The sequence below is a fragment of the Aliivibrio sp. S10_S31 genome, assembly GCF_014694495.1.
Taxonomy (GTDB): domain Bacteria; phylum Pseudomonadota; class Gammaproteobacteria; order Enterobacterales; family Vibrionaceae; genus Aliivibrio; species Aliivibrio fischeri.
In genome coordinates this window covers 1-57,671 of sequence record NZ_JAAUWR010000015.1, presented here as the reverse complement: position 1 = coordinate 57,671, position 57,671 = coordinate 1, and the positions used below count along the sequence as shown (strand labels likewise).

The 57,671-nt window shown below is 38.9% G+C and carries 43 protein-coding genes (1 of these 43 running past the window's edge); 22 read left to right on the top strand and 21 right to left on the bottom strand.

Going from position 1 to position 57,671, the window contains the following annotated elements:
• The 3 genes in view from HC728_RS13675 to HC728_RS13665 are tightly spaced (each overlapping or abutting the next) and all read right to left on the bottom strand, a layout consistent with a single transcriptional unit that may run on beyond the window.
• Window positions 1–291, bottom strand: the 5' portion of a protein-coding gene (locus tag HC728_RS13675; RefSeq protein ID WP_190395652.1) for a BREX protein BrxB domain-containing protein. The gene continues 255 nt to the left of window position 1, outside the view; the window shows 291 of its 546 coding nt (coding positions 1–291); the start codon lies at window positions 289–291; the stop codon falls past the left edge of the window.
• A complete protein-coding gene (locus HC728_RS13670) occupies window positions 291–1,070 on the bottom strand; it encodes a hypothetical protein (RefSeq protein WP_190395651.1) in 780 nt (259 codons plus the stop codon). The genes HC728_RS13675 and HC728_RS13670 overlap by 1 nt, the downstream gene beginning before the upstream one ends.
• On the bottom strand, window positions 1,063–1,950 hold the full coding sequence (locus tag HC728_RS13665; protein ID WP_190395650.1) for a WYL domain-containing protein: 888 nt from the start codon (window positions 1,948–1,950) through the stop codon (window positions 1,063–1,065). Before HC728_RS13665 ends, HC728_RS13670 begins: the two co-directional genes overlap by 8 nt.
• Before the next feature lie 400 nt (window positions 1,951–2,350).
• Here HC728_RS13665 and HC728_RS13660 point away from each other — a divergent pair, with 400 nt between their 5' ends.
• Together HC728_RS13660 and HC728_RS13655 are read left to right on the top strand one after the other, a co-directional pair.
• Window positions 2,351–3,481 carry a threonine synthase gene (locus tag HC728_RS13660; protein WP_190395649.1) on the top strand — a complete coding sequence of 377 codons (1,131 nt, stop codon included), beginning with the start codon at window positions 2,351–2,353 and terminating at the stop codon, window positions 3,479–3,481.
• Between the two features lie 2 nt (window positions 3,482–3,483).
• Entirely contained in the window at window positions 3,484–3,861 is a 378-nt protein-coding gene (locus tag HC728_RS13655) for a RidA family protein (RefSeq protein ID WP_190395648.1), read from the top strand.
• Window positions 3,862–3,865: 4 nt separating this feature from the next.
• On the opposite strand, the gene HC728_RS13650 is transcribed toward HC728_RS13655, so the two are convergent.
• A complete protein-coding gene (locus HC728_RS13650) occupies window positions 3,866–4,711 on the bottom strand; it encodes a LysR family transcriptional regulator (RefSeq protein ID WP_190395647.1) in 846 nt (281 codons plus the stop codon).
• Window positions 4,712–4,985: 274 nt separating this feature from the next.
• Between HC728_RS13650 and hipB the strand changes: the two genes are divergently transcribed.
• The gene (gene hipB, locus HC728_RS13645) at window positions 4,986–5,249 is read left to right on the top strand and encodes a type II toxin-antitoxin system antitoxin HipB (RefSeq protein WP_012532966.1); all 264 of its coding nucleotides are present in this window, start codon (window positions 4,986–4,988) and stop codon (window positions 5,247–5,249) included.
• A complete protein-coding gene (locus HC728_RS13640; RefSeq protein ID WP_190395646.1) occupies window positions 5,249–6,568 on the top strand; it encodes a type II toxin-antitoxin system HipA family toxin in 1,320 nt (439 codons plus the stop codon). Before hipB ends, HC728_RS13640 begins: the two co-directional genes overlap by 1 nt.
• Window positions 6,569–6,990: 422 nt before the next feature.
• Here HC728_RS13640 and HC728_RS13635 read toward each other — a convergent pair whose 3' ends face one another.
• Window positions 6,991–10,317: a VPA1262 family protein gene (locus tag HC728_RS13635; protein ID WP_190395645.1), complete on the bottom strand. Its 3,327-nt coding sequence runs from the start codon at window positions 10,315–10,317 to the stop codon at window positions 6,991–6,993.
• A gap of 642 nt (window positions 10,318–10,959) precedes the next feature.
• Here HC728_RS13635 and HC728_RS13630 point away from each other — a divergent pair.
• Window positions 10,960–11,235, top strand: coding sequence for a DUF3081 domain-containing protein (locus tag HC728_RS13630; protein WP_190395644.1), 276 nt, complete (start codon window positions 10,960–10,962; stop codon window positions 11,233–11,235).
• Between the two features lies 1 nt (window position 11,236).
• Complete coding sequence (locus HC728_RS13625; protein WP_190395643.1) at window positions 11,237–11,788, top strand: CIA30 family protein; 552 nt, start codon at window positions 11,237–11,239, stop codon at window positions 11,786–11,788.
• On the opposite strand, the gene HC728_RS13620 is transcribed toward HC728_RS13625, so the two are convergent.
• The gene (locus HC728_RS13620; protein WP_190395642.1) at window positions 11,739–12,638 is read right to left on the bottom strand and encodes a LysR family transcriptional regulator; all 900 of its coding nucleotides are present in this window, start codon (window positions 12,636–12,638) and stop codon (window positions 11,739–11,741) included. The genes HC728_RS13625 and HC728_RS13620 overlap by 50 nt on opposite strands.
• A 129-nt stretch (window positions 12,639–12,767) precedes the next feature.
• Between HC728_RS13620 and HC728_RS13615 the strand changes: the two genes are divergently transcribed.
• From HC728_RS13615 to HC728_RS13605, 3 genes are all read left to right on the top strand, one after another.
• The gene (locus HC728_RS13615; RefSeq protein ID WP_190395641.1) at window positions 12,768–14,447 is read left to right on the top strand and encodes an amidohydrolase; all 1,680 of its coding nucleotides are present in this window, start codon (window positions 12,768–12,770) and stop codon (window positions 14,445–14,447) included.
• Window positions 14,448–14,609: 162 nt separating this feature from the next.
• Window positions 14,610–15,596: a J domain-containing protein gene (locus HC728_RS13610; protein WP_065623606.1), complete on the top strand. Its 987-nt coding sequence runs from the start codon at window positions 14,610–14,612 to the stop codon at window positions 15,594–15,596.
• 136 nt (window positions 15,597–15,732) lie between these two features.
• Entirely contained in the window at window positions 15,733–15,903 is a 171-nt protein-coding gene (locus HC728_RS13605) for a hypothetical protein (protein ID WP_011262064.1), read from the top strand.
• Window positions 15,904–15,966: 63 nt separating this feature from the next.
• Here HC728_RS13605 and aqpZ read toward each other — a convergent pair whose 3' ends face one another.
• The 3 genes from aqpZ to HC728_RS13590 all read right to left on the bottom strand — a co-directional run bounded on the left by aqpZ (window position 15,967) and on the right by HC728_RS13590 (window position 18,411).
• Window positions 15,967–16,653 carry an aquaporin Z gene (gene aqpZ / locus HC728_RS13600; RefSeq protein ID WP_065598035.1) on the bottom strand — a complete coding sequence of 229 codons (687 nt, stop codon included), beginning with the start codon at window positions 16,651–16,653 and terminating at the stop codon, window positions 15,967–15,969.
• Between the two features lie 356 nt (window positions 16,654–17,009).
• Window positions 17,010–17,768: a DUF3307 domain-containing protein gene (locus tag HC728_RS13595; protein WP_065603969.1), complete on the bottom strand. Its 759-nt coding sequence runs from the start codon at window positions 17,766–17,768 to the stop codon at window positions 17,010–17,012.
• On the bottom strand, window positions 17,761–18,411 hold the full coding sequence (locus HC728_RS13590; RefSeq protein ID WP_065598037.1) for a hypothetical protein: 651 nt from the start codon (window positions 18,409–18,411) through the stop codon (window positions 17,761–17,763). The genes HC728_RS13595 and HC728_RS13590 overlap by 8 nt, the downstream gene beginning before the upstream one ends.
• A gap of 488 nt (window positions 18,412–18,899) precedes the next feature.
• Here HC728_RS13590 and sbcB point away from each other — a divergent pair, with 488 nt between their 5' ends.
• From sbcB to cdd, 4 genes are all read left to right on the top strand, one after another.
• Window positions 18,900–20,324: an exodeoxyribonuclease I gene (gene sbcB, locus HC728_RS13585; RefSeq protein WP_190395640.1), complete on the top strand. Its 1,425-nt coding sequence runs from the start codon at window positions 18,900–18,902 to the stop codon at window positions 20,322–20,324.
• Window positions 20,321–20,671 (top strand): CidA/LrgA family protein, encoded by a 351-nt coding sequence (locus HC728_RS13580; RefSeq protein ID WP_005419612.1) that lies wholly within the window; start codon window positions 20,321–20,323, stop codon window positions 20,669–20,671. Before sbcB ends, HC728_RS13580 begins: the two co-directional genes overlap by 4 nt.
• Window positions 20,671–21,345 (top strand): CidB/LrgB family autolysis modulator, encoded by a 675-nt coding sequence (locus HC728_RS13575; RefSeq protein ID WP_065595923.1) that lies wholly within the window; start codon window positions 20,671–20,673, stop codon window positions 21,343–21,345. Before HC728_RS13580 ends, HC728_RS13575 begins: the two co-directional genes overlap by 1 nt.
• Window positions 21,346–21,496: 151 nt before the next feature.
• Window positions 21,497–22,390 carry a cytidine deaminase gene (gene cdd / locus HC728_RS13570; protein ID WP_190395639.1) on the top strand — a complete coding sequence of 298 codons (894 nt, stop codon included), beginning with the start codon at window positions 21,497–21,499 and terminating at the stop codon, window positions 22,388–22,390.
• A gap of 78 nt (window positions 22,391–22,468) precedes the next feature.
• Here cdd and HC728_RS13565 read toward each other — a convergent pair whose 3' ends face one another.
• Entirely contained in the window at window positions 22,469–23,632 is a 1,164-nt protein-coding gene (locus HC728_RS13565; RefSeq protein ID WP_190395638.1) for an amidase family protein, read from the bottom strand.
• 216 nt (window positions 23,633–23,848) lie between these two features.
• Between HC728_RS13565 and purT the strand changes: the two genes are divergently transcribed.
• On the top strand, window positions 23,849–25,024 hold the full coding sequence (purT, locus tag HC728_RS13560; RefSeq protein WP_005419616.1) for a formate-dependent phosphoribosylglycinamide formyltransferase: 1,176 nt from the start codon (window positions 23,849–23,851) through the stop codon (window positions 25,022–25,024).
• A gap of 188 nt (window positions 25,025–25,212) precedes the next feature.
• Complete coding sequence (locus HC728_RS13555; RefSeq protein WP_190395637.1) at window positions 25,213–26,403, top strand: amino acid aminotransferase; 1,191 nt, start codon at window positions 25,213–25,215, stop codon at window positions 26,401–26,403.
• Between the two features lie 63 nt (window positions 26,404–26,466).
• Here the strand turns inward: HC728_RS13555 and HC728_RS13550 are convergent, their stop codons facing one another.
• Window positions 26,467–27,660: a methyltransferase gene (locus HC728_RS13550; protein WP_190395636.1), complete on the bottom strand. Its 1,194-nt coding sequence runs from the start codon at window positions 27,658–27,660 to the stop codon at window positions 26,467–26,469.
• A gap of 32 nt (window positions 27,661–27,692) precedes the next feature.
• The gene (gene cysB, locus HC728_RS13545) at window positions 27,693–28,667 is read right to left on the bottom strand and encodes an HTH-type transcriptional regulator CysB (RefSeq protein ID WP_005419628.1); all 975 of its coding nucleotides are present in this window, start codon (window positions 28,665–28,667) and stop codon (window positions 27,693–27,695) included.
• Window positions 28,668–28,949: 282 nt separating this feature from the next.
• On the opposite strand from cysB, the gene HC728_RS13540 reads away from it, so the two are divergent.
• Window positions 28,950–29,714, top strand: a complete 765-nt coding sequence (locus HC728_RS13540) for a hypothetical protein (protein ID WP_026029322.1) — start codon at window positions 28,950–28,952, stop codon at window positions 29,712–29,714.
• Between the two features lie 63 nt (window positions 29,715–29,777).
• Here the strand turns inward: HC728_RS13540 and miaE are convergent, their stop codons facing one another.
• On the bottom strand, window positions 29,778–30,536 hold the full coding sequence (gene miaE, locus HC728_RS13535) for a tRNA isopentenyl-2-thiomethyl-A-37 hydroxylase MiaE (RefSeq protein WP_012533909.1): 759 nt from the start codon (window positions 30,534–30,536) through the stop codon (window positions 29,778–29,780).
• A gap of 223 nt (window positions 30,537–30,759) precedes the next feature.
• Between miaE and HC728_RS13530 the strand changes: the two genes are divergently transcribed.
• Entirely contained in the window at window positions 30,760–31,143 is a 384-nt protein-coding gene (locus tag HC728_RS13530) for a hypothetical protein (RefSeq protein WP_011262076.1), read from the top strand.
• Window positions 31,144–31,173: 30 nt separating this feature from the next.
• On the opposite strand, the gene HC728_RS13525 is transcribed toward HC728_RS13530, so the two are convergent.
• From HC728_RS13525 to HC728_RS13510, 4 genes are all read right to left on the bottom strand, one after another.
• The gene (locus tag HC728_RS13525) at window positions 31,174–31,560 is read right to left on the bottom strand and encodes a transporter (RefSeq protein WP_005419636.1); all 387 of its coding nucleotides are present in this window, start codon (window positions 31,558–31,560) and stop codon (window positions 31,174–31,176) included.
• A 252-nt stretch (window positions 31,561–31,812) separates the two neighbouring features.
• Entirely contained in the window at window positions 31,813–33,495 is a 1,683-nt protein-coding gene (locus HC728_RS13520; RefSeq protein ID WP_065623613.1) for a DUF342 domain-containing protein, read from the bottom strand.
• A 65-nt stretch (window positions 33,496–33,560) separates the two neighbouring features.
• Window positions 33,561–33,848, bottom strand: a complete 288-nt coding sequence (locus HC728_RS13515) for a glutaredoxin (protein ID WP_005419639.1) — start codon at window positions 33,846–33,848, stop codon at window positions 33,561–33,563.
• A gap of 39 nt (window positions 33,849–33,887) precedes the next feature.
• Complete coding sequence (locus tag HC728_RS13510) at window positions 33,888–34,634, bottom strand: YggN family protein (protein WP_065641274.1); 747 nt, start codon at window positions 34,632–34,634, stop codon at window positions 33,888–33,890.
• A gap of 176 nt (window positions 34,635–34,810) precedes the next feature.
• Here HC728_RS13510 and HC728_RS13505 point away from each other — a divergent pair, with 176 nt between their 5' ends.
• Window positions 34,811–35,914 carry a phosphoribosylaminoimidazolesuccinocarboxamide synthase gene (locus tag HC728_RS13505; protein ID WP_065641273.1) on the top strand — a complete coding sequence of 368 codons (1,104 nt, stop codon included), beginning with the start codon at window positions 34,811–34,813 and terminating at the stop codon, window positions 35,912–35,914.
• 107 nt (window positions 35,915–36,021) lie between these two features.
• On the opposite strand, the gene HC728_RS13500 is transcribed toward HC728_RS13505, so the two are convergent.
• Window positions 36,022–36,495, bottom strand: coding sequence for an outer membrane beta-barrel protein (locus tag HC728_RS13500; RefSeq protein WP_065641272.1), 474 nt, complete (start codon window positions 36,493–36,495; stop codon window positions 36,022–36,024).
• 109 nt (window positions 36,496–36,604) lie between these two features.
• Entirely contained in the window at window positions 36,605–40,501 is a 3,897-nt protein-coding gene (hrpA, locus tag HC728_RS13495) for an ATP-dependent RNA helicase HrpA (protein ID WP_190395635.1), read from the bottom strand.
• Between the two features lie 181 nt (window positions 40,502–40,682).
• On the opposite strand from hrpA, the gene HC728_RS13490 reads away from it, so the two are divergent.
• A complete protein-coding gene (locus HC728_RS13490) occupies window positions 40,683–41,009 on the top strand; it encodes a TusE/DsrC/DsvC family sulfur relay protein (RefSeq protein WP_005419649.1) in 327 nt (108 codons plus the stop codon).
• Window positions 41,010–41,041: 32 nt separating this feature from the next.
• Here HC728_RS13490 and yccX read toward each other — a convergent pair whose 3' ends face one another.
• Complete coding sequence (yccX, locus tag HC728_RS13485) at window positions 41,042–41,314, bottom strand: acylphosphatase (protein ID WP_005419651.1); 273 nt, start codon at window positions 41,312–41,314, stop codon at window positions 41,042–41,044.
• A gap of 86 nt (window positions 41,315–41,400) precedes the next feature.
• Between yccX and HC728_RS13480 the strand changes: the two genes are divergently transcribed.
• From HC728_RS13480 to HC728_RS13470, 3 genes are all read left to right on the top strand, one after another.
• The gene (locus tag HC728_RS13480; RefSeq protein ID WP_017019288.1) at window positions 41,401–42,804 is read left to right on the top strand and encodes a methyl-accepting chemotaxis protein; all 1,404 of its coding nucleotides are present in this window, start codon (window positions 41,401–41,403) and stop codon (window positions 42,802–42,804) included.
• A gap of 397 nt (window positions 42,805–43,201) precedes the next feature.
• Window positions 43,202–45,163 carry a methyl-accepting chemotaxis protein gene (locus HC728_RS13475; RefSeq protein WP_017019289.1) on the top strand — a complete coding sequence of 654 codons (1,962 nt, stop codon included), beginning with the start codon at window positions 43,202–43,204 and terminating at the stop codon, window positions 45,161–45,163.
• A 166-nt stretch (window positions 45,164–45,329) separates the two neighbouring features.
• A complete protein-coding gene (locus tag HC728_RS13470) occupies window positions 45,330–46,520 on the top strand; it encodes a class I SAM-dependent methyltransferase (RefSeq protein WP_005419656.1) in 1,191 nt (396 codons plus the stop codon).
• Between the two features lie 104 nt (window positions 46,521–46,624).
• Here HC728_RS13470 and HC728_RS13465 read toward each other — a convergent pair.
• A partial coding sequence (locus tag HC728_RS13465) for a VCBS domain-containing protein (RefSeq protein WP_190395634.1) occupies window positions 46,625–57,671 on the bottom strand: 11,047 nt, incomplete at its 5' end.

Genomic DNA, 57,671 nt, shown 5'->3' with positions numbered 1-57,671 from the left:
GAAGTCATCGTATAACCCTTTAAGATACTCAGGATCTTCAAAGTAGGTTTCTTTGTAATCTTGCTCTGACATCCAGTTTTCAAAACTATGAGTCAAATCTAGCAGTTGCCATGGGTGATCATGCTTAACACACGCTTGTTCGAACTCTTCGACACGCGCACGTAGTTTTAGCTCGTCTTCTTTGTGGTAAACCAAAAAGATAGTTCGCTCATCAGCAGAGACTGCAACAGGCCACGGAATGCTTATGTGTTTTTCAAAGCTTGTTAGTAGTTTGGATAATCGATCTGACATCATTCGTCCTCAGATTCATTAAATTCGGGCATAACTAGACCAGGGAAAGTCACTTCAACAATCTCACTTGCTTGTTTAAAGTTAATCAACCCTCTTAAAGAGGCTCTATGTGCTAGTTCAAACAGTCGCTCTTTATCTTGAGCCAACATGCGACACCAAAAACTATCGAACAAACGTTGACCACTAAGCCCATGGCAGTGAGCAAGAAATAGAGCATAAGCAACGTTCACGTAGCTTACTTCTGGGATTTCACGGTACTTCTTTGCTTTACCAGATAGGTATCCAGCTTGCGTCCAGGTGCCATTAATATTTTGCGCAAATGATTTTAGTGATGCAGCGCTGAAACGCTCAGGATCATCCTTCGATAAGAACGTTTCCATCGTCTCTCTAGCTAGGTGCTGACCAGGCTCAAGGCTTAGAATCATTTCTGCTGAACTACGCAAAAACGGATCTCTCGCCACAGCAAGTTGCAGCGCCAGAATCGGCTGTGATTCCTCATGTTGCTCCCACCAATCTCGAAACACTTGAAATAGGAAAATATCTGGTGATAAACCATACATTGAAGCCAGAGGTTGGAAACTGTACTTACGCGCATTTTCGCTTGGTTTTTGAAGGACATTGAATACTTCAATATCTTCTCTATAGTCTTCAAGTGTTGCGTTTTCAGGGCGTCCAAATAATAAGATCTTTAGCTCTTCAATCATCATGCTACGAGATGTATGAGCACCGCTATTACCAAACTTAAAGCCTAGTTCTTTTAATTGAACTTCATTATTCATTGCTGTTACCTTCATAACCAGGAGCCAAACTCGCAGTCTCAACACCATAAATGGCTGCACTTTCTTCCAAAGCTAAGTGGTATTGCAGTGGGTTTAATTGATAAGTACTTGAGCAATCCACACTCCATTGGTTTAACAAATAGCCTACCAGCGCAGCACGGCATTCAACGTGAAGCTTGCCATTAACCATGCCGTAATCAAGTTCTATCGCTTCAGGGTGTTTTGCTGCTGGATGAGGAATAAAGGTTAAATCAACAATGCGGTTCCACTGTTTGTCTGCTGAAATGGATTCTTTAGCACTATCGATTTCGTTCGAAGTAAGGATCGCGGATTTCATGCGAGTAAGAACGAAATCACGAAAAGAGCTTGTCGAACGATCATAAGCACGAACATGCCAACGACTGCCGTTATTCGCAAGACTATGAGGCACAATTGTTCTTGTTGAGTTGCCTGAACTAAAGGAAACGTACTTAATCTTTAAGGCTGTCTTTTTGTGGATAGCTCGCATAACCGCTGACAAGATATCTGTTGAAGGTTTATTCAACTGCTGTGCCTGAACACAAACTTGGCTGTTTTCCAATTGGCTCGCTAATCCATCACCAAAACCTCTAGCAAGGCTCACTAATACGGTCTCTGGATCGTGCTCAAACAGAGGCACAAACTGCTCTGTACGATGATAAGACTTTGATTGATGAATTAGCTCTAGGTTGCAAGGAGCGAACTCTTTGTAAGTGGCGAAGTCACGAGTTGCAGCGGCTAAACCTGTTTGGAATTTAGCGATGAGGTCTGCTCTAGCAATCTCGCCAAAATAACTCAAGCTAAAATCAATAAAAGCTAAGCGCTCTCTTTGAGCGTGAGGTAACTGTTCGAGTTTTTTCATCAAAGGCTTCTATTCAGAATATATGGTACTAAATATACTCTAAACACAAGCATGGAACAATCAAAATGATTAGATCATGTGATATAGAAGTGAGTTCTAAAGTCTAAAATCAATAGAAACAAGCAACGGGTGATGTGCTAAATGCGAGTTTCTTTAAAGCGCATCTAGAGAAGCGTTATTTGGGATAAGAGCTAGACGTTAATTCGTCACTTTACTTTGAGTAATTAAGAAAATGGATGTGGTTTTGGCTGCATCCATTTTTTGTTCAAGGACTAATAAACCATTCCTCTCTCTCCTATTCTATTTGGGAATAGAACGAATACCGAGCTTTCCTTTATAAAATAAAAAAATCGCCCGTAGAATATTTCTTCTAATTCATCAAACTTAGAAGTGATCATCCATGAAATACATCTGCATGACGTGTAATAAAGAATACGCACCGAAACCTGAACTCATTAAATGTGAATGTGGCTCTGCCCTATGGGTTAAACCTCAAACGTCATTTAGTAAAAAAGATCTCATAGAAAATGAATTCACACCTAGACGCTATTCTAGTGCTTTCCCAGTAAAAAAAGACGATATCAATATCACTTTCAATGAAACCATCACACCTCTTTGCCAAGCTGAAATATCAGGAACGCCAATACTGGTTAAACTCGATTCGCTACAACCAACAGGCTCATTTAAAGACCGAGGCGCATCTCTTGTAATCAACTACCTTAACAACCATGGAATAACGAGCATTGCTGAAGACTCAAGCGGTAATGGAGGAAGTGCTTATGCCGGTTATGCCGCTAAAGGAAAAATGCAATGCAATATATTTGTGCCTGCTGGAACATCCAAAGGAAAGACGACACAAACGCGATTATATGGCGCTAACTGTATTGAAATAGATGGAACAAGAGAAGATGTTGCTCGAGCGGCAATAGAAAGCAGCGTCACTCATGGAAGTCATTATGTTGGGCATAACTGGCATCCGCTATTTATCGAAGGCGTCAAATCCATCGCTTATGAAATATGGGAACAGTGTGGGTATAAAGCTCCTGATAATTTTGTTGTTCCCGCAGGGAATGGAAGTTTACTTGCCGGAGCATATATCGGTTTCTCTGAATTATTAAAAGGCGGAGAAATAAGTAAACTCCCTCGCCTTTTTGGTATTCAAAGTGAAAGCATTCAGCCGTTCGTTCAAACCTTTAACAATAAAGAAATCAACATTACATCAGAAAATACCATTGCTGAGGGTATTAAGATTAAGCGTTCATCACGAATGAATGAGATCGTTCAATTTGTCAAAGAAACGAATGGGAATTTTATTAGTGTTAGTGAACAACAAATCCAATCAGCATTAAAAGAAATGGGAGCACAAGGATACTTTATCGAACCAACATCAGCGACGGCATTTGCAGGAATCGCTCAGCTTATAAAAACGCAAGCAATCAAACCTGACGAACTCACCGTTGGTGTCGTCACCGGAAATGGACTCAAAGCAACAAGCTCAATTGAACATTTAATCAATGATATGAGAGGTTAATAATGAAATATATTCAAACTAAAAATTCATTAAAAGCAGCAGGACATTACTCTCAAGCGATAGTACATAATGGATTAATTTACGTATCTGGCCAATTACCAATTAACCCAAACACAGGAGAAAAAATAAACGACAATATAAACCAACAAACCCGTCGTGTATTAGATAATTTACATACTATTCTTGATGAAGCAGGAACCGATCTTCAACAAGTATTAAAACTGGTTATCTACATTTCAGACATTGATATGTGGGACACGGTTAATGATATTTGCAAAGAATACTTTATCGCTCATAAACCGGTGCGAACCATAGTACCAACCAGAGAACTGCACTTTGGATTAAAGATTGAAGTCGATTGCATCGCTATATGTGAATAACGCCTCATAGCTTAATATTAATGAGCTCAGAAAGTGCGGTAATGACTTTTTGAACTCGCTCTAACCGATAATTATTTTGTCTAGAGCATATATAGATGGGTCTAAAAAGCGGTTTGAGTTCGCTATATTGATATAAATAACGCTCTTCTATATTTAATGCTTTTATTACCGAAAAAGGGAGCAGTGCCGGAGCAGTCCCTTGTAATGCTAAATGGGCTGCTGCGGTATATGAATCTAGCTCCATTATAGGGTTCACTTTTAAGGCTTCTAAAATAACCGACTGATGAGTATTCGCACTGTTTGTCAGATCCGTTGTTATCAATTCATTAGGTAGCTTATCCAAATGTTTGTTACTAACAACATAAAATGGTTCATCGAAAAGATGGAAGCTTAATAACCCATGCCCAGATGGTAAATACCCAGCACAAAGGCCTAACGTCGCTTTTCCTGATTTTACGTTTTCGACAATTCGTGGCGTGTGATTCGTTGTGACGGTCAAATTTGGATCATCATGAAAACATGTTGATAGCGCTTGGCTGAAATACCCTGCCACAAGCGTTTCAGAGCAATCAATTCTAAGTAAAGAATCATTCGCTAAGGCTTGTTGTTCATATATACGTCCACAAAGTTCGCTAAACGTTGGAGCGATATTGTCAATTAGCGATTTAGCATCAGCCGTTAGCGTGACATAACGGCCATTAGGCTCTATTAATTTTTTCCCTAAACGCTTTTCTAGTTTTGTAATACGCTTACTCACCGCAGATTGACTAAGGTACAGTACGCTGCCTGTACGACTCATTGTCTTCTCTTTACTTAAAACTAAAAGCGTTTCAATACCTTCAAGTAACATCGCATTATCTTATGAAAATTAGGAATAGTTAACTCAGTTTATCTATGTTTTATGATGCTTGCAAAAAAGTTGATGGACAGTGATTTGTTTATCGAACTTTGAAAACAATCCAGAGACAACTTTAAACGACATTCATTTTGTAATTTGTTTTTGAGCATCACTTTATCCCCGACAAGGGATAAGACCTGCTTTATCCTCTATCGGGGATATACATTGACTTATCCCCGATCGGGTATATATTATTAATTATCCTCTATCGGGGATATCACATAATATGATGGGGTGTATGATGATTTATAATCCAAAGCAATTAGCTAACCACTTAAAGCTTATTAGAACCAAACACAATTTGACTCAAACAGAGCTTGCTAAAAAAGTTGGTGTAAAACAATCCACCCTATCTAGCTTTGAGAACCATCCTGAAACGACTCAGTTACAGACACTCTTTAAGATCCTTCATGCATTAGAAGTTCATTGCATTATTCAAGAGCAAGTTCCAACAAGTCACGAAGACAATCTAGACGATGAGGCATGGTAATGGCTGTATTAATTGCATACATGAATGGTGAGCGTGTTGGAGAATTTACTAAACTCAGTAACGGTGCGCATCAGTTTCAATACGATAAATCATGGATTGAAAGCACGGTAGGAAGGCCTCTTTCATTATCCCTCCCCCTACAATATCCAAAAATAACCAGTGATTGCGTTATTAATTACTTCGACAACCTATTACCTGATTTATCAGAAGTCAGAGATCGAATTGTTGCCAGATACCAAGCTAAATCTCGTCAAACGTTCGATTTACTTCATGAAGTTGGTAAAGATAGCGTCGGTGCCATTTCTTTATTAACTGACGATGAAGAACCAAATACCAAACAACTGGATTATGAAATTTTAACACCAGCACGGCTCAAACAAGTACTCTCAGCCTATCAGTCCAATATCCCATTAGGTATGTTAGAAGATGAATCAGACTTTCGAATTTCGGTTGCCGGAGCACAAGAAAAAACAGCATTACTCAGAATAAATAATGAATGGTGTATACCTAAGGCATCAACGCCAACAACACATATTATCAAATTACCCATAGGTAAAATTCAGCAACCTAATGCCACTCTCGATATGAGTGATAGTGTAGAAAATGAATACCTGTGCATCCAAATAGCGAAGAAGCTAGGATTCAATGTACCTAATGTTGAAATAATCCATTGTGATGGAATAAAAGCCATTGCTGTAGAACGATTTGATCGAAAGTGGATTAAAAATAACACCAAGCTATTAAGATTACCGCAAGAAGATATGTGCCAAGCATTTGGATTGCCACCATCAATCAAATATGAAGCAGATGGAGGCCCAAGTATAAAAACCATTATGGATCTTCTTATGGGCTCAAGCCAATCACTAAAAGATCGTGATGCTTTTATGCGATTTCAGGTATTTCAATGGTTAATCGGTGCAACAGATGGACACGCAAAAAACTTCTCCATTTTTATTAATGCACAAGGCAGTTATCACCTTACGCCCTTTTATGACATCTTATCCGCCTACCCAATCTTAGGTGGTAAAGGGATGAATATCCGCTCACTAAAACTGGCAATGGGACTAACAGCATCAAAAGGAAAGAAATACCCTATTGATAAAATATACACACGTCATTTTATTGATACGGCTAAAGCGGTTGGGTTTGATACTGCGAGAATGGAGGAGATAATGAAAGAATTTGCGATAAATATGCCTAATGCCATTAAGGAATTAGAAGCAGAATTATCAAGCGATTTTCCAAAAAGTATCTCTGACAGCATATTCAGTAACGCATTGAGAATGGTAAATAAGATCCGCTTGAGTAATGATTTATAGCTTTGAGTGATTAAAAAATGGATGCAGATATTGACTGCATCCATTTTTCTAGTTGGGTAACTTGTTTTTGAACAAATCGAGTCAAAGATTTCTTTAATCTAGAGAGTAATTAACACAGGTATTGCTAACAAAGAATCACTACGTTCGAGTAACACCAGTTAACTTCCAAAGTTTCATTATGCATGTAAGGAACCAGCGCAGAATCGTGGTATATAAAAATAAAATTGTATAAAACACAGCAAGTCGTTACACATAAGCAAATCAGGTTATTTGAATTTTCTTGCAAAGGCTTGGAACAGGCTTTTATGACTCATCATAAAGTGATGAAAACTAACACAGTCTTATAACTAGGCAATGGCATCTCAGTATAACATTTGCTAAATAAGCTTAGTGAAAGCCACTAAGCCTATTTTTATTAAATACTAAAGCTGCCCAACTTCGTCATCTCTACTGGGATTGCTCAATTGCTCTTCTATTTTTTCCAAGTATAAGAACATTTCACTATCGGGTAACCATTCATTCGATGGCCTAGTCATAGCAAGGCTACTAGCATCCTTTAACAAAAGAGTTAACTGTTCATGATGTGAAACATTCAAGCTATTCAGATAGTATTTACAAAATTTAGTAAATACCAAAATCCATAGGGAGACTTTGATCGCTTCATCCCATCTTGACCAATTTGATGTACTGGCCAATGGTTGTTGAATGATTCTTTTTTGTTTATCAAGGATTCCCCTGATTTTTTTTATACATTTTTTTTGATAACTTGAGCCACTATGAGTCCACAGGTATGCACTGAAATTCGTTGTCTGTCCTTCTCTCTCTGCAGAAAATAGAAGTGAACCATGTTTATTTTCCTGAGTTAATAGTTCTACGAAGTCTTGAAACCAAACCTTACACACATCCTCATAGTCAACACGCTCATGATCCAATAGTGGTTGAACAATATCGCTGAAAAGCCAAGGTTCAGCCCAGCCAAGTTGACGCATGTGCCCTCGAGTTGACTCAATTAAAAGTTCGAAATCAAGGTATGGAATCTTTTCTGGCAAGGTTTCGTTTAATTCGACGATCAAGCTTTCGTAAAGCTTTCTATTGTTAGAATGCCTAGCGCTTCGGTGTATAGCCCAACCAACGAACTGTAATTTTTCGGTGTAATTAAAGTGTGATAATCCCTTAAATGTTAATTCAGGTTCATCTGATGACTGAAGTTGTCGTTCAAGCGTGACCCAACCAAGCCAATTCATAAGGGCAATCTCACTTTCAAGTAGCAGTTTTTGTTGCTTCTCTGAAATAGCGCCAAATTCAGAACAAATAGAAATCTCACTAACTACTTGCCCCAGTAGTGATAACCTTACAGTATCTGTTTGTTGAAACTCTATAGCTAAGCACTTTACTTCTCTATCAACAAGTGCAATGAGTAACTCTGGAGCATACAGCCATAAATACTTGATCGCGTAAAACTCAGCCCAAGTTAGTATGTTATATTTAGTTGACTGAAAAAAATGATGTACCTGAGTCGAACTTTGTAGGAATCCCTTTAACGTTTTTTTGAAGTAGCTTGGGTCAATCACCGAAACTTCCTTTTCATCACAAATAGGTTTTCGTTGGAATGAACAAGATAAAAAGTCTGCTAAAAATGTTAAAAATTTAGTTTCATATTGAAGATTGTCAACACTTGCTTCCCCAGCAGAAGTGCGTGCTAAAGTATCCCCGATAATGTCCCATGTCACCATGAAATCAGAAAGCTCACCTTCCATTTCATCCAGACAGTTAAATAAACCTTCTTTGGGTAAACTATGTAGTGATTCGTTTTCAAGGAGACCAAGATCACCCATTTTATATTTTAACTCATTACCACATAACCCTTTTAGTAATGGTTGTTTTAACCACACACTCAATATAGTTCCTGCCGACTCATTTTTTAGGATACTCAGAGGTTCATATTGTTTTGTCTGTACAGGTGAACTTTTTGAGTCAAAGAGTACAAATACAGAGTTCACATCATCCTTTTCGTTAGAAGGATTGTTAGCTTCTTGAACGAGATCAAACGTATATTGGTTAGTTTTATATAAAACATCTGTGGGAATTGGCGTTATTAACAAAGGATAATTTTCGGCTGCTTTTTGGAACGAATTAGACAGATGGAAGCCTTCAACGGGAAGTCCGTTTTCCCCAATGACCAATATATACCGATCGTGTAAACGGCCTTCCTTCAATCCGTAAACTTTGATCTTACTTCGCTGCAATAGTTTTCTGTTGTGTTCGCAGTTCGCTATCAGGTTATCAATGCCTTTATTAACAAGGTTATCTGTCTTTCTTCTCCTAGGTATATCTTCATTTTTCTGTTTTGGTATTGTTCGAAAAATTGTGTATTCTGCATTGGGTGAGGCATAGAGGGTCAACAAACTCAAGCCAACACCTTCGAAATAAGGATCAAAGATTGCGATATGCTGTTGATGATGTTTTTCAATGAGACCTTTAAACCACTCCACAAATTGTAGACGTCCCTCTCCGTTACTTTGCCCCCATCGAGAAAAAAATCGCCCGTCAGAGCGAGGCGGGTATAGCTTAGTGAACAATGATTTCAGTTCTTGGTTTGCGGGAACCCAACTATCACTTTCACGCCCTCCGATTTGACTTTCGGAGATGTTATTCCTAGTTGAAAAGGACAGAGCTTGTGATACACGGTCAGTCATTTTTGAACTAGTAGTTTTTTCAAGCCAATCAAATTTGACTGGATTTGATTTATTACCGATAAAGTTCATCTGCAAATTCAACTCTCGGATATAATTGACCCTCCAATTACAACATAAATACCCTTCATCAGAACTGTTTGTTTTAAAACCAAAAATATCAACTCTGGTACTATCGACTATTTCAAATAACTGCTCATCTAACTTAAAATTGTATTCAAATTTTCCTCCATCAATAGCTTGGGCTACTGCGACTCTAGAACACAGAACTTGATTATTATTCTCAATAGATAAGTGAAACTGAAAACTGTTAAAGATAGGAAGTTGAGTAGGAATGAATTGAATACTTAACCCTTTGTCCTTACACCAATTTACAGTGAGAAGATTTCTTTCATTATCGTCAAGCGCAGGAAATACTAGTAACTCAATATCGCCTAATCGATTGATATCAGTTCTTCCAAAGTCCATTCCAGTATCAGTATTAAGTCGACTAACTATCATCGAAGTGAGATCAGTATTATAGTTTTCCCCACAAAAAAACAGGGACTGCTTGTCACTTTGGCTTATAGAAGCACTTAAAGCCCCTGCGCTTCCATGTGGGCTCACTAGTGAATCTAGAATATGAGCATCACGATTAAGCAAGTAAGTTACTGGTCGGAAGAGGGCGTTTTCACCAATAAGTATAGTATTTCCGTATTGTTTACCTAGCTTTTCAGGAAGAGTTAAATTCAGATCTTTGCTGATTCTATCAAGGGATTGACCATCACATGCCTTGTGGAGCAAATCACGACAAAGAGAGCTATCTACATACAAATTTAGCTGGTTTACGCTAGCCCTGAATGAACCGAAAGATTGTGAAGTATCTTTATCACTAAATGACCAACAATTTTTCGAGAAACTATACGGAAGCAACCGCCCATATATTAAGCGATTCTCTACAACCTCTTCATGTTGGAGTTGCAGAACCCAAAGCTGTAGTGCGCAAGACCGTTTTTCTGATGAGAATAATCTATCTAGACGGCAATCGTTTAATAAATCAGTCAGTTTATAAGGCATAAAACCATCCTGTAGCATTAAGTAAAGTAGAGTTAATTGCCAAGGATAACATCCCCCATAACTAACTGAATACTATACAGGTTACTTTTATTGCTATACATCAAAAAGTATCATCAGAACATTGTCATGAAAAAGCATAAGTCGTACTAGGTTAAAACTTGCAATACTCAGAATCTTGCTCTTTACTTCTCACATTAACAGAATGTGAGTGAGTTATTAATTAAAATTATTATGGGTCAAAAACAAGTCACATTGCTAAAAATTTTGATGAATAAAACCTACAACTCCTCAATATTCAACAACAACTGCTCCGCTCTATCTAAGATAACTTGCTACTGTTCTTCTGATTTTTTCTTCCAATTTGTATAGACCATTCTGGTGCGGGGATTATTATTAAACTGCTCAATATGTGTATGCATGAAATGCCAATACAGTGCGTTTAGTGGGCATGCTTTGGGTTCAGTTATTTGCTTCAAGTTATAGTGACAATCAGAGCAATAATCACTCATTTTATTCACGTAGCTACCACTGACTGCATAATCAAACCTGTTTATATTCAAAATGATCTAAGTACGGCGCAAACTCGTAATTAGTTTAGTAATAAAAAAGTACTTTTATTTGTATATGAACGAGGAGTTACATATGGATAACAGGCTGACAATTAAAGAGTTTCTTAGAGTATTTGATTGCGTTCGTTCATCTGGAAAGTTACTGGATAATAGATATGTATTAGACGAGATATCCGCATGGCATGATTACGATAGATATACCTGTTGGCTGGGCTATAAAGATGTGACCGTCACGTTGATGTTTCATGGTTCACTTAAAATCGAATTCGACAAATCATCAAACTACTCTGATTTCACCAATCAATGTTTAGCAATGATCACAGCAAATCATAGTGTAAAGGAAAGTTAAGATGAATGACCAATATCTTGAAATTATTGAATTTACACAGACCAACGAGCATCAAAAATGGTTAGCGATAAATGACAACGTAATGGGTGGTATTTCCATCGGCCAACTTCATTACGATGGTAATACATGCCGATTTCAAGGTGAATTATCACTAGATAATAATGGTGGTTTCAGCTCTATCAAGCGCTCTATTGAATCTCTATCTAAAGAGGTAAACGCAATAGAACTCATGTTTACGGGTGATGGGCATACCTATCAATTAAGACTTACCACATGGAAAAATGGTGAGCGTATTCAATACAAACACGATTTTACCACCACTAAAGATAAACAGCAGAAAAAGACATTTCACTTACACAATTTTCAAGCGGTTTTTAGAGGGCGATTACTTAATCACGATCCTGAACTCGTGGCGAACGATATCAAGCAAGTTGGCTTTCTCATTGCGAATAAACAAACATCACCCTTCGCTCTAGGTTTGACTCAAATTCAATTTAAAGCACTCAACAACGCGCCAGCGCCTCAGTCCATTCTTCAATCCACTCGAGAATAAGCCCAAACACTTCTGCATCTGGTTTTCCATAACAATAAAAAGCATTAAGACCAAAAGAAAGATTGTGACCAAGCTCTTTTAAGTTCAGCTCGACAAGTTCGCCTCTCTCTACGTATGGTGTCATGTAATGCCTTGGCATAATTGTCCATCCATGCTGTTTTACTAACTCACACAATAGATCGTTATTACTAACGGTGTGCATTTTGGGGGAAACCTGAATCGATGCAAAATTCAGTTTTAAGGTCGCAAAGTTCTCGGTGACGTATTGTGTCTCTAGCATCAGATTTTCAAGTCTTAAATCATAAATTAATGCCAAAGGTGAATTGACGCTTGCATAACAGCCAACTTGGATGGGTTTTATCGCTTTCCATGTGACTTCTTTCTCTGCAAATAGCTGTCCACGATACGGCATAATGGCAATATCGCACTCACCTTCTTGGAGTTTATCCATCGCTTCTTGTCGAGTTCGGTGCTTCCAATTAATAATGATGTCTGAGTTATAATCCATCACACGTTTTTCAATGTGTGTAATTAAACTGAGTGGCGTGATCACATCATAGTAAATCGTAATGGTATGAACGTTAGAATCGTACAAGGCTTGGCTTTGCACAAACAAAGAGCGATTTTGTTTTTCAACTAACTTAGCACGATGATACAACTGCTCGGCTTTCTCTGTGGGAATGGCTTTTCTGCCTTCTATCACAAACAATGAATACCCTAATAAATCTTCATAAGTCATCACGTGTTCACGCACTGTCGTTCGGGATTTTTTAAGCTCTCGTGCCGCACTACTGTACGAGCCATGTTCATACACGGCAACAAAAGCGCTCACTTGCTCTAATGTATGCATTCCATCACTCCTTCGATGTTATATACCCACTCAACTTGTTAGGTATACCCTATCATAATCGATTTCTTTGTTTTGGCATTCCATGAAAAAATCCTACTCAGTTCATAGTTTAAAATTTGAGAGGACATTATGAAGACGTTCCCATTAAGTTTATTAGCAGGCTTTCTTGTTTCACCTTTTGTATTAGCTTCTCCTGACCTAATTTTTACCAATGGTGACGTTATTACCGTGACGGGTGAATCTGATCGCGCTGAAGCCGTTGCGATAAAAGATGGCATTATTGTGGCGGTAGGTAATAACCAAGAGATCCTTAAGCAAAAAGGCGCTAATACCCAAATCCGAGATTTAAAAGGCAAAACCCTTGCGCCGGGATTTATCGACAGTCACGGACACTTTGCTCAATATTTACCTTTAATTGAAAGCCCGTTCCTTTACCCTGCACCAATGGGAAAGGTGAACTCGTTTGATGACATTAAACAGATAATGACCAACTACTTTAATCAACCAAATCTTGATACCAACAGCCTTCATGTGGCTTTTGGTTATGACGATGCCGAGCTAAAAGAAAAACAGCACCCTACTAAACAGTTTTTTGATTCTTTTAGTAAAGAGTACCCTTTCTGTGCCATGCATATTTCAGGTCACCTTGCTGCCTGTAACAGCAAAGGGCTAGATTTCATTGGATTCACTAAACAAAGCAATAACCCAGATGGTGGCGTATTGCGTCGTGATAATAATGGCGAACTCACTGGCGTTTTAGAAGAATCTGCGATTTATCCGATTTTAGGAAACCTTCCTGAAATGACGCAAGAAGATGCTATCCGCCGTTTTGGTAAGGTTCAGGATTTATACGCCGGCTATGGTATTACCACCACACAAGAAGGCTTAGCAACGCTTCCGGCACTGAATGCGATGAAAACCATGGCAGAGCAAGATTTATTAAAAATCGACCTACTTGCTTATGCAAAATGGGTGGATTTAAAAGAAGCGGTAAAAGTCATGCCGATGAAATCATCCATTAATGGTTTAACACTCGCAGGGGTGAAAATGGTTGGCGATGGTTCACCACAAGGTAAAACCGCTTACCTTTCTACTCCCTATTTTGAGCCACCACACAGCCACGCTTATGATTACCACGGCTACCCAGTGTTAACCCAAGAGGAAATGAATCAATGGCTAGATACTGCTTATCAAATGAATGCTCAGATCCTAAGCCACAGTAACGGCGATGCGTCGGCAGATATTCTATTAAATGCGGTAGAACTTGCAGATGCTAAATATGGTAAGGAAGATCGTCGAACGGTTGTGGTTCATGCTCAAACTACACGCTTAGATCAGATAAAACGCATGAAGAAAAATGAGATGCTCCCTTCTTTCTTCCCAGCTCACACCTTCTTCTGGGGTGATTGGCATCGTGATTCAGTGTTAGGTCCTTGGCGTGCATCCAATATCTCGCCTATGGGTTGGGCAAATTCAAATGAGTTGATGTTTACGATTCACATGGATGCACCCGTACTATTTCCTGACATGATGACCAATATGTGGAGTGCGGTTAATCGTGTAACACGCAGTAATCAAACCTTAGGTGAGCATCATAAAATCACGCCATATCAAGCGTTAGAAGCGATAACCATTAATGCGGCATATCAAAACTTTGAAGAGAAAAATAAAGGCTCTATTGAGGTTGGGAAACGTGCCGACTTGGTGATTTTAAATGAAAATCTACTTGAGATTGACCCTATGAAGATAAAAGACATTCCAATCTTAGAAACCATTAAAGATGGAAAAACCATATACGTAAACCAATAAATATAAAAAGAAAGCAACAAAGAAGCAGCTTAGATTGGCTGCTTTTTTGTAAATCTGCAAATTCATCGTTACATCTCTTCTTATCTTTCCTTTTATCTTTACTTTTCTATCCCCCTCTCGCTACACTGTCGCCGCCTTTTTATTGTTAATAATTTTATATTTATGATCCGTTCTGTTTTACTTGCTGTTGTTCTACTTTTTAGTTTCGCCGTTCATGCTGATTCTCTTGAAGATAAAGCGGAATCTGGTGATGCTCGTGCTCAATTAAAATTAGCAATGGAATACGAATCAGGTACTAACCGTCCTAAGAATATCGATTATTCTATTCAGTGGTATAAACAAGCAGCGATGCAAGACCTTACCTCTGCGCAATTTAACCTTGGGCAAATTTACAAAAATGGTTACGGGGTTGCTCAGGACATTAAACAAGCCATTTATTGGTTTACTCGTGCGGCGACGCAAAACCACCCACCTTCGCAATTCTATTTAGGTGAGATTTACGAATACGGCCTTTCTGGTTCTGTTGATTTATATAACGCGTCTTTGTGGTACCAAATTGCGTCTCATAATGGTCATGGCGAAGCAATGCTTGGTTATGAGCGCGTACTTCAAGAAATTAAAGCGCAGCAAAAAGAAGAACAGCTGAAATCAACACAACAGCCTGAAGAACCGAAAGTTGTCGAGCCAGAGCCAAAAACCATCATCATCACTCAGATGGAAAAACCAACGGCTTTAATTACCATTGGCAGCTATTTGTTAATCGCCATTATGATTGTGGTGTTAGCCTTCTTAGTTTTACGTCTTAAACAAACCATGAAGCGAACTAAAAATGACGATCCACTTAAAACCAGTTTCGCTAAATCATTACAAAATGAAAAAATGAAGCAGCTGCAAGACAGTAATGACAAATTAAAGATCCGTGCAGATGCTCAAGAAGCTACAATTAAAAGACTAACCATTGAGTTAGATGGTAAGAAACCACTTTCACAGTTTACGCCACATCAATTATTAGGGGTAACTGTTGCCAGTGAGAGCAGCGAAATTAAAAAGCAATACCGAAAACTGGCTCAGCTCCATCACCCTGACCACGGTGCAGATGGTGTGATGCTTGCTGAAATTAATAAGGCTTATAATTCAATTAAACGATAACGTACACGGAATACGAGACTTAGACTTTACATATCATTCTTGTTCGGTATACTTCGCACCACTTTTATATGTTATCAAAATGTAACAATAATAATTTAACGTATAAATCTTAATAGAATAAAGAGAAAGAAGTCTTATGTTTAATTTAGAAGGTTATTGTGACTGGTGTAGAAAGCCAGCGATGGTTCTGCAACATCAATACTGCGACGGTGCAAAATATTACGCCTGTGAACACTGCAACGATTACGCAAAAATCGATATCAGACAGTATGATTTAGCTGAAATGGAAAAGATGAACCAGAAGTAAAAATAAAAATGCCGATGACGTTAATCATCGGCATTTTTGTATGTGTTTATAATGAAACAGCTATTATGATTCTTTCGCCATTACTTTATAGATAAGAGCACCAATTACCGCACCTACAATCGGAGCAACCCAGAACAACCAAAGTTGTGATGTTGCCCAATCACCAACATAAACCGCTACTGCTGTACTACGAGCCGGGTTAACTGATGTATTTGTTACAGGGATACTGATAAGGTGAATAAGTGTTAAACACAGGCCAATTGCAATTGGAGCAAAGCCTGCTGGAGCACGGCTATCTGTTGCACCCATGATCACAATTAAGAACATCGCTGTCATTACTACTTCTGTAATTAACGCAGCTGTCATTGTGTAACCACCTGGAGAGTGCTCACCAAAACCATTTGATGCAAAGCCACCAGCTAGATCAAAGCCAGCTTGACCGCTTGCGATTAGGTATAAAATACCACCTGCTGCAATACCACCAAGAACTTGAGATACAATGTATGGCGCTAAGTCTTTAGCATCAAAACGACCACCTACCCATAAACCAACTGATACTGCAGGGTTTAAGTGACAACCTGAAATGTGACCAATGGCAAACGCCATGGTTAATACTGTTAGACCAAACGCCAGTGATACACCAACAAACCCGATACCTAGATCAGGAAACGCTGCCGCCAGTACTGCACTACCACAACCACCCAGTACAAGCCAAAATGTACCGATAAACTCTGCCATATATTTATTCATAATTATTCCTATGTTGTTATGTCTTGATTTCAGTATTAATTTTTTATACGAACCAAGTTTCATTGAAAATAAATATAGGTGATGGTTAACAAATTAGACACTTAAATATTTCAATTTATTTCTAATTTTCATTTTTAAGACACAATTTTTAAAGATAAAACACCTTCTAAGGCTTAAATTACAATAACTTGCTTATAAATTAGGCAAAATATACTTCTAATTTTTATTATCAATTCCCAAAAAACAACAAAAGCTTGGATTTCGCCAAGCTTTTATAAGAATTAATCTCAGTTTATTTCTTAACGTGTTTATTGTCGCTGGCTCTACCACAAATTGATTACACCCTCTCTTTCTAATCACTTAATTTTAACATCTAAACCAAGTGATACTAAGGTTCCGAGCAATGTAGTGATAACCACTGATAACATTGAACCAATCAATACATATTCAGTCATGCTTCGATCATTTAATTTATTCAATTCACCAAATCTAAATATTGACTTAGCTGCTAATACAAAACCCACCGCTGAATAACTCCCTACGAGGGTAAAGGTCAATATTAAAACTCGTTCTAAATAACCAATCAACTCACCACCAGCGACAAGACCACTAATACTAGAATTACTCTCTCCACCTAATATTGGATACTTTCTTAAAATACTGCCAATAACAATTGAAGTCGGCTTGAGAATTATCAAGTAAGCAAAAATCACCATAACGCCATTCGAGAAATTCTCATGTTGTATCACGGTATCAATAGTTAGACCATCTGCCATGTAAAAAGCAATGATCGCTAGAACAAAAACATGCAAAACCTGATCAATAACAAAGTAAGAAAATTTATCACCATTCTGTGCTGTGACCTTCCACAGATCGATAGCAAAATGACTTATAGCTACGGTAGCTACCAAGCAAGCTGCTGAAGACCAATCAATATCTAATATTAATACAGGAACTAATAATGCGATGCCGTGTAATAGAGAATGAAGATATAACCCAGGTGAGCGGTAGGTGGATTCTTTCTTTGATTCTACCCATTGCTTTGGTTGTAGATAGAAATCGCAGATAATATGCATCAGCAAGAACGGTATTAGAATACCAAAAAAATCAAACATGCCTCAATCCCACCACTTTGTTTATAAATTTTCGATTTAGCTCACTAATTAATGGCCAACCAGAAGCTTTAAGTGACTTACTGATAGTTGAGGTCGCAACATTAAGCTTTTCTGCTAGCTCACCAACCAGCAAACCTTCATTAGTTTGAAGCATAGGAAGAATCACTTCACATTGGCGCGAAGTTAATTCGGTGAGTTGTCTATCAAGATATTTAAAGAGTAAGTCAAAGTACTCTGCGAGTTCGGAGCTGTCAGAATTAAAAAGTAACCTAGCGTTTTTCAAGGTTTTTAACCCTCGACCAGAAAGAACAAATGCTTCACCCATTGACTCAGACACCGACTCGCGTAAATCGGCATTAGAGGCAATAGCAAAACTAATGCGGCTATCAAACTCATTACCAAGAGCCTTAATACCAAGCCGATAAATAATGGTGTATCTCAGGGCGCTTTCAATATCATGTACTACAGACTGAAACTCATCACCACGCTCAATACTATGTACATTTGATGAATTCCCTTCAGTAATCCATTTCTGGATCTCTTTGATTCGATTAAGTAATTGTTCAAATTGCTCAGAGGTTAACTTAGTTGAATTGACAATATCGCCGCTGATCACTGCGATAGGCTTATAAATATGCTCCACATTAAAACTCCTCTCTTTACATAAAAATGTAGATTTAGCCATTTTTGGCTAATAAATTAAATTTAGCCGTTTTTGGCTAAAAATACAAATTCAATCATTTGTAGCCAATAATGCAAATTTAGCCATTTTTAACTAATAACTTAGATTTAGCCATTTTTGGCTAATAATTAAGGGTTGGTAGATCTAGAAAAAACTTTGCCCACATTCAATAAGCGTTACGCATCACGACAACTCAAAATAGAGTATTAAACTATCAATCTATCTGTATAACACTTATAAACCTTTAACTGCCCTGCTCTCTAATACTCAAGCTTTAAAGTCACCTTTAAATAACGAATGTATTGGTTCGCCTCTGAGGTGATTATTAAGCAAAGATCGCCACTTAATAAATACCCTTTTAATTTTTCTTCACCTTCCCTCCCTAATGCCTTGCGATTGTGTGATAGATCTCTGATAATCAATGTATTGCTTATCATTGGACATCACTTATGCCACAAAACAATGCACCTAGTTTCTTCTTCTTTGATTATGAAACATGGGGAACTAGCCCTTCTCTTGATCGACCGTGCCAATTTGCTGGTGTCCGCACTGATGAAGATTTCAATATTATCGGTGAGCCTTTAGTTATTTACTGCCGTCCTCCGGTTGATTACCTCCCCTCACCTGAAGCGTGTTTGATTACGGGTATTACGCCACAAACAGCCGTTAATAAAGGGCTTTCTGAGCCAGAATTTATTGCCAAAATTCATCATGAATTATCACAGCCTAATACATGTTCTTTAGGTTATAACAACATTCGTTTTGATGATGAGGTTTCTCGCTACACGCTCTATCGTAACTTCTTTGAACCTTACGGTTGGAGCTGGCAAAACGGCAACTCTCGTTGGGATCTATTAGATGTAATGCGTGCGGTTTATGCACTTCGCCCTGAAGGCATTAATTGGCCTAAAGATGAAGAAGGCAGACCAAGTTTTAAACTGGAAAACCTGTCTGTTGCTAATGGCATTGAACACACCAATGCCCACGATGCCATGGCCGATGTTATCGCAACCATTGAGTTGGCTAAAAAAGTAAAACAAGCACAGCCAAAAATGTTTAACTATTTGCTTTCTATGCGTAACAAGAAGAAAGCAGCGACATTAATCGACATAGTTGAAATGACACCACTTATGCATGTTTCAGGCATGTTTGGTGTAGATAGAGGTAACATCAGTTGGATAGTGCCTGTGGCTTGGCATCCAACCAATAACAATGCCGTTATTACTATTGATTTGGCTTTAGATCCAAGTGTTTTTCTTGAGTTGAATGTTGAAGAACTGCATCAGCGTATGTACACCAAACGTTCTGAGCTTGGTCCTGATGAGCTTCCTGTTCCTGTTAAATTAGTGCATTTGAATAAGTGCCCTGTTCTTGCGCCTGCAAAAACATTGACTGCTGAAAATGCCGCTAATTTGAATGTTGACCGCGAAGCGTGTTTACGTAACCTTAAAGTGATACGTGAAAACCCTGAGATCAGACAAAAACTGATTGAGCTGTACAGCATTGAGCCAAACTACGAGAAATCAACTAATGTAGATACGCTTCTTTACGATGGTTTCTTCTCTCATGCTGATAAAGCGACCATTGATATTATTCGTCAATCAACGCCTGAACAGTTAATTGACTTTGAACCAAACGTGACAGATCCACGTATCAAACCACTGTTATTCCGATACCGTGCACGTAACTTCCCGCACACATTAAACGAAGCTGAGCAATTAAGATGGCACGCTCACCTTCAAGACTATTTTCAAACTCACTTGCCAGATTATGAAGCGAGTTTTGAAAGTCTATACCTTGAGTCCGAAGGTAATGACAAAAAAGTGGCTATTTTAAAAGCCGTGTATAACTACGTACAACAATTAATATCATGATTAAATATCTTTATTCTTTCGCTTGGATCTTCGCCTCGTTGTTTGCTGGTAACGGCATTCAATCTTGGTTGAACATATCTGTTCCGGGAAGCATTATTGGAATGCTTATTTTATTCACCGCTATGGTTATCGGTATTTGCAAACCAGATTGGACAGCCACAGGTTGCCAATTTTTTATGCGCAATATGCTGATTTTGTTTATTCCTATTTCGGTAGGCTTAATGACCCATTTTGATTTGCTACTTAACAATGCAATTCCAATTATTGTGAGTACAGCGGGTGGTTCATTATTAGTCTTGGTTTGCTTAGCACTCTTTATCGACAAAATTGATAGAGGTAACAGCTAATGTGGGTCATTCTTACGCTTATCGTTTTTTACTCTGCTCGTTGGTTTGCAAAACGCTTCCCTCACCCAGTGAATAACCCGTTATTGCTGAGTGTGTGTATTATTATTCCTATCTTGATGGTTCTGCATGTACCTTACGAAACCTATTATGCTGATAATGCTTTCCTAAGTTACTTGTTACAACCTGCCGTGGTTGCACTTGCTTATCCTTTGTATGAGCAATTACCTCATATTCGAGCCAACTGGAAAATCATCTTGCTTGCATGTAGCGTGGGCTCATTGTTCTCAATGATCTCTGGTGCGTTCCTTGCGGTTTGGATGGGAGCCGATATGCAATTGGTTGCGAGCATTTTACCAAAATCAGTGACAACACCAATTGCTATGGCTATTTCAAGTCAACTTGAAGGCGAAGCGGCAATCGCAGCAATCTTAGTACTTCTGGCTGGTTTGATGGGGGCAATTTTTGCTTACCCAATTTATAACATGTTAGGTATTAAGAGCTCACTTGCTCGTGGTCTAACAATGGGTAATGTCTCTCACGCATTGGGTACAGCTCAAGCTGCTGAAGAGAATCCACAAGATGCAGCATTCAGTTCATTAGCCCTAGTTATTTGTGGGATCATCACTTCTCTCGTTGCACCGATTATCTACTCTTTCATGGTAATGATGAAATAATCGCGCTCAAAACAGCACCAATATGGTGTGACTTCTCTCTCATTGATGTAATTTATGTAACTTTACATCAATGAGTGTGATTTTGATCTATGTTTCCAGCTCAATTGTCACTAAAATGATCCTATAAGAACTTAAAAGGATCACCCTACTCATGACAAGACTACAACAACGCTTAGAAGAAGCCCTAGCTAACTTACCTGACGCCCTGCGTACTTCATTAACACCAATCATCAATGCTGAATTTAAAGGTGTTATTAGCAAGGAACAATTTCAATCACTGCAAGCTGACAGCGAGTTAAGCGATAAAGAATTACGCTTAGCATTATTACCTCTTGCTGCTGCTTTCTCTGTTGCTCCTATTTCTAATTTTTATGTCGGTGCGATTGCTCGTGGTTTGACTGGTAACCTTTATTTTGGCGCAAACATGGAATACAACGATGTTCAACTTGGCCAAACTATTCACGCTGAACAATCAGCAATTAGCCATGCGTGGATCCAAGGTGAAACGGGTATTTCTGACATCACAATTAACTTCAGCCCTTGTGGTCACTGTCGTCAATTTATGAATGAACTAACCACCGCTGATTCTTTAATGGTTCAACTTCCTGAACGTAATGAAAAATCACTGCAAGAATACTTACCTGAGTCTTTTGGTCCTAAAGATTTAGGCATTGAAGGCGGATTACTTGCTCCTCTTTCACACAACTTAGCGTTAGAAACTGACTCTCCGCTATTACGTAAAGCATTAGAAGCGGCAAACCGCAGCCACGCACCTTACTCACATAACTTAAGTGGTATTGCGCTTGAGATGGAAAGTGGCGGAGTATATTACGGTATGTATGCTGAAAATGCGGCATTTAACCCAAGCTTACCACCACTACAAGTGGCACTGGTTCATGCAAATATGTCTCGTGAAGACATCTTAACGGTTAAATCAGCTGCGCTAGTTGAAGATCACAAAGGCGCAATTAGCCACCTTGCGATTACACAAAGCACATTAGAAGCACTAAATCCGGATGTAACATTAGAGTACGCGTCTTTATAAGAAGTAGAAATTATTCTATAGATGACTTAAAAGGAGGCTTTGTTAACCTCCTTTTTATTTGATTAACATCTTTAATGTCTATTGATTGCCTTTCCAACGAATAGCCACATCAATCAGTTGTCTATCCATTCCTTTTTGCCCAACTAATGAAATCCCCCAAGGAGAATCATTTACTGTAAACCAAGGTAAATGCAACTGAGGTAAATCCGCCAAGCTTGCTAGCGAAGTGTATTTTAAAATTTGAGCATTCAATTTGTATAACTGCTCATCCGTTGCCGTTGTGGGCGGTGCAATATTGGCTGTTGTTGGCATAAGTAACAGTGTTTTTTCATCTAAAATGGATTCTAAAACAGAAATCACTAACTCTCTTTGTTCTAAAGCGATCCTTTCATCTTTATATTTTAAAGACGCAAGCCACTTCATCTGCATCCTTATTTCATTACCTACTGCCGCTTTGTTCTTTTCATACCACAGTTCTAAATTACGCAAACCTCGCGTTGCTGAAAGCACTTTGAAGCTCTCTGCTGCCTTAGTGGTGATAATTTTACTGATCGATTTACTACGTACTATTTCATAAGGTGAAGAAGCAATTAATGTCTCTAACTTTGTTTTGGCTTCTTCTGGAATATCAGTAAATAAACTATCAAGCACAACAATACGTTCCACTGTCACTAATGGAGACATAGGCGTAAGCACGGTTGCTACTTTTCGTATATCTGATAAATTTTTTGCCACCCACCCCAATGAAGTATCTTCTTTTGCAATACAATCGATACCTTGCATGTTTACTGCACTGGCTGATGCTTTAAAACCATATAAACCGGCATATAAAGCAGGAACACGAATCCCACCACCAAAATCAATGCCTAAACCAATATCTGCATCACCATTAACCACGGCTGCGACAGTACCACTCGATGAGCCGCCAATAAAGCGTCCTTCGCTGTTTTTATTTGGTATTGGTGCATAGTGTGGATTGTGTCCATGTAGACCAAACCCAAATTCGTCCATTTGAGTTTTACCGACAAATATAGCTCCTTTTTTTAATATAAGATCAACGGCAGGAGCGTTCTCTCTCGCTTTTCTTTGCTCTAATAACCACGTTGGATTACCTTGGCCATTCGGCGTATTTTTTATATCAATGCAATCACTTACGACAAATTTTTTATTTTCTAAAAGGCCATAAAACGCCCATTGTTGTGACTCAACTTCATGAGAGACATACATGGTTTGCTCATCCATAACTCAGCGTACTGTTTAATTTCAAAAATGCAGCATACCAGTCACATAAATGAATACAATTTCACTTATTCTCATTATCAAGAAAACTATCAGTTACGTGATCCAGTTTACATTTTTAATTCCATTCTATTTATAAGGAATAAATAGCAAACGTTTGCGTATTTAATTAATTTTAGTATGATAGCGCCATCTTTCTTTATTACATGAGAATTTCATATGTTTGGTACAGCTCTGTCTTCTTCTGCAACAAAAGTATTATTACTTGGTTCTGGTGAACTAGGTAAAGAAGTGGCTATTGAATGTCAGCGTCTTGGTTTTGAAGTGATTGCGGTTGATCGCTACCTTAATGCTCCGGCAATGCAAGTGGCTCACCGCAGTTACGCGATTGATATGCTTGATGCCAACGCCTTAGAAGAAGTCATTAATAAAGAACAACCTGATTTTGTAGTTCCTGAGATCGAAGCGATTGCAACGGATAAGTTAGTTGAACTAGAGAAACAAGGCCTTAATGTTGTTCCAACGGCTAACGCGACAAAATTAACCATGAACCGTGAAGGTATTCGCCGTTTAGCCGCTGAAGAATTACAACTGCCGACGTCTCCTTATCGCTTTGTTGATAGCTATGAAGAACTTGTTGAAGCTGTGAAATTTGTCGGTATGCCTTGTGTTATTAAACCGGTAATGAGCTCTTCTGGTAAAGGTCAGAGTGTTATCAAAACAGAAGCAGACATTCGTACTTCTTGGGATTATGCGCAAGATGGTGGCCGCTCTGGTGCTGGACGAGTCATTGTTGAAGGGTTTGTGGATTTTGATTATGAGATTTCATTATTAACCGTTCGTGCTGTTGATGGTGTTCATTTCTGTGCGCCAATTGGTCATCGTCAAGAAGATGGGGACTACCGTGAATCATGGCAGCCACAAGTGATGACTGAAGCTGCATTAAAACAAGCACAAAATGCGGCAGAGAAAGTGGTAAACGCGCTTGGTGGTTATGGCTTATTTGGTGTAGAGCTTTTCATTAAAGGCGATAGAATTTACTTCAATGAAGTTTCCCCTCGCCCACACGACACAGGTCTTGTGACACTTATTTCTCAAGAGATGTCTGAATTTGCCCTTCATGTTCGTGCCTTTACTGGAATGCCAATTAATCAAATTACGCAATACGGTCCTTCGGCATCGTCAGTAATTTTAGGTCAAGGCACTTCAACTAATATTCGTTTTGATGGCTTAACAGACGCACTTTCACAGCCTCAAACTCAAATCAAATTATTCGGTAAACCAGAGATTGATGGACGTCGACGTTTAGGTGTTGCGATTACACGTCGTGATAATTTAGAAACCGCTATTGAGGATGCAGTAACGGCTTCAAATAAAGTTCAAGTGATCTATTAAGTTACAAATATGTATAACAGAATGGTTTCAAATACCGTTCTGTTGTACCTTTTTAACCTTCTTATTCTTTTTTTACTGCTAAATCCATTTAATTTGCTTTTTTCGTTACCTAACCGTTGCAAACTTACAGGATTAACAGGTATAAATAAGCTAACTCTTTTATTTTACTTACACCATGGATGATGACTATGTTTGAAAAAATCGCTGCCGCTCCTGCTGACCCTATTCTTGGCTTAACAGATGAATTTAAAAATGACCCTCGTGCTGAAAAAATCAACCTTGGTGTTGGTATTTACAAAAACGAAGCGGGTCAAACTCCAGTTTTAACCACAGTTAAAAAAGCAGAAGCAGTATTGCTTGATACAGAAAAAACAAAGTCATACCTAACCATTCAAGGTACCGCAGAATACGGCCTTGCAGTACAAAAGCTACTGTTTGGCGCAGATGCACAAGTAATCACTGAAAAACGTGCACAAACAGCTCAAGCTCCAGGTGGTACTGGTGCGCTACGTGTAGCTGGTGAATTCATCAAACGTCAACTTGGCGATGTGAAAATTTGGATCAGCAACCCTACATGGGCAAACCACATTGGTGTATTTACTGCTGCTGGTATTGAAACAGCGCAATACACTTACTACAACGCAGAAACAAAATCTAAAGACTTCGCTGCAATGCTAACGGATTTACAACAAGCGGAAGCTGGTGATGTGGTTCTTCTACACGGTTGTTGTCATAACCCTACTGGTATCGATCCAACTGCTGATGAGTGGGAAGAGCTAGCTAAGCTGTGTGCAAATAAAGGTCTACTGCCATTATTTGACTTTGCATACCAAGGTTTTGCAAAAGGTGTTGAAGAAGATGCGGCTGGTTTACGTACTTTTGCTCAATACTGCCCAGAGCTACTTGTAGCAAGTTCATTCTCTAAGAACTTTGGTTTGTATAACGAGCGTGTTGGTGCATTTACTCTTGTTGCTAAAGACGCAACGGTTGCTGCGGATGCATTCTCTCAAGTTAAAGCTATCATCCGTTCTATCTACTCTAACCCACCAGCTCACGGTGCTGCTGTTGTTACGCATATTCTTAATGACGATGCGCTACGTGCAGAATGGGAACAAGAAGTCGCTGAGATGCGTGACCGTATTCAAGAGATGCGTACTTTGTTCGTTACAACACTAAAAGAGCAAGGTGTGGATGCTGACTTTAGCTTTATTGAACGTCAAAACGGTATGTTCTCTTTCTCTGGTCTTTCTAAAGAGCAAGTAAACCGCCTGAAAGAAGAATTCGCAATTTACATCGTTGGTTCTGGCCGTATCAGTGTTGCAGGTATGACAAAAGACAACATGCTTCCTCTATGTAAAGGTATTGCTGCGGTTCTTTAAGAATCAGAAGTAATTGTAAGATATAGAAAAGGCGCTTTAATTAGCGCCTTTTTTTTGCCAGTTTCACACTTTCTTAGCCTGAATGACAATGTTCCTTGGGGTATCTTCTTTTAAACAAAACTCCCCGATACGAACGTTATAGCCTGCCTCTTCTAATAATAAGACACGATCCAAACATAACCACACTTCCAATGGACGTTTAAATACTTGCTGCACTAAATCGCACTTTTCCATCACTACAAAGGCTTCTTTTCCTTTGTTTAACCAGTGAGAGAAATCAACATCATCTGGTAATTGCAGCTTTTTATGCTCACTAGCCCATCGACAAAAAGCGTCAAAGCCATCACTTAATAATGATTTTTTAATGCTTGGTACAGGGACATAATGATCATTGCCAGTAACACACTGCTGCAAGGCATTAAACCCTAATCGATATTGCATTTCCTGCTCTCGATGATGTTGTGTGCGTTTCCCAGCGGTTACTGTCTCTTGCAGTGGCAATCGCAAATCATCTTTAGATAAACGGATCTGCGCTTGTTTTGATAATGCAGACAGTCCTTCATAAACCGATGACTGAGTTAAATGAAAACAGCAAGGAGATAAAGTAACGGCATCTATCGACTTATCGATGCCCTTTTGAATTAAACTTACATGAAGATCACCACACGCATGCAAGGCGATTGCATGTTGGTTAGCTTTAATCAGTTCAGATGCACTTGTTGCCAACGCATCGCCTTGAATAAACGTCATGTTTAATTGGTGTTTATCAGCGTATTCTTGACCGCTATGGCATAAAGCATCTTGCCACTCTAATGTGGTGACTGGTTTACCCGATACCACATTAAGGACTCGACCTAAATATCCTTTACCACCACACCACTCTAGCCATTGACCTTTGGGTTGTGAGTATTGAATACCCAACGCACTTAGATTGGTAATTTGTTGCCACTTACGACCGTTAATTCCTGAATCCAATCCCTTTGGCATCACTAGCGGATCCGCTTGCAGTTGCTCAAGCTGACTTAATGCATAAAGGTCATTAACTTCTGGAATAAAAACTGAGAGTGCTTGCGTTAGTTTTTCAGGGGCTCGCTTTAATTCCTGCACCTCTGCCAGAGTTAATCCATCAAGCCAATGGCTTAAATTTTCATGCGTGGTGCGCCATGGATAATCTGAACTATGAAAAGCAGAAAATTGCCAAAAAAAGACCGTCTGCGATAACAAACGGTCTATATTTAAAAACTGCTGAGAATGCATTATATGCCCCTGAAAATAATATCAGGGCGATCTTAACGGACAGGAAGGTTTATGTCTTTAAACATCTCTTCAATTTCATGATTATTTTTCAGCATCGTTGCTTGCTCAACAATTGGACGTGTTAAATGCGGTGCAAAGCGTTCCATAAAATCAAACATGTAGCTTTTTAAGAATGAACCACGCTTAAAGCCAATGGTTGTGGTACTCGCATCGAAAATATGGCTTGCATCAATGGCTACAAGATCAGAGTCTCGCTCTTCATCCATTGCCATGCTTGCTATTACACCAACACCAATTCCTAAGCGAACATAGGTCTTAATGACATCTGCATCGGTTGCTGTAAAGACAATTTTCGGCTTTAGACCCGCTTTATTAAAGGCACTATCCAAGGCTGAACGACCCGTAAAGCCAAATACGTAAGTAACTAATTCAAAAGCGGCAAGATCTTCAATCGTCACTTGCTGTAGTTGTGCTAATGGATGATCTTTTGTGACCACAATAGAACGGTTCCAATGATAACAAGGAAGCATGATCGCATCTTGATATAAATGAAGAGCTTCCGTTGCTATAGCAAAATCAGCCGTACCTTTGGCTATTGCATCGGACATCTGGCTTGGTGTGCCTTGATGCATATGCAATGAAACCGCTGGATATCGATTCTTAAAGCCTTTAATTACATCCGGTAACGCATAACGAGCTTGGGTATGCGTAGTAGTAATATTTAAAGTTCCTTTTTCTGGGTGCGTATGCTCACCAGCAACCGATTTAATACTCTCAACTCGAGATAAAATTTCACGTGAGATTTTAACGATCTCTTCACCTGATGGGGTTACTCTTGTTAAATGTTTACCACTGCGCTCAAAGATCTGAACACCAAGTTCATCTTCTAATAATCGGACTTGTTTACTAATGCCTGGTTGTGAGGTGTATAGCGACTCAGCAGTCGATGATACATTCAGACTGTGGTTCACAACTTCAACAATGTACTTTAATTGCTGTAATTTCATTTTATGATTTCCTGTAATCCTTTACATTAAATTCTACTTATACGATACAGTTATATACCTATTCCTACCTATTTTCAAAGTGTTATGTTTATTAATTATATTTCGAACATATTACAGACAAATACATTAAAGAAATGTGAACAGGTGTCGATATATCTTAATGACAACCCGTATATAACTCCCCTATACGCTAAAATAGCTATTGGAGTTAATCACCTGCTATTCATTTAGTTTACAAGGTGTTACACTGGAAAATATTACTACTGGATGTATGATAAAAATATGAATATTGCTCTAATTATTGGTCTTTTTGGGATTCTGCTTACATTGATTATTGGCTACAACATCATTGTTCAATATAGAACAAAGATTGAATCTGCCAAAAAACAAGAATCTGCAAAGCATATGGTTATCATTGATTCTACCGAAGAATTAATCAGTAATGCGCATCACCTACCATACAGTAAAGAATTACTCGTTTGTTTAAACCAACGTATTCTTGATGCTTTAAGAGCCATTTCAGAGCTTGAACCACATGATCGCTCATACCCAGGTCGTATTGAAAATATGGAGCAGCAGCTTCAGCAATTAAAAACAGAATACACAGGTGGCGATAGCACTAACTTTAAAGTGCCAAGTAACGATAAACAAGCGATTGTAATGTTAAAACTTGTTAAACGCCTTCGTGATACGCTTCGTGCTGAACACCGTAAAGGACGTGTTAATACACAAGTATTTGTGGCTGAAAACGCTCGCCTTGAGTCTATTCAAGTTCGTATCAATATCGAAAACGTAGTTAAACGTGCTAAAGAAGCAACACAGCGTGGCCAAGCTGGTACAGCTCGTCAATTACTTAAGAAAGGTATTGATGCTCTTTCAAGCAAAAACGATGGCTACTCAAACAAGGCTCGCACTCGTTTACAAGAAATGCTTGATGAATTAAATAATAAGACTAAGAAGAAACAAGACCAAGAATTACAAGATCAATTGGATAAGAATAAAGACGACGATATCGATGTTCTTTTCCAGCCAAAGAAAAAATGGTAACCAATACCTACCAAAAAAAAGATCGCATTATGCGATCTTTTTTTATGTCTGTCTTAATATCACTTAAGCTGGAACACCACTGTGGAATTTAAAATCACTGTCTGGTGTTAATATCAAATCCGCTTCAACCTGAGCAAAGAATGCAACACGCTCATCCACATTCCCACCAGCAACCTGCTGTGCCAGTGCTAAATAATCTTGGTAATGACGAGATTCAGATCGAAGTAATGAAATGTAGAACTTAGCCAAATCATCATCTAAAAACGGAGCTAACTTAGCAAAACGCTCACAAGAACGGGCCTCAATAAAAGCACCAATGATCAGCTTATCAATTAAGGTACACGGCTCATGGGTAATCACTCTCGTAAATAATCCTTTTGCATAGCGCCCTGCTCTAATATTTTGATAAGGCACACCACGCTGATCCATGATTTCTAATACTTGATAAAAATGATGAAGCTCTTCTTTTATCAATAACACCATTTTATCAATCAGATCTTGGCTATAAGGTGAATCAGCACGTGCAGTGATCTTTTTAGAGATGTTACTTTTACCCTTTAGCGTCTCTAATGACCCTACGTGTTTATAGGCAAATTCTTCATACGGTTTAAACCAATCCAATAACGCCTTTGCTCCTTCAGCATCAACAGCGTATTTGCGTATTAAATACATTGCACTCTGTGCTGCTTTTAATTCACACATTAAGTGGTCACGCAAAATAACCGATAAGTTTTCAGGCTTTTTTGCTTCTTCTATCCATTCGTCAGGCGTTTCACACTGCAGAAAAGAATAAATTGGGTCTAATAAAGATTTGTCGTACATAGTTTTTAACCATTAAAAGTTCTTATCGCCAGTATACCAAACCTCACCATATAAATTCATTACGTAAGGTAAAAATCAACAGTCCTTTTCTTTCAATAACTTAAAATCAAAGCTGCTTTAATTGCGTTTAAGATCTCAATAAACAAGCAAAAATAGCTTGATCATTAACCGATTTAAAAGTACTGTATAAATACACACTGTATGGATGAACAGGTATTTTATTATGAACACAGCAATGGCTCTTACTACTTACTCAAACTCATTTAATTATTCTATCTCTCAACGCATTTCTAGCGCTGCTAGCCAAGTAAATGCACAGTGTGAGAGCCAGTTTATTCAAATTTTAAAAAGCTTGTCTAAACAAAATAAATGGATTTTCATTACTGCAAATACAGCAATGCCAAGTAGTGAATCGCTTCTAAAGCATGGTATTGAACTAAGTAAATTCGTACGTTTAAAAGAATCTCATCGTTTAACGGAAAGTGAAACGATCGAAAAAGCAAAACAATTAGGCACAGCCAGTGCCATTATTTCTAATGCTAATTGTTTTTATTTTTCCGATTCACAATGGCTAACCCTGAACAGAAAATTAACCGTATTGCATTAAATATAGGTGAGCATAGCTGTAAATTAACAACTACTGTGTTTTCTCATTTAGGTGGACATGGAGTAAATCAAAATCATCAGTTGATTGAGAAATGTCTGTGAAAGTGTTTTCGAGAATATAATTAATCTGCTCTTCATCCAAAGTATAAGGCAGTTTAATTTCTAGATCGGTGATCCCTTCAATACGCGCTAGGCGAATTAAACGAATAATATTTGATTCGTCATTAATATGAGAAGAAAGCACTTGAAGCGCTTCAGCTTGGAGTCTTTCTGACAATGGTCTTGCATCATGAACAGAAGCATTCCATACCGTTCCGAATGTCGGAATGATACTCTTTAACGCTTGCGAAAACGTCCACTTTTGCTTACTTGAATTTACAAGAAACGAGCTGTAATCAAACTCTATTTTATTGCTCATGAATTGCCTCGATATATTCCAACATCTACTTTCAACATCCTATTGAAAAGCATTATTTTTTGTTTCTAATTATTAGTATCCCGAATATTGTTCTTATCGCAAGTAGAAAATTGGACATTGATCACACTTAATAATTCTTAGCTCTTTACCTTATCATTGCTCTAACACATATTTTACACTCGCACATTTTAGCAACAAAAAACCGCTACGATGAGCGGTTTTTATATCATTTGATTCTAATCGAACTGACGCTTAATCATCCGTTAAACTCGTATTTTTAGAAACGATTGGATCTATCTTTATTTCATATTCATTAAAGTAGATCTTACATGGACTGTGTTCACGTTTAGTGGTTACTTGCTCATCTGAATACTGAATCGTCACTTTTGGATAAACTCGTTCCGTAACCTTAACAACATTTTCAGTTAGTTGTTTTCTTAGATCTTCTTCAGCAGACTGGAAACGGTGCATTGAAGCGGCAATTTCACGATTCGATTCTTCTTTCATGTTTTGCACACGTTCGATTTGCTCTGGTGTTCTCTCTGCTTTTGGAATTTTTGCTAAATCCATTTCTGCGCGAACCACTTTCATGGTGTTTTCTTGCGCTTCTTTGTATTTGGCATTTAAAGCAACGATGTTCTCTTTGTACTTATCAAAACGAGTAAATGCTTTTACTAATGTTTCAGTACCTGCCGTAGCACCTAAGTTTACGGTCGTGATATTAGAACCTGCGTAAACTTCACCACCAACAATAGAGCCGTTACGGCCAGTCTTATCCATTACCGTAACTGAGTTCTTACTCTTGATGAAACTCTGAATTGCATGAATGCCAAGCTCAATATCACCCGACGCTTGTAAGTCAGCTGATTGCACAAACTTAGCCGTGATTTTTCCACCTGCTTTTACAAAACACGTGTAATCTTCACCCGCTTCTACTTGGTGGCCAATGATGCCTTTCATAGCAATGACATCGCCATGCGCTTGAACATCAGCAGATTCAATAAAGCCACCAACAGTTACGCTGCCAGTTGCTCTTACAATCATATCTGGTGCAATATCACCACTTACAATCACACTACCTTTAAACTTAATGTGGCCTGTTGAAATATCAACCGCATTCAAACAAAGTGCGTTATCGACATCTGCACCATCTTTGTTAATCCAAGGCATCCCAGATGTCGCAGCAATAACCAGATCAGGGTCATCAGGAGATATCGTCGCTCCTTTACCTGCTCGCAGTTTGGTATTTTTTCCCGCGGTTGCTGGAATCACTTCGCCACGAACGGTAAAACCATCAACACCTTTTGTTGGTGGAATACGTCGAATCAGTTCATCGCCTTCCACAACCGTGATGGTTTCACCCAGATCACGCATATCAACTTTATCTTCTTCTCCTTCTTTTTCCTGAGGCTTTAATGCTTGCTCACGAAAATCTTCAACTAGGGGAACAAAACTTGCGTTGGTACCATCAATCGGTTCTTTACCTTTAGCGATAACAAGCGACACTTTCTCACCAGCAGGTAAATTACGACTCAAAAACATGATTTTCTTGAGTGCATTTTTACTGATACCACGGGTGATCTCCATGCTCGTTAAGCCAGAAATCACATCACTACTTACAAGATCACGACCACCATACGCACCGATGACAGCCATCGTCGCTTTCATGTCACGCTCTTCTATCGCAATGATAACTTCTGCATCACGTCGAGCTGCAACCGTACGGTTCTGATGATGAGTCATCATGCCGTTTTTCACATCTTGTATAATCGTTGTAATGATTTTTTCATCAAAATAAAAATTACACGCATTAATCTCTTCTAAACAATCTTTAAAGCTTTTTAATGTCGGTTCTTCATCCGGCTGAAACTTATCAGGAAAACGTAATACTACAACTGAGTCATCTTCCACTAATGTTAGAAGAGATTTCCACATACTTATCACTCTTATTTATCATTAAACCCAAAGCATTTGGGTTAACTATGTTAATTTACTGTATTCTACAGTTCAAAATCACCTAAATCCATGTCGGTGTCTTGACGCTCAAAAAACGCCACTAAATCGTCATGTCCACCGATATATTTACGGTCAAGGTAGATTTGAGGAACGGTATTCACTGCAATGTTTTCTTTTTCTTGAATTAAAGCAACCATTTCTTCTTTTGTTAGATCTTCATCTAAGGTTAATACTTTATATTCAATGCCTTTATCGTCCAAAATTGCTTTTGCTTTAACACAAAAAGGACATACTGTTTTTGAAAAAATGATCGTTTGATGAGTATTTAACATTTTTTGCTCTCTTTAAGTTCAATAATACGAATTCGGTAATTAAATGCTGAAAACTGGGTATGGTTGCAGTTCAGGAATTAACTGATGCAACTGTTGTTCATCTTGTGCAATGCCTTTTGCTGAATCACATAAGTTTTGTGCTTCGTCTTTCATTTCTGTGCTGTGTTGTTTCATTTTCTCTTTGATCTTAACTTGCACATCAGCAAACTGTTGCTGTAACTCAGTAAAGTTCAATTCCCCTTCTTGCATCTTTAAAGACAAAGAGTTAAATACACTCGCAAAAAGTTCTTTATCCATACTTTGCATCATCACTTCAAAATCTTGTTTCCAAGTGGTATCCACTTCTTTGAAAAAGTCATGCTCTAATACCATGTCTTTTCCTTGATAAAACTTTTGCTTGGCTGTGTGGCCATATTCATCAATTTTAGTCTTAACGCCTTCAAATGATCCTTTTGCATCAAATGAGGTTTCAATTTCACTGACAAAATCATTAGCTGCGGCAATGCCTTTATCAGTAAAGTCGACAATTTCAGGAATATAAGTCGACACTTGTTGCTGATAACGCTCTATCGCCTCTTTTTGCTTTTGAGTTAACTGTAACTCTTTACCGTTCACAAAAACTCGACCATCTTGATCAATTCGTAATTTATCTTGTGCTTTTTCAACTTTCACTTCGCCGTTTTGCGTTAAAAGAACATCATTTTCAACATTCACTGGGCACATACTCGCCCACGCATTACCAGATATAATTAACAGGGCAGTAGCGATCATTTTTTTAGCTGACATACGTCTTTCTTCTCTTTATTTTAATTAGTCGCTCAGTTTAACTGATTGCACCTATCTAGCTCAACTCAGAAAATTAACAGAAAAAATAGCAATCGTTTGCTTTTCTTGTGGTAGTCCCAAATAGTTCTGGTATGATGCTCTCAGTTTTTAAACTTTCTTTATATAGGAATTCTACAATGAGTCTTTCCGATCAAGTGCTTGCAGTTAATGACGATTTACCTATTCGTACTGATAAACCAGTGCATAGCGGTAAAGTACGTTCAGTGTATTGGTTAACTGAAGAAGACAGTCGCCGTCTTATTAAAGAAAAGGGATACAACGTCGCTCCTGATGCTCCCCTAGCTATCATGGTGATCAGTGACCGTATTTCTGCATTCGACTGTATCTGGCGTGGTGAAGGCGATTTGAAAGGTATTCCTGGTAAAGGAGCTGCACTAAATGCTATTTCTAACCATTGGTTTCAATTATTTAAAGACAACGGTTTAGCTGATAGTCATATTCTTGATATTCCACACCCGTTTGTATGGATTGTTCAAAAAGCAAAACCAGTAATGATTGAAGCTATTTGTCGTCAATATATTACTGGCTCTATGTGGCGTGCATACACTCAAGGCGAACGTGAGTTTTGTGGTATTACCTTACCTGAACGTCTTGAAAAAGATGAGCAGTTGGCTGAACTACTTTTAACACCATCAACGAAAGGCATTTTAAAAGGCATTGATGGGGTTCCTGAGGTAGATGATGTAAATATCACTCGCAAAAACATCGAGGATAACTACGATAAATTTAACTTTTCTTGTATCGAAGATATCGCTACTTACGAGAAATTATTGAAGGAAGGTTTTGCTGTAATCGCAAAGGCCTTAACTAAAATTGATCAAATCTTTGTCGATACTAAATTTGAATTTGGCTATGTAGAAGATGCGCAAGGTAATGAAAAACTGATCTATATGGATGAAGTTGGTACGCCTGATTCTTCTCGTATTTGGGATACCAAAGCATATCGCTCAGGTCATATTATCGAAAACTCAAAAGAAGGTTTCCGTCAGTTTCTATTAAATCACTTCCCTGAACCGGATATTTTATTAAATAAAAACCGCATGAAAGAGCGCTTTGCTTTAGCGGAAGAAAATGCCCTTCCTTTGGAAGCGATGATGGACCTATCTAAAACCTATTTAGATATCGCAGCAAAAATTACTGGTGCACCAATTACGCTAAGTGATAATCCAAAAGCAGAGATCATCAAAGTATTAAAAGAAGAGTATCAATTAGTCGATTAATCGATTAATCGATTAGTACTTATTCTACTGATGACCAAATAAAAATGGCGACCGCATTGGTCGCCATTTTTTATCTTTTCATATAATGAAAACGAAAGAATTCGTAATTATAGGAAGTGAACCGTTAGGTTAAGAGATGCGAAATCGATGTTTTCGTCACCAACAGTGAAGTTGTTGTAACCAGCACCTACTGTGAACATTGGGATGATGTTGTATTCAACACCTAAACCGAAGAATGGATCTACGCCGTCATCTTTATGGAAACCTTTCGCTTCCCAGCTGTGCATACCTGCTTTGCCGTAAACGTGTAGAGGACCAAAGTCGATACTTGGTTTAACAGCAAAGTTTACAGAAGTTACGTCTGTTGTTTGGCTACCGTAATCGTAAGAACCTAGGTTCCAAGCACCCATTTCTAAACCAATGAAAGGTAACAGACCTGTACCAATATGAGCACCGTATACCGTTGAGCTCTCGCTTCTGTAATCAGCAGAACCAACTTGTACGCCACCGTAAACTAGTGAATCTGCCGCTGCTGTTGCTGATACGCTTGCTAAAGCTAACGCTAAAAGTGTCTTTTTCATCTTAAATCCTATTTTTACAAAAGGGAGCGGCAACCTTTGACGCTCTTTTTAATATTATGGTTATTGAAGCAATTAACATGCCGAAATTAATTCTAGTTTAGGTGATACATTAACAATCGGCAATGGCATTTTTGACTCGTTTATCAGAAACTGGATATGGTGTCCCCAATTGTTGAGCAAAATAGCTCACTCTTAACTCTTCAATCATCCAACGGATCTCTTTTACTTTGTCAGGGATTGGTTGTCCTTTCGGTATCTTATTCAGTAATTCTTTATAATCACTGGTGATCCCTTCAACTTTAAGCAAATGCATACGGTCACGATTTGGATCGATCGGCAGTTTTTCCATTCGACGCTCAATCGCTTTCATGTAACGGTGGATATCTTGAAGACGCTTCCAACCGCACTCCGTTGCAAATCCTTTAAAGATAAGATTCTCTATCTGAGCTTTAATATCCGAAAGCGCAAACGCCATGCTTAAATCAACACGCCCTTTTAACTTTTTCTGAATTTGGAAAGCGGTAGTTAAAATCGTTTCAACTTGTTTTGCGATCTCAACAACCGTATCCCCAAGCTCTGCTCGGATATGTTCTTTCATTTTTTCAAAGGCTTCAGGTTGCCAAACAAGACCACCCTGCTCATCAATTAACTTATCGATACCACAAGCAATGCAATCATCAATCAAGTCCATCACACGACCATACTGATTAAAGTACAATCCTAATTTCGATTTATTAGGAAGATTGTCATGTAAATACTTAATTGGTGATGGCACATTAAGAAGAATTAGACGACGTTGGCCTGCCTTCATTGCATTGTGCTGCTCTTCTTCTGTTTCAAACAGTTTAATTTCTACACTGTCTTTACCATCAACAATCGCTGGATATGCTTTAACTTCAAATCCACCACGCTTCTGTTTATACAACGTTGGTAACTCACCAAAGCTCCATGTTTTAAGGCCTTTTTGCTCAATATCATCATCCGCAACTTGTGATAATGTTTCTTGAACTTTATCTTTTAAGCCTTCTTTTAACTCATACAAATCACGGCTTTCTTTTAGCTTGCGATTACGATGGTCAACAACACGATATGTCACTTTTAAGTGATCTGGGATCTGTTCTAGTTTCCAATCTTCACGGAACACTTCAAACCCTGTCATTCGACGAAGTTCTTTTTCTAAACTGTCTAATAACGGCGCTTCGAACGGTACAGCTCGAGATAAAAATGCATCAGCATAATTAGGTGCTGGTACGAAATTCTTACGAACGGTTTTAGGTAACGACTTAATCAACGCCATCACTAATTCGTGACGTAAACCTGGAATCTGCCAATCAAAGCCATGAGGTTCAACTTGGTTTAAAATTGGTAGTGGTACATGTATCGTTACACCATCGCTGTCTTGCCCCGGCTCAAATTGGTAACTTAATTTTAGTTTTAAGTTTCCTTGATGCCAGAAGTTTGGATAATCTAAATCCGTTACATGGCTTGCATCACCACGGAACAGCATTTCTTTTTCAAAGTTTAATAACTCTGGCGTCTCTTTTTGCGCTTTCTTCCACCACGTATCAAAATGACGGCCAGATACTACATCTACGCCAACTCGTTGATCGTAGAATTCAGCGAGTTGATCATCATCAACAAGAATATCGCGACGACGAGACTTATGCTCAAGTTCTTCAACTTCTTGTAATAACTTACGGTTTTGTTTAAAGAACTGATGCTTAGTATGCCAATCACCTTCAACTAGTGCTGAACGAATAAAAATTTCACGACACACAGGCGCATCAATCGCACCGTAGTTAATTTGGCGTTTAGGTACAATCGGAATACCGTAAATAGTGACTTTTTCATAAGCCATTACTGCTGCTGATTTCTTCGACCAATGTGGTTCACTGTAACTGCGCTTAATCAAATGCCCTGCTAATGGTTCAATCCATTCAGGCTGAATTTTCGCAACAATTCGTCCCCATAATTTTGAGGTTTCAACCAACTCTGCAACCATGACCCATTTTGGTTGTTTCTTGAATAAACCAGAAGCTGGGAAGATGTGGAATCGTGCATTACGTGCACCTTGGTACTCATTCTTTTCTTGATCTTTTTGACCAATATGAGAAAGCATACCCGCTAAAATTGCAGTATGAACGCCTTGATAGCCTGCCGCTTCTTGATTCACTTTGTAATTAAGCTCTTTCATTACTTGGCTTAATTGGTAGTGAACATCTTGCCATTCACGTACACGTAAATAGTTCAAAAAGTCTTTACGACATTGCTTTCTAAATTGATTACTTGAAAGCTCTTTCTGTTTTGCTTTTACATGTTCCCACACGTTCACAAACGTTAAGAAATCCGAATCTTCATGATTAAAGCGTTTATGCTTATCATCAGATTGTTGTTTCTTATCGCTTGGACGCTCTCGTGGGTCTTGAATTGATAGTGCCGCTGCAATGATCATCACTTCTTGTAATGCATTGTATTTCGGTGCTTCAAGTACCATTCTCGCTAAACGTGGATCAATCGGAAGACGGGCTAATTCACGACCGACTTTAGTTAAGCTTTTCTTCGGATCTTTCGCATTTGAATTAATCGCACCTAACTCTTCAAGTAGCTTAATACCATCTTGAATATTGCGATTATCAGGGGCTTCTACAAATGGGAAGGCTTGAATATCCCCCAACCCTAACGCTGTCATCTGCAAAATTACAGACGCTAGGTTAGTACGTAAGATCTCAGGGTCGGTAAACTCTGGACGAGAAATAAAATCTTCTTCAGAGTAAAGACGAATACAGATACCTTCAGATACACGGCCACAACGACCTTTACGCTGATTTGCACTGGCTTGTGAAATCGCTTCAATTGGTAAGCGTTGTACTTTGGTGCGATAGCTATAACGACTAATACGTGCAGTACCAGGGTCGATAACGTATTTGATCCCCGGAACAGTAAGTGATGTTTCTGCTACGTTAGTGGCTAATACAATTCGACGACCAGCGTGTGGTTGGAAGACACGATTCTGCTCTTGTGCAGATAAACGCGCATATAACGGTACAATTTCCGTATCACGTAGGTTACGTTTTTCTAATGCTTCTGCGATATCACGAATTTCTCGCTCACCCGTCATAAAGATCAGAATGTCACCCAGCCCTTCTTCACACAGTTCATCTACTGCATCAAAGATACCTTCTAATTGGTCACGATCGGTATCATCACCATCTTCAACAATTGGGCGATAACGAGTTTCAACCGGATAAGTACGACCAGATACTTCAATCATTGGTGCATTATTGAAGTGTTTTGAGAAACGCTCAGGATCGATAGTTGCTGACGTGATAATGACTTTTAAATCAGGACGCTTTGGTAATAACTCACGTAAATAACCCATAATAAAATCGATGTTTAAGCTGCGTTCATGCGCTTCATCGATAATTAATGTGTCGTATTGATTTAAATAGCGATCGTTTTGGATCTCAGCCAGTAAGATACCATCCGTCATTAATTTAACTTGTGTACGATCAGAAACTTGATCATTAAAACGAACTTTATAACCAACATGGCTACCTAGCTCTGTTTCCATCTCTTCTGCAATACGGTCTGCTACTGAACGAGCCGCTAAACGACGAGGTTGTGTATGACCAATATGACCAAACTTACCACGACCTAGTTCTAAACAGATTTTAGGTAACTGAGTGGTTTTACCTGAACCCGTTTCACCAGCAACGATAACCACTTGGTTATTTTTGATTGCTTCTGCAATTTCATCTTTTTTCTGGCTAACAGGAAGTTGTTCTGGGTAAGAAATCGTTGGACGATCAGTTTCACGATTATTCGCCGTTTGCATTGATTGTGCGATATCTAATGCAATTTCATCAAACACGGCGTGTCTTGACTCTTCTTTTTTGATTCGCGATGCGCCTTGAATGCGTTTACTTAGGCGAAAACGATCACGCATCATACATTCACTTAATGCTTTTCTAAGTGTTGATGCTGAATTTTGATTTGATTGACTCAAAATATTTCCTACTGAATCTTTTATTTATTCTAATAACTAAAGCAATTCTATCACATTCTTGTCTCTATCGAGCCTTAGTAGACAAAAATCTGTTTTACTTAAATGTAATAATTCTCGATTGCTCGAACTGATACCTATTTGCTAAACTGAATAGATTAATCCCAACCATTAAGACAGTTGTATGGAATTTAACGGTAAGCAAATCGAGCGTGACGCTCAAGGGTATTTAAAAAATCACACGGATTGGTGTGAAGAGTTAGTTCCACTTCTAGCAAAAGAAGAGAATATTGAACTGACCGAAGCACACTGGGAAGTAGTACGTTTCGTTCGTAACTTTTACGATGAATTTAAAACATCTCCAGCAGTTCGCATGCTTGTAAAAGCAATGGAAAAAGAGCATGGCCCTGAAAAAGGTAACAGCAAATACCTATTTCAATTATTTAAATTAGGACCAGCAAAACAAGCGACAAAATTAGCGGGTTTACCGAAACCGGCAAAATGCCTATAACATCGCTTCTTATTGCTTAACTTTGGCAAGAATTAATACATTTTAAAATCGGTTAATTCTTGCCATTGTGTCTCTTCTTTTTCAATTGAATCTACTCTCGCTAATTGCGGCCCAACCTGTAACCATTCAAGAAATTGATTAATTTTATCTTCACTGCCACATACTAACACTTCGACAGAACCATCTTCTTGATTACGTGCATAGCCAGTTAGGCCAAGCTTTAACGCAGTATGTGCCGTATGAAAGCGAAAACCTACACGCTGTACTTTTCCCTTTACATTAAATAGATACGATTTTTGTGACATGCTTCACCTATAAGTGTCGATTATAATAAAAATTTCTTAATCATGAGATATTATCCTTCGCTCCTCATCATATATACGGATTTATTATGAAAGAAACGGCATTTCGTTGGATTGACAAATATCTTATTCACTTCAAGATCCAAGAAAAATTTTATTTACTCTTCTTGCTTCCTGCTTTGGCACTTTTCAGCCTGATGTTTATCATGGACTCAGCTGCTGACAATATGATGTCTGAAACATTGGAGCATGAAGTCCAGTTTGTTGCTTCTATGTTAGATCAACAAAATGTATCTCGCCAAGATGCAATTACCCTACTTTCTCAATCAGCGGAATTTACTGTTGGTACTGGTGAGCATACCGCTTATGTTGCTTCTGGAAACTACAGCATAAATGCAAATTCTGATGTAACCCTATGGTCTACATTATCAAGCCTACAATTATCATTAATCATAGGCATTTTATTGGTAATGGCGATTGGTGTTTATTACATTATGACATTCATCGGTGGTGCGATGTTCACGATGAATAAAGCGTTAGAAACACTTGAATCTGGTGATCTTACGCAACGTCTAAACTTCTTCCCAGTAAGAGACGAATTTAGCACCATTGCACTTACCATCGATAAGTTGGCAGACCGTGAACAAAAACTGGTGCTGGCCATTCAAGAATCGGTCGCATTAATTCAACAAATGAGTTCAGAATTAAGCCAAAACAGTTATAAAAGCTCAGATGCTTCCGATAAACAGTTAGCTCAACTCGATCTTTTATCTAGCGCAGCAGAAGAGATGGCGACATCTATTCAAGAAGTTGCAAGCTATACACATGAAGCCTCCTCTCAATCAACAGACGCGATGGAGTCTGCACGCCTAGGACAATCGCAAGTAGATTCTGCTGTTAGCTCTATTCAAGCTTTAGCACAAGAAATTAACCAAGCGGCAAATGCGGTACAAGAGTTAGATACGGATGCTGCAAAAATTGATGAAGTGGTCACTACTATCAATGCCATTTCGGAACAAACCAATTTATTAGCACTAAATGCAGCAATTGAAGCAGCACGAGCTGGTGAGCAAGGTCGTGGATTTGCAGTGGTTGCCGACGAAGTTCGCACATTAGCAAGCCGAACTCAACAAGCAACGGTTGAGATTCAGACCATGATTGAAGCATTGCAAAATAACAGTAAGTCATTATTAACATTAACCTCGAACACGGTTACCAATGCTGAAACTGGTCAAGAATTAATGCATAAGGTTCACAGTGATATTTCAAACATTGCTGAGCGCAACAATACGATCGCTCAAAGTAATAATGAAATTGCCACTGCAGCCACTCAACAAGGTGAAGTAGCAGCAAGTATCGCTTCAACCGTTGAAGATGTTCGTACTCAGTCAAATCAAGTTCATCAGATGATCAAAGATTCTGAATCAAATATCGAACAACTAAGAGTAAAAGGCCAAGATTTAGAATTATTATTAAACGGCCTTAAAGCCTAGTCCTCCGATCTTAATCGTATCGCGTTGGTGATTGATATTCCCCATCTACATCACCAACCTTTTCGAGCAAAAAAAAATAAAACAACTCATTGTTATATAATAAAAAAGTAAATTCCCTCTCTGACAGAAAATATAAAACCTCATAAAAATAGACCAACACAACCACACCAGCGTCAATTTTTTTTTGACGAAAATATGCATTTGGTTACAAATCTAGAGCCTCACCAGATAAAAAGCGAGACCGACTTCACATTTAGGAAATTGCATTTACTATAAATTCTCAGCCAAGTTATTTCAGAGTGAAATACTTGCTATCAAGACAAATTTGATGGCCATATAAACAATATTTTTGATGACATGAAAAAATAAACATACGCATGTTGTCAGGAGAAAAAAAGTGAATCAATCATTGCTAGTGAAAACCTCACTCAATAAACCATTACTTACCTTATTGTCTATTCCTGTTATCGTATCACTGGTTCTTTTTGCCATTGTTGCCTTTCTTATTAATGCTCGAAATATAGTAGTAGAAAACAACATTATACAAACTGGACAGCGCGCCACATTGAGCGCTGAAATTGACCAATTACGTTTTTATTGGCAAGAGATCCGTGTACTTAACCGTGATACCATGGCCGAAACTGGTCAAGAGATGCTTAACTATCAAAAAAAACTGAATGCCGCATTTGTTACTGCAAAAGAGCATATTAACTCTGCTATTTTTACTTCTCCAATGCTATCTGACGCAGGACGAGCGGATTTAACCCAACTTCAAACCTTGTTATCAGATTATGAAAACAGTTTGAATATATCAATTGATTTACTCATCACTCTTGATAACGCGTATATTGATACCCCTGTTTTTTGGCAACCTTTAATCAGTCTAGTTGCGTCAACAGAGCGTGAGTTTTCCAATTCTGATCCTGAATGGGAAAAACAAAGTTCACTGTTTGCTAGCAATATTGAAAGCTTCTATGAAACCCTAAACCGCATCACAATCAACAGAGATCTTTCTGAAAAAACTAATGCAGAACAATACCTTAAAGATATCAATTCCTTCTTTAATGCATACAATCATATTGCTGCTGTTAATCAATTTAAAACACACACTTTTAGCAAGTATGAACAGTTCTACCATCTGGCTGTTGAAACCATCACGCAAACTAAACACCAATCAAAACTTCGTGGTGGCCTTGTAGGCACTGCAACAAACATCATTGCGGCGACTGGCTTACGACAAGTCGAAGAAACTCGAAAACTAAGCCAACAATCGCTAGAAGCAAGTCAAAATGTAAAAAATACTCAGGTTTGGTCATGGCTCGCTGCTGCATTACTTTCTGCCATCATTGCCTTCGTATTAGCTCGCAGTATTAATGCGATCCTTAGCCGTATTGCCACCACTATTTCAGCAATGGCACAACAGAATTTAGCGACGCCAACCAATTTATCTGGTACCAATGAATTGGCGGTGTTGGCCATGAACTTAGATTCTTCTATTGATAATATGGCAAAAATGGTCAACGCGGTAAGAGAACAAAGTAATGATGTCGCTTCATCATCAACAGAATTAGCGTGTGTCATGACACAAAGTTCAAGCAACGCAGAAGAACAAAGTGCACAAATTGAGCAAATTGCTGCCGCTGTTACCGAGTTATCGGCCTCTTCTAACTTAGTAGCCAGCTCTGCGAAAAATACGGAAGTTCAAGCGACAGAGGCGGCATCACTATGCCAGTTGGGCCAAAATATTGCTGAGCAAAATAAGAGCCGTGCAGACGATTTAACCACCCAATTAACGGAAACGGCTTCTGTAGTTGAAAACTTGCGTAATCACTGTGTTAGCATTGAAGAAGTGGCAACCGTAATTAATAACATTTCTGAACAAACCAATTTATTGGCATTGAATGCTGCCATTGAAGCGGCTCGCGCAGGGGAAATGGGCCGTGGTTTTGCGGTTGTTGCTGATGAAGTACGAAATCTTGCAGGGAAAACTCAAGAATCGACAGTGCATATTCAGAAAATTATTTCTGAGCTACAAGCACACTCACTGGATGCCACTGAAAAAGTAGATTTGTGTTTGGATACCATTACCGTTACTCGTGAAACTTCGATTCAATCGTATGAGCATTTGACGGATATTAATACGGCAATTCAAGCCATTTACAGTAACTCGACTGAAATGGCCTCGGCAGCATTACAACAATCAAATGCAGTCGAAGAAATTACCGGAACTGTTGTTGGTATTAAAGATATTATCAATCAAAATGTTACAGGCATTGAAGAGTCGAGTAAATCTTCGAACTTCTTATCTGAATTAGCTGAAAAGCAACGTAATCAACTTGATGTGTTTACTGTTAAATAAACATAATTGATGATGAATCTGCAAAGGGAAGCGTCTCAGTACGCTTCCCTTTTTTTATACTGGTCATCTTCACAGGTTAAGCATTCACTTAAATTACTATTATGGATTGCTTTTATAAGGCAGTTCACCGAGAATAAGCCCTCATTTTTCGTAATCGAGCATCTATATGACTGTTTCAATCTATTTAGCAAAAGGACGTGATAAAGCATTGCGTCGTCGTCACCCTTGGATCTTCTCTCGCGGTATTGACCGTATCGATGGTAAAGCAGAGCTAGGTGAAACAGTTGAGATTTATGCAAACAACGGCGAATGGCTTGCTCGTGGTGCTTTTTCTCCACAGTCTCAGATCCGTGCTCGCGTTTGGACTTTTGATAAAAACGAAGCGATTGATAAAGATTTCTTTGTTCGTAAGTTAAATCAAGCGCAAGCATTACGTGATGTATTAGCTGAGCGTGATGGTTTAACAGGTTATCGTTTAATTGCTGCAGAATCGGATGGTTTACCGGGCATCACAATTGACCGTTACCAAGATTACTTTGTGTGCCAATTGCTCAGTGCTGGCGCAGAAGCAACAAAAGATCTATTAGTTGAAGCATTAGTTGAATGCTATCCAGACTGCAATATTTACGAGCGCTCAGATGTGTCAGTTCGTAAAAAAGAAGGTCTAAAACAACGTACTGGCGTTCTACATGGTGAAGAGCCACCAGAATCAGTGGTTATTGAAGAAAATGGCGTAAAAATTAGCGTTGATATCGTCAATGGCCATAAAACAGGTTTCTATCTTGATCAACGTGATAGCCGTGAACGCGCTTGTAAATATGTAAAAGATAAATCCGTTCTAAACTGTTTCTCTTATACTGGTGGTTTTGGTTTATACGCTCTAAAAGGCGGCGCAAAACACGTAATTAATGCGGATGTATCTCAACTTGCTTTAGACACAGCGAAATACAATGCTGAAATCAACAAGTTTGATTTATCTAAAGCTGAATTTTTAAATGCTGACGTATTTAAGTTATTGCGTGAATACCGTGATAATGGCACTAAATTTGATGTTGTTATTATGGACCCACCTAAATTTGCTGAATCTAAAAATCAGCTGACAGGTGCATGTCGTGGTTATAAAGACATTAACATGTTAGCAATGCAAATCCTAAACCCAGGCGGTACGCTATTAACTTACTCTTGTTCTGGTTTAATGGATGCGGGTTTATTCCAAAAAATCGTTGCTGATGCAGCACTAGATGCTCATCGTACGGTTCAGTTTATTGAGCGCTTTGAACAAGCAGCGGATCACCCTTTAGATTCTGCTTACCCTGAGGGTTTCTACCTTAAAGGTTTTGCTTGTCGAGTTGTATAATACTCACATTAGGCTCCAAGCTACTCAATAATCAAATGAAAAATTAATAAAAAGGCGAGAAGAATTACCCTTCTCGCCTTTTTTATTCACTATTTTATAAGTTATTAATCCACTTTAAACATATTAAAATCATTATAAAGTGTACTTAGAATATCTTGGTCACTCATAGAACCCAAGTCACTGATACCTAGTGTTGTACTATCAACGCCTTTTAGAGTGATGTCTGTTTGATTTCCTAACTCATCGGTAACAGATAATACAGTTTGCGAGTTGCTATCATCAATATTCACATTAATGTGTTGCAACATATCATCCATGGTTGAGTTAGCTTGAATTGAATCAGGCAATAACTCAGCTAAATCAAGAATATCTGCTTCATTATTAGCTGCAACCCCATCAACAGCAAAGTCAGCAATGGATGTTTGAGCTGGTGAAGCTGAACTGCCTGCAATTTCATCTGCAAAATAGAAGATATCATTACCGCCACCACCGGTTAGAATGTCGTTTTGGCCTGAAGCATATAATGTATTATTCGCTTCATTACCAAAACTTTCAGACACAACTAAATGTCCTGAATTCGTAAGTGACGTTAATTTCTCTTCATCAGTCATTGATGCTGTTGATTCACCAGTTAACTCATCTAGAGTAACACCATCGACAACAATGGTTTGAACCGTACTTCCTGCTTCATTGATATAAATTTCAGTACTACCATCAACTTCTGAAATTTGTATTTGAGAAGCAAGCGTTGCCGAATCCCAAACAGTGGTGATATTTGCGATGTCAGTTAAATCAATTCTGTCACTATTTACATCAAAATCTTTAATGATATCGCGAGCTAAATCTCCACCAATCGATGCATTTGTCCATGTGAATGTATCAGCCGTTCCCGCATCAGATAAATCTAGTGGATTACCAAACAACAATTCATCATTTGTCGTTCCAGTTAAAATATCTGAGCCAGAAACCCCTTGAACCACATTAGGTACAGCTACAGCAACAGTGATGACCTGTTGAGTAACTCCACCTTTTCCATCTGATGCTTCAACAGTGAAAACATCTGTTGTATCAGTTGCTAATGCCAAGGTACTGTTTTCAGTAAGAACATATGTCCATAACCCTGCTGCATTGATGCTTAACGTACCATAAACACCTGTTGTTGAAGATGACGAAGCAATTTGCCATCCTACCGGATCATTCTCTGCATCGGTTGCACTTAATTGACCAGTGACTGTCTCAACAACGCCCTCTTTGACATCAGCTGTAGTAGTTCCAGTAATAACTGGAGCATCATTCTCGCCTGTAATATCAATAGTAATGACTTGCTGTGTTACCTGTCCTGTCGCATCAGTAACATCAATAACTAAAGACTCTTGCGCCCCATCAGCACCAATTGCTTGTGCTAATGTATTATCTAAATCGTATTCCCATTTACCTGTTGCAGGATCAACAATGAATATTCCATATAAAGGTGTCGATGTTGTTGAAACAGTATAGCCAACTGACGTCCCTTCAGGATCTAGATACGTAATCGTACCTTCTGCATGTAGCTCTCCATCTTCAACAACCGTTCCTGTCGTTTCCTGAGCAACCTCTACATCAACAATTGGTTGATCATCATTACCAGTAATATTAACAGTGATAACTTGCTGTATTGTTCCGCCTGTTTGATCGGTTATTTCAATGGTATAAGTTTCTTGAGTACCCGCAGCGCCAATCTCTTGTGCTAACGTATTATCTAACTCATAAGTCCATACACCATCCGCACCTACAGTGAACGTTCCATAAGGTGAAGACGGAGGATTAATCACATTATAATCAATTACCCCACCTTCAGGATCCACATAAGCAACTTGACCTGTTGTCGTCAATGTTCCGTCTTCAACTACCGTTCCCTCTGTTACCTGAGTAATTGTCGTATCTATTATTGGATCATCATCATGCCCAGTCACACTCACCGTAATTTCTTGGGTTACTGTTCCACCATTACCATCTGAAACTTCAATTGTGAAAATTTCGGTTTCAACAGTATCACCTAAAGCTTGAGCTTTGTCGTTATCCAGAAGGTAAGTCCACTCACCATTAGCATCAATAGTTAGCTCGCCATATAATCCAGTAACATCTCCAGGTGTGGCTGCGGTATTCGGACCTGAAACAACAGTGTAACTGAAACTACTATCAGTTAAATCAACATCTGATACATCTAGTTGACCACTAGCGCTAGCTGTAACATCTTCTTCAACACTACCAATAATGACACTCGATACATCTATCGTTGGATCGTCATTTTCACCTGTAATATTAATAGTGATCTCTTGCTGTATTGTTCCACCGGTTTGATCGGTTACTTCAATTGTGTAAGTTTCTTGAGCACCAGCAACACCAATTTCTTGCGCTAATGCATTATCTAACTCATATGTCCATGTACCATCGGCACCCACAGTGAAGGTCCCATAAGGCGAGGATGGCGGATTAATCACATTATAATTAATTACATCCCCTTCAGGATCCACATAAGAAACTTGACCTGTTGCTGTCAGTGTTCCGTCTTCGACTACCGTACCTTCGGTTACTTGCGGAATTGTCGTATCGATAATAGGATCATCATCTGTACCTGTGATATTTACGGTAACGTCTTGTGTAATAACCCCACCATTTCCGTCATCAATTTGAATCGTAAACGTTTCTGTAATGGTTTCATCACCGATATCTTGTGCTTTATCGTTATCTAATACGTAAGTCCATTTCCCGTTTGCATCAACAGTTACAGTACCATAAGCATCTGTTGGTGATGTAATGACACTGAAATCAAACGTGGTATCTGAAATATCAATATCCGTAATATCTAATTGTCCAGATTGAGTCAAAGTACCATCTTCTTCAACATCAACAGCGAGAACACTAGTATTAACCACTTCAGGATCATCGTTTGTGCCATTGACTGTAAAAGTAATGTCTTGCGTACTACTTAGGCCATGTTCATCGGTCACTTTAACGGTATAGGTTAGATCTAGTGATTCACCAACACCCAGTTGCTGTATTTCTAGTGCTGAATTATCAATTACTAATTTATAATCGCCATTAGGATCAAAAGTTAAGGTTCCCAAGCTATCGCCACTTAGTACTTCCCAGATATGGGTATCCGCTGTATCAGGATCACCATCATCCCAATTACCTGTTACCTCAAGATTATCATCAGCATTAAGAGCGGTATCTTCTGTTACTTCTGCTGGAACAGTTACAACAAGGTCTGGAGCATCATTTTCACCATTAATAGTAATAGTGATTGTCATTTCAGATGTTTCGCCTTCATCATCAGTTGCAATAATGGTGACAGTATCGGTTAACGTTTCACCTTTTGATAAGCTATTAACCGCTGGATCATTTCCATCCACCGTATAAGTCCAACGGCCAGTATTGTTATCTACGCTGACGGAACCATAGCTTCCTTGAGTACCAGGAGAGACAACCACATTATCACCAACATCTACATCGGAAGTAACAAAGTTTCCTGACGCTGTACTGCCATCCGCTTCCTCTACCGAAGCAGTATCCATTCCTGATATCTTAGGCACATCATTAGTACCAGTAATATTGATCGTTACTTCTTGAGCTGTTTTCGCGCCATGTTCATCTACAGCGAAAACAGTGAAACTCTCAGATACCACTTCACCTTCACGTAAACCTTGAATGTGTGCTGCATCATTATCAAGTACATATGTCCAGACACCATTCTCATCAACCGTAAATACACCGTATGTGCCCGTTAATGTTTTGGCATCAAAAGTAACATCATCACCATTAGGATCAGTTACAACTAACGTATTAGAATCCGTTATTTTTTCGTCTTCTTTTAACTCCATGATGATCTGATCATCTTGAGCTATTTCTGGTGGTAAATTTGAACCATCAATAGTTACGGTAATTGTTTCTGTTGATGTTTCACCATATGAATCTGTTACTGTTACTTCAAATGTATCAGATAGCGTTTCTCCAACACCAAGTAATTTAACTGCATCTAAGCTTGTGTCTAATGTATATGTCCATTTTCCATTAACTAACATTAAACGACCATAATCACCTTGATTATCGGCAACTGACCAAGTATGCGTATCACCTGTATCTATATCACCATCATTTAAGTTTCCTGAAATACGCCCATCAGAATCTGTATTCGATATTGTCCCCGTCAATTGTCCTGATATTTCTGGTGCATCGTTAGTACCTGTGACATCAACTTTGAAAATCATTTCAAGAGGATCACCATTTTCATCAACGACGGTTTTACCAAATTTATCAACAACGGTAACACTGAAGGTATCGGTAACTAATTCACCTTCATTCAGCTGTTGAACAGCTAAGGAGTCATTATCAAGAACATAAGTCCAATTACCATTGTTATCTAACGTTAAATGACCGTATGTTCCATCACCGGTAACTAAGTTCCATGTTAATTCTGGTGTTAAACCTGCTACATCATCCAAGACGCCTGTTTGTGTTAATGGGGAACCGTCTTCTTTGAATTCAATTTCTTCAATAACAGCAACAGCTGGAGCATCATCGGCCACGCCAATAATATTAATATTTATCGTTGAATCTGAACTTACCGCACCTTTATCATCCTCAACAACAACTCGTACGTATTCTTTTTCGATTTGATCTGGTGTTAGTGCCTGTACGATCTCACTATCATTATCCAGTACATACGTCCATTCACCTGACGATTGATTTAAGGTTAATTCACCATACACACCTTGAATAACGATGTTTTCTCCACTTGGATCTAATGTTCCGATCTTATTTCCATCTACATCGACCAAATACCATGTATGAGTATCACACGAATCAGGATCAACAACTTCTAGCTGACCAGATACTTCAAGAATGTCATCTTCAACTACTTCACCTAATTCCCCCGTAGGTGTATCGGCAACTATCACAGGAACATCATTAGAGCCCGTGATTGTAACGTTAACTAGAATCGTTTCTGTGCCACAATCGGTTTGTACTGTAACAGCCCATCGTTCTGTGACTTCTTGACCTTCACATAACGAATCTACATACGATTTATCATCGGCAACATCGTAAACCCAGTTACCATCATTATCGACAGTAAGAGAACCAAATAATCCACCATCAATAGATGATGTTCCATCAACACTAATAATTTCACAACCACTAGGGAGATCTATCGTACCTGAACTACTACCACCAATTGCATCTCCATCACCATCAACACCTTCTTCGATTGAATCGATGTCAATCACTTCATCATATGAACCGCCGCCGCCACCATCAGGGTCGGTATTACCTTCAACAGTGATTGTCACCTCAAATGGTTCTGAAATACCACCGTGCTTATCTGTTGCTGTGATTTGGAAAACTTCTGTACGTACATCACCAAAGTTAAGTGCATTTGTGTCCGGGTCAGTATTGTCTAACAAGTATGTCCATTGGCCATTTTCATCAATAGTGAAAATACCATAAACACCACTTCCGTTAATAACTTGCCAACTAACGACTTCATCACCTAGATCAATATCATCAGCAACAACATTGCCTGTTACTTTTGTAAATTGACCATTAAATGTCTCACCTGGTGGTAAGAAATCTTGTGCATCTTCAATAACCGTCGCTGCATTATCTCCAGAGACGACAGGTCTATCGTTTGTTCCTGTAATAGTGAAATCTATTTGTTCGTTAGTAAAACCACCATTAGAATCATGAACAACCGCGGTAAAGGTCTCTGAGATCATTTCACCTTCATTTAACGATTGTATCGCAGCTGAATCTTTATTGATTTCATAGCGCCATGAGCCATCAGCTTCTAGGTAAAATGTGCCATAGTTACCAACATAAGTTCTCATTTCAAATGTTGTCGTATCTCCGGCATCAACATCTGTTGCTATCAATTGACCTGTAACTACATCAGGAGAGATATCTTCAATATATTCTCCTGTCGTTCCACCGGTAATTTCAGGAAGATCATTAGTGCCTTCTATCGTAATAGTGATGTCTTTTTGTACTGATTCACCTTGAGAATCTGTCACGATAACAATAAAGATTTCTGTTAAAGTATCCAATGGACCAAGAGCTTGAACCGCAGCTAAAGAGTTCATTAGGGTATAAGTCCAGCGCCCATTTGAGTTCATGGTTAATGAACCATATTGGCCGACACCGTCAACTAAATTCCATGCATGAACATCACCCACATCTGGGTCACCACTCTTCAACTGACCTTCTATCGTCGTTGTTGTATCTTCTACTACCGTACCGCTTAAAGCTCCAGTCATAGTTGGTGCATCATTTGTGCCTTCGATAGTGATTTCTACTTCTTTTTCTGAGACCTCACCAAATGAATCCGTCACTTTAACCGTTATCGTATCAACAAGTTCTGCACCTTCTTTTAGACCATTAACAGTGTTATTGCTATTATCTAGAGTGTATGTCCAATGACCATTTTGATCTAATGTGAACTGCCCGTATTGACCTGGGCTACCAACGATTTCCCACGTTAATGTGTCTTGTGTATCTAAATCACCTGAATTTAAATCCCCATCAATCACATTAACAGCAGCATCTTCTTTTATCTCTCCCGTTGTATCACCAATAATACCTGGAGAACTATTTGTACCAGCTATATCAATAACCACTTCAATTTGATTTGTCCCGCCTTGACCATCATCCACTTGAACAACAAATTTATCTTGAACAATTTGTCCCGAAGAGATTCCAATAGTTGCAGGGCGCGAGTTATTAAGTTGATAGGTCCACATACCAGTATTAGGGTCAACCACTAAGCTGCCATATACACCATCAGGCGTAACAACAGACCATGTATGCGTATCTAATGTATCAATATCAACGGCAGTTAACTCACCTGTTGCAACATCTTTTCCAGGTGTACCTTCAATTGTACTCCCCGTTGTTGCACCGCTAATTGACGGCTGGTCATTATCACCAACAATATCAATGACAATTTCTTTTGAGGTTGAAGCACCAAAACCATCTGTTACTGTAACTGTAAAGGTATCTTGAACACGTTCACCTTCAGATAAACTCTGAACTGATGCTTTGTTATTATCTAAATTGTAAACCCAACGACCATCAGCAGTTAATGTTAACGTTCCGTATGAACCTGTTTTAGAATCAAGTGTCCATGTGTAAGTATCACCTATATCTTTATCATCTGGCTCAAGTTGACCATTAACCATGGTGATTGCGGAATCCTCTTCGACGACTCCACTAAGATCACCTGATAATTCAGGCACATCGTTAGTACCTTTGACTTTTACGGTAACTTCAACTGTATCAATTGCTCCATATTGGTCTTCAACTTGAATAATGAATTTTTCTTTAACCGTCTGACCTTCTAATAGCCCTTGGGTTAATGGTGAAGAATTATCAATGGTATATGTCCATTTGCCATTGGCATCAAGGGACATTGAACCAAATATCCCTTTAGGATCCGTTAATAAAGTCCAAGTATGTGTATCAGTCAGATCGACATCGCCATCAGTTAGTTGACCTGAAACTGATGCTTGATCATCTTCAATAATGGTTCGAGATGTTTTACCGCCAATGATTGGAGCATCATTAGTACCTAAGATTTCAACCGTAATAACAATTGCATTTTGTCCACCATTTCCATCGTCTACTGCAATAGTGAATGTTTCAAATTCTTGCTGGTTTTCAGCTAAAGCCTGCGTATCAGGGTTTGATGGGTCTAAGGCATAAACCCAATTACCATTCGCATCAACGGTCATCGTGCCGTACTTACCAATACCACCGCCATCAACAAGCCAAGTGTGTGTATCCGTAAAATCAACATCAACAGCCGTCAACGCACCTGTTGCTGTAGGAATGATATCTTCCACTGCCGTACCCGTTGTTCGACCTGTAATTACAGGTCTATCATTAGTACCAACAATTGTCACTTCAACGGTATGTTGCGCATAACCACTATTTCCATCACCAACAACAACGACAAAACTTTCAACAACTGTTTCATCTTTTGCTAATAACTGAGCTTCATCATTTTTAAGAACATAAGTCCATTCTCCAGTAGCGGCCTCAATAGAGAAGTTACCTAATTTAGATTCATTGGCACCGATGACAAACCAATTATGAGTATCTGCTAAATCAACATCTTCTACACTCAATGTATCTGATATAGTTTGTACGCCATCTTCGGTTACAGTACCGGTATCATTACTATCTACAACACTTGGTAGATCATTGGTCCCTTCCAGAGAAATAACGATTTCTTTTTGCTCTGTTCCACCTTGACCGTCATCAACAGTAACGATAAATCGGTCTTCGCCAGATTCACCTTCTGCAAGTTGCTGTGTTACATCCAACGAATTATCAATGGTGTATGTCCATTTACCATTTGCATCAACAACAATCGAACCATATTTACCTGTCGCTGGTTCAACACTCCAAGTGTGAGTATCTGTTAAATCAACATCGTCAACAATCAGCTGCCCTTCAGTTGTTTCAATAGAGTCTTCTTTTACTGAACCTAATGCTTGTCCAGATAATTCTGGTTTATCGTTAGTGCCATTAATGGTGATTTCAATTGTTTCTGTAATGACGCCACCAGCACCATCACTTAGCTCTACGGTATAGTACTCTTTGATCGGATCATCACCCGCACCAAGCGATTGAGCGGCATCGTTATCTAATGTGTATAACCAAACACCTGTTGAGGCATCAAGAGTAAATTTACCGTAAGTTCCGGTATCTGAACCAACAATATTCCAATTAAACGAACTCGTCGCATCTTCATCTGTTGCAGTTAACGTACCTGTTGTTGTTAGCGTAGTATCCTCAGTGACTTCTCCAACCGTATCTCCGCCAATAATAGGCACACCGTTTGTCCCAACAACAGTAATAATGATTTCTATCGTATCAGTACCACCTTGACCATCATCAACGGTCACGGTGAATGTATCTTCAACACTTTCACCTTCTGTAAGTGCTTGTGTTGCAGGTAATGAATTATCAATACTATAGGTCCAAAGCCCTGTTGCAGGGTCAATAACAATGGACCCATAAGTTCCTGCGTTATTATCGACACTCCAAGAATGAACATCGATTAAATCCACATCATCAACAGTCAGTTGCCCTTCCGCTTCAGATTGCGTTGCCGTGTCTTCCTTCACTAAGCCGGTTGACTGGCCCGAAACAACCGGATCATCATTAGTACCAGTAATTTCTATCGAAATAGTTTCTGTTGTAACACCACCTTGTCCATCATCAACTTGAACCTGGTATTCAACTGTATGAGTTTCGCCATTAGCTAATGCTTGTACTTGAGCTGCGGTATTATTTAAGGTGTATTCCCACTTACCAGAGCCATCTGGGTTTGTGCTCACAGTAATAGAACCATATGGATCGTTATTTGAAGAGAGAAGCGTCCACGTATGAGAATCTAAAGTATCCACATCATCAACAAACAGATCACCACTTGTTGTTAGTGTTGTTTCTTCTGTCACTGCACCAGCGATAACTGAAGTATCTGTGATTTCTGGAAGATCATTAGTACCGGTAACTTCAACAGTCACCGTGTGTGTCACTGTGCCGCCATTACCATCATCAACCACAATCTCAAAGGTTTCCGTCTTCACTTCACCGTTTGAAATCGCTTGAGTATCTGTAAGAGTATTATCTAGAACGTAGGTCCATTTACCCGTTGAATCTACCGTTAATGAACCATAAACACCGGTACCATCGGTTACTGACCACGTTGCGGTATCATTAACATCGGCATCTGTTGCTTCTAGCTGCCCACTGGCTTCTGCCACGGTATCTTCAACAACGGCTCCGGTATCGGTACCGCTAATAACTGGACCATCATTTGAGCCAGTAACGGTAATGGTCACTTCTTGAGAATCAATGCCACCGTGGTTATCTTCAACTTGAACTACATAGGTAATATCTAAGGTTTCACCGACACCAAGAGCAATAACGCTCGCTGAGTTGGTGTTTAGATCAAATGTCCATTTACCATTTGCATCAACGCTGAAGGTACCTAGATCATCATTACTATTGGCTTCAACTGTCCATATATGAGTATCAAGTGTATCGACATCTTCAAGAATTAAATCACCCGTTGCGCTTTCTGTTGTGCGGTGTTCAACGGCACCAGTCGTCACAGATGTGTCCGTGATTTCAGGAAGATCATTAGTACCAGTAACTTCGACAGTCACCGTGTGTGTCACTGTGCCGCCATTACCATCATCAACCACAATCTCAAAGGTTTCCGTCTTCACTTCACCGTTTGAAATCGCTTGAGTATCTGTAAGAGTATTATCTAGAACGTAGGTCCATTTGCCTGTTGCATCTACCGTTAATGAACCATAAACACCGGCACTATCGGTTACTGACCACGTTGCAGTATCATTAACATCGGCATCTGTTGCTTCTAGCTGGCCTGATGCTTCTGCTACGGTATCTTCAACAACAGCACCTGTATCGGTACCGCTAATGACAGGACCATCATTTGAACCAGTAACGGTAATGGTCACTTCTTGAGAATCAATACCACCGTGGTTATCTTCGACTTGAACTACATAGGTAATATCTAAGGTTTCACCCACGCCAAGAGCAATAACGCTCGCTGAGTTAGTGTTTAAATCAAAGGTCCATTTACCATTCGCATCTACGCTGAAAGTACCTAAATCATCATTACTATTGGCTTCAACTGTCCATGTGTGAGTATCAAGAGCATCAACATCTTCAAGAATTAAATCGCCCGTTGCGCTTTCTGTTGTTCGGTGTTCAACTGCACCAGTCGTCACAGAGGTATCTGTGATCTCTGGAAGATCATTGGTGCCGGTAACTTCGACAGTTACCGTATGTGTCACTGTGCCGCCATTACCATCATCAGCAACAATCTCAAAGGTTTCTGTTTTCACTTCTCCATTTGAAATCGCTTGAGTATCTGTAAGAGTATTATCTAAAACGTAGGTCCATTTACCCGTTGAATCTACCGTTAATGAACCATAAACACCGGCACCATCGGTTACTGACCACGTTGCAGTATCATTAACATCGGCATCTGTTGCTTCTAGCTGGCCTGATGCTTCTGCTACGGTATCTTCAACAACAGCACCTGTATCGGTACCGCTAATGACAGGACCATCA

Bases quoted from the DNA above. Each gene is read 5' to 3' on its own strand.
- hipB (WP_012532966.1), top strand. From the start codon at position 4,986: ATGATGGGGTGTATGATGATTTATAATCCAAAGCAATTAGCTAACCAC.
- HC728_RS13575 (WP_065595923.1), top strand. From the start codon at position 20,671: ATGTGGGTCATTCTTACGCTTATCGTTTTTTACTCTGCTCGTTGGTTT.
- HC728_RS13530 (WP_011262076.1), top strand. From the start codon at position 30,760: ATGAACACAGCAATGGCTCTTACTACTTACTCAAACTCATTTAATTAT.
- HC728_RS13490 (WP_005419649.1), top strand. From the start codon at position 40,683: ATGGAATTTAACGGTAAGCAAATCGAGCGTGACGCTCAAGGGTATTTA.
- HC728_RS13580 (WP_005419612.1), top strand. From the start codon at position 20,321: ATGATTAAATATCTTTATTCTTTCGCTTGGATCTTCGCCTCGTTGTTT.
- aqpZ (WP_065598035.1), bottom strand. From the start codon at position 16,653: ATGAATAAATATATGGCAGAGTTTATCGGTACATTTTGGCTTGTACTG.
- purT (WP_005419616.1), top strand. From the start codon at position 23,849: ATGTTTGGTACAGCTCTGTCTTCTTCTGCAACAAAAGTATTATTACTT.
- HC728_RS13500 (WP_065641272.1), bottom strand. From the start codon at position 36,495: ATGAAAAAGACACTTTTAGCGTTAGCTTTAGCAAGCGTATCAGCAACA.
- HC728_RS13470 (WP_005419656.1), top strand. From the start codon at position 45,330: ATGACTGTTTCAATCTATTTAGCAAAAGGACGTGATAAAGCATTGCGT.
- yccX (WP_005419651.1), bottom strand. From the start codon at position 41,314: ATGTCACAAAAATCGTATCTATTTAATGTAAAGGGAAAAGTACAGCGT.
- miaE (WP_012533909.1), bottom strand. From the start codon at position 30,536: ATGTACGACAAATCTTTATTAGACCCAATTTATTCTTTTCTGCAGTGT.
- HC728_RS13650 (WP_190395647.1), bottom strand. From the start codon at position 4,711: ATGTTACTTGAAGGTATTGAAACGCTTTTAGTTTTAAGTAAAGAGAAG.
- HC728_RS13665 (WP_190395650.1), bottom strand. From the start codon at position 1,950: ATGAAAAAACTCGAACAGTTACCTCACGCTCAAAGAGAGCGCTTAGCT.
- HC728_RS13630 (WP_190395644.1), top strand. From the start codon at position 10,960: ATGGATAACAGGCTGACAATTAAAGAGTTTCTTAGAGTATTTGATTGC.
- cdd (WP_190395639.1), top strand. From the start codon at position 21,497: ATGACAAGACTACAACAACGCTTAGAAGAAGCCCTAGCTAACTTACCT.
- HC728_RS13520 (WP_065623613.1), bottom strand. From the start codon at position 33,495: ATGTGGAAATCTCTTCTAACATTAGTGGAAGATGACTCAGTTGTAGTA.
- HC728_RS13610 (WP_065623606.1), top strand. From the start codon at position 14,610: ATGATCCGTTCTGTTTTACTTGCTGTTGTTCTACTTTTTAGTTTCGCC.
- sbcB (WP_190395640.1), top strand. From the start codon at position 18,900: ATGCCACAAAACAATGCACCTAGTTTCTTCTTCTTTGATTATGAAACA.
- HC728_RS13515 (WP_005419639.1), bottom strand. From the start codon at position 33,848: ATGTTAAATACTCATCAAACGATCATTTTTTCAAAAACAGTATGTCCT.
- HC728_RS13670 (WP_190395651.1), bottom strand. From the start codon at position 1,070: ATGAATAATGAAGTTCAATTAAAAGAACTAGGCTTTAAGTTTGGTAAT.
- HC728_RS13540 (WP_026029322.1), top strand. From the start codon at position 28,950: ATGAATATTGCTCTAATTATTGGTCTTTTTGGGATTCTGCTTACATTG.
- HC728_RS13525 (WP_005419636.1), bottom strand. From the start codon at position 31,560: ATGAGCAATAAAATAGAGTTTGATTACAGCTCGTTTCTTGTAAATTCA.
- HC728_RS13555 (WP_190395637.1), top strand. From the start codon at position 25,213: ATGTTTGAAAAAATCGCTGCCGCTCCTGCTGACCCTATTCTTGGCTTA.
- cysB (WP_005419628.1), bottom strand. From the start codon at position 28,667: ATGAAATTACAGCAATTAAAGTACATTGTTGAAGTTGTGAACCACAGT.
- HC728_RS13565 (WP_190395638.1), bottom strand. From the start codon at position 23,632: ATGGATGAGCAAACCATGTATGTCTCTCATGAAGTTGAGTCACAACAA.
- HC728_RS13620 (WP_190395642.1), bottom strand. From the start codon at position 12,638: ATGCATACATTAGAGCAAGTGAGCGCTTTTGTTGCCGTGTATGAACAT.
- HC728_RS13605 (WP_011262064.1), top strand. From the start codon at position 15,733: ATGTTTAATTTAGAAGGTTATTGTGACTGGTGTAGAAAGCCAGCGATG.
- HC728_RS13635 (WP_190395645.1), bottom strand. From the start codon at position 10,317: ATGCCTTATAAACTGACTGATTTATTAAACGATTGCCGTCTAGATAGA.
- HC728_RS13625 (WP_190395643.1), top strand. From the start codon at position 11,237: ATGAATGACCAATATCTTGAAATTATTGAATTTACACAGACCAACGAG.
- HC728_RS13505 (WP_065641273.1), top strand. From the start codon at position 34,811: ATGAGTCTTTCCGATCAAGTGCTTGCAGTTAATGACGATTTACCTATT.
- HC728_RS13480 (WP_017019288.1), top strand. From the start codon at position 41,401: ATGAAAGAAACGGCATTTCGTTGGATTGACAAATATCTTATTCACTTC.
- HC728_RS13655 (WP_190395648.1), top strand. From the start codon at position 3,484: ATGAAATATATTCAAACTAAAAATTCATTAAAAGCAGCAGGACATTAC.
- HC728_RS13615 (WP_190395641.1), top strand. From the start codon at position 12,768: ATGAAGACGTTCCCATTAAGTTTATTAGCAGGCTTTCTTGTTTCACCT.
- HC728_RS13640 (WP_190395646.1), top strand. From the start codon at position 5,249: ATGGCTGTATTAATTGCATACATGAATGGTGAGCGTGTTGGAGAATTT.
- HC728_RS13550 (WP_190395636.1), bottom strand. From the start codon at position 27,660: ATGCATTCTCAGCAGTTTTTAAATATAGACCGTTTGTTATCGCAGACG.
- HC728_RS13510 (WP_065641274.1), bottom strand. From the start codon at position 34,634: ATGTCAGCTAAAAAAATGATCGCTACTGCCCTGTTAATTATATCTGGT.
- HC728_RS13660 (WP_190395649.1), top strand. From the start codon at position 2,351: ATGAAATACATCTGCATGACGTGTAATAAAGAATACGCACCGAAACCT.
- HC728_RS13595 (WP_065603969.1), bottom strand. From the start codon at position 17,768: ATGTTTGATTTTTTTGGTATTCTAATACCGTTCTTGCTGATGCATATT.